Here is a 57671-nt window from a genome sequence, read left to right as displayed (position 1 = left end):
GCAGAAATAAGGGGCCGCAAGACATACTGCCCGGTTGCGGCATTACAACCGGTTCCGGCAACAAGCCGGGCATTGCGGATTTCTTCCCGATAGAACTCGGTCAGACCGTACACAGCCTCTTCCTGTTGTTCGAGCGCCGTATGAGGATTGCCGTACCACTTCTCGTATTCCTCAGCATCCTGCAGCCTGAAATCGGCCGAAAGATCGATGATCTTCAGTGTCTTGGGCAAGTCACGGATGACCTCTTGGCTGGTTTTGTGCGGCAACGCGCAGAAACATAGGTCAATCTTGGAAAAGTCGATCTGAGAGATTTTGCACAGCACCGGCAAATCTAGATGCCGCAGATGGGGAAAGACCTGTGCCATAGATTGACCGGCTTTGCGCTCGGCCGCCAAAGCCACGATTTCCATGTTCGGGTGCTCGGCGATCAGCCGCACCAGTTCCGCACCGGTGTAACCGGACGCGCCAAGAATTGCGATTTTATGGGTCATGTCAGACCTCTTTGTATTTGAGTGTCATACGTATCGATCGCCGATGTGACGATCATCGAACTACAGAATCAATGCGGCTGTTTCCTTGACCTAAGTCAGGCCGCCTCAAATGTGATTTGTCGTCGGAGGAATTGTGTTGCGCGATCGCTGACAAAGTCCGGTTTACCGGTTGTCACGAAACCACCCTTGCCGGTTCCCAGCATATTTGGATGGCGCTGCAGATAGTCGGCAAGACTTTGAGCAACCAGATCACCCTGGCTGAAAACCTGTACGTCTGGCCCAAGCGCTTTCTGGAAGGTCTCGGCCATCAGCGGATAGTGGGTGCAGCCCAAAATAGCTGCTTGTGGTTCGGGCATCTTGCGTTTCAGCGCATCGACATGGGACCGGACCAATGCCTCGGCCAGGATCATGTCCCCGTCTTCGATCGCGTCAACGACGCCGCCGCAGGACTGGGCCTCAACATCTACGCCGATTGCACGGAATGCGAGCTCGCGCTGAAAGGCACGGCTCGATACGGTTGCGGGTGTCGCAAACAACGCCACGTGCTTGACCGCCACTTCGCGAGGTGGGCTGTTGTCGCCCCATTGCCGCTCGGTCAGGGCTTCGATCAGTGGTACGAACACGCCCAAAACGCGCTTGCCTTCTGGTACACCTTCTTCCTGCATCCGACGCAGCGCGGCGGCGCTCGCTGTGTTGCAGGCGAGAATCACCAGATCACACCCACGCGACCACAGATCGGACACTGCCTTGCGGGTGAGTTGATAGATATCTTCTGCATCACGCACGCCATAAGGCGCATGTGCGCTGTCCGCAAAATACAGAAAATCAACGTCCGACAGACGTTTCTGAGCTGCGTCCAGGACGGTCAGACCGCCCAACCCGGAATCAAAGATACCTACTGCCATTTGCCCCTTCAGGCGCGATGCCGTTCCTCAAATTCATAACCGTAGTCATACGACTTCAACGGCTTTGGAGACAGCTCATACGTGGCTTTGCGCAGGAAATCCATCATCTTGCGCGTATCCTTGGCCAGCGGGTCCAATACGTCGCGGCCAATGGGCTCTCCGATCACGACTTTTACAGGTGTATCGACACGCTTTTTGAACTCTTTGATCAGCAAACCCATGCGAAGGGTGTAATGAAGATGGCTTGCGATCTGGAACAGGCGTGACGTGTGACCATCGAAGAAAACCGGCACAACAGTAGCATTGGATTTTGCCACCATACGTGCGGTGAAACCACGCCAACCCGGATCCATTGGGTGTGAGAATGGCTTCGCTGCCGTGCTGACTGTCCCGCCAGGAAATATTCCGATGGCCCCACCCTCGCCCAGATAATTCAGCGCGTTTTTGCGGGTTTCCAGGTTCAGCTTCATGGCCTCCTTCGTTTCGTCAAACGAGATCGGCAAGATAATTCGGTTCAGATCTTCGGCCTTGCGAAACACGTGGTTCGCCAGAATGCGAAAATCGCCACGAGCCTGAGACAGAATGTGCCCCATCATCAGCCCATCAAGAATCCCGTAGGGATGGTTCGCGATCAGGATCAGTGGCCTGTCCTTTGGTATGTTCGTCAGCGATCCCCCGACCACATCCAGCGACAGTCCATAACGTTCGACCATAACGGACCAGAAGTCGCGACCGTTGGCCACCTCTTGCTCATATCCGTCCGCACGCTTGATCAGGCGCAGACGGCCCGTTGTGTTTTCCATAAGCTTGATGACCATTCTGCCGCCTTTGGTTTCGGCAGAATAGGCATAAGAAATGTCACGAGCGACGTGGCGGCGCGAGGGCATAAAGGTCTCCGGTTTGCTGCCTGCTACATAGGTTGTCGCAACAGTTTTGCCTAGCTTGCATGACAGTCCTGTGACGATCTACTCGGCCGCCTCCTTGAGCTTTTCGCCACCTTGCCGAATTGCCGCAAGCAATTCCTCGCGCCGTTTGGCAGCCTTGGTCTCATTGGCAATCAAAACCGGGCCAAACCCACGAATATCCAAGGGAAGCCGACCAAGAGCTGCAATAGCGTCTTTTGTCTCGGGCGAAAGCTTCGGCAATACCTCTTTCATGTCCTTTTCGTACTGCCGGATCAGCGCGCGTTCCATGCGCCGTTCAGCACTGTATCCAAAGATATCGAGCGGCGTCCCACGCAAACCCTTCATTTTGGCCATCAGCTTAAGCGGCCCTGACAGCCATTCACCAAAGGCGCGTTTACGAGGGCGACCATCAGACCCCTTACCACCCAGAATAGGCGGCGCGAGATGGAAGGTCATCTTGAAGTCACCATCAAATTCAGCCGCAGCCTTTTCTCGGCTGCTCAGCAACAAACGCGCGACTTCGTATTCATCCTTGTAGGACAACAGCTTGTGATATCCTTTGACGACCGCTTCTTTGACCTCACGGTCTTCAATGGCGTCAACAAGCTTGCGATAGCGCTTGGCAAGTCGGTTCCCTTGATAAGCCGTCAAATGCTCCACACGCAGATCAATCTTCTGATCCAGTGTTTTCGGCAGTTCGGTCACGCCAGGTTTCAGGATTTTGGCTACTTCATCTGGGTGCAAAACGGCCCAGCGACCAACCTCGAAGGCACGTTTGTTCCGTTCGACTGCGGCACCGTTCAGTTCTATAGCCTGCAAAATGGCCTCATGGCTGACCGGAAGCAGTCCACGTTGCCAGGCTGCACCAAAGACCATCATGTTGGAATAGATCGAGTCACCCATCACCGCACGTGCCAGATCGGTGGCATCGAACAGATCCAGGCCATCTTTCAGGCGGGCCTCGAGGGCCAGTTCCAAGCGGTCGCTTGGAATATTGAATTCGGTATCCCGTGTAAAATCGCCGGTGATGATTTCGTGGTTATTGACCACTGCGCCTGTCTGGCCGGTTTGCGTCAGACCTAACGTCTTGGCCCCGGCCGACACTACGAGATCACCACCGATTAACGCGTGCGCCTCTCCGGTTGCCACACGGATGGCGCTGATATCTTCGGGTTTGTTGGCTAGTCTGCAGTGGATATGAACCGCACCGCCCTTTTGGGCGAGGCCAGCCATCTCCATCATACCAGCGCCCTTACCGTCGATCTGGGCCGCCTGAGCCAAAACCGCGCCGATGGTAACAACACCGGTCCCGCCAACGCCCGTGATGACCACGTTATGCGTTCCCTTGATCACCGGCAGAGACGGATCTGGCAAGTCTGGCAGGTCCAGATCAGTTGTAGCCTCCTTGCGGATTTTTGCACCTTCGAGCGTCACGAACGATGGGCAGAACCCACTGAGACAAGAGAAGTCCTTGTTACAGCTTGACTGATCAATCGCACGCTTTCGGCCTAGTTCAGTCTCTTTTGGAACAATCGAAACACAGTTGGACTGAACGCCGCAATCACCGCAGCCTTCGCAGATATCGGTGTTGATGAATACCCGTTTGTCCGGATCAGGAAAGCTGCCCCGCTTGCGGCGGCGACGTTTTTCAGCGGCACATGTCTGAATATACACGAGGACAGACACGCCCTCTATCTCGCGGAATTTTTCCTGAACGCTCATCAGGTCAGCGCGTTCAAATGTTTCCACGTCTGACGGCAACGCCTTGAAGTTCACATCTTCCTTCTCGTCGTAGACCACCGCCACATGGCGCACGCCCATCGCTTTGACCTCACGAACGATCCGCTCGGCCGTCAGATCACCTTCGTTATCCTGCCCGCCGGTCATAGCAACGGCATCATTGAACAGGATTTTGAAGGTAATGTTGGTTCCTGCAGACAAAGCTGCGCGAATGGCCTGAACACCCGAGTGGTTGTAGGTACCGTCGCCAAGGTTCTGGAACACATGCTTTGTGGTCGAGAAAGGCTCCTCACCGATCCAGTTGGCACCCTCACCACCCATCTGGGTGAAGCCGGTCGTATTCCGGTCCATCCACTGCACCATGTAGTGGCACCCGATCCCAGCATAGGCACGGCTGCCATCTGGTACTTTGGTCGAACTGTTATGCGGGCAGCCCGAACAGAAATAGGGCAGACGGGTCGCAATCTCTTGCGCGTTGTCAGCCCGGCGCGCCTCGTTCAACTGGTCCAGACCGGCACGGACACCATCGGTATCACGCCCCTCCTCAATCAGGATTTCACCCAATTTTTCCGCAATCATGATCGGGTCGAGCGCGCCTCGGGTCGGGAACAGCTCCTCACGATGCAATGTGCCTGCTCCACCCTTGTACCAACCGTACACCCGACGCCCGCGACGGTCGTCGAAAATGGCTTCCTTAACTTGCACCTCAATCAGCTTGCGCTTTTCTTCGACGATAATGATCAGGTCCAGCCCTTCGGCCCAGTCGTGGAACCCCTTCATATCAAGCGGGAAAGTCTGCCCGATCTTGTAGGTGGTAATCCCAAGTCTTTCGGCCTCATTCTCGTCGATGTTCAGCAGTGACATGGCATGGACAAGATCCAGCCAGTTCTTACCTGCAGCGGCGATACCGATCTTGGCCCCGGATTTACCCCAGACCCGGCGATCCAGCCTATTGGCATGTGAAAAAGTCTCAGCCGCAAAGCGCTTGTAATCAATGACCCGCGTTTCCTGCAGATGTGGCGTATCACCCAATCTGATATTCAAACCACCCTCAGGCATGTCGAACTCGGGCGTGACAAGCCGCATACGATCCGGGCGACCATCGACAACCGAGGTTACTTCGATCGTATCCTTCATGGTCTTCAAACCAACCCAGACGCCTGCAAACCGGCTGAGCGCGAAACCATAGATGCCGTAATCAAGGATTTCCTGCACGCCCGCCGGGCTGACCACCGGCATGTACATGTCGACCAATGACCATTCGGATTGATGCAACACAGTCGAGCTTTCACCCGTATGGTCGTCGCCCATGGCCATCAGGACACCGCCATACTTGCCGGTTCCCGCCATGTTCGCGTGACGCATCACGTCGCCAGAACGGTCAACCCCTGGTCCTTTGCCGTACCAAAGACCAAAGACGCCGTCGAACTTGCCGTCTCCGCGCAACCCGGCTTGCTGGCTTCCCCACAAAGCGGTCGCCGCCAGATCCTCATTCAATCCAAACTGAAAAGTGACGTCATTCTCGGCAAGCTGCTTTTGCGCCCGCGACATTTGCAGGTCTACAGCGCCCAAAGGGGATCCCCGGTACCCAGTGACCAGACCGGCGGTATTCAACCCGGCATCACGGTCACGCGCCTTTTGCATCATCATGAGGCGAACAAGCGCTTGCGTCCCGTTCAGAAGAACAGGGCTTTTGGATAGATCGAAACGGTCGTTGAGCGATATTTTCGGCTGACTCATCTGACGTCTCCCCTCGTCGGATTAGTGTGCTGCATTTGTAAACATTTTAGGTCATAAAAGCTGACCCGTATAGTGATTTTCCCCTATTGCGTAACGATTTCGCCGTTTGAATGTGGAATTTGTTACCTCTTTCATATAGGGCTGCGTGAGGATAACGAAAGTTGCGGTTATGGATTGGGACAAGCTTAGAATATTTCACGCAGTAGCTGACGCGGGCAGTCTGACTCATGCGGGAGACAAGCTTAATCTGTCCCAATCTGCAGTCAGTCGGCAAATTCGCGCACTGGAAGAATCACTGGATGCCACCCTTTTTCACCGTCATGCACGCGGCCTGATTCTGACCGAACAGGGTGAGCTTCTGTTCGACGCCACTTCTGCCATGTCCAAACGATTGGATGCAGCTGCTGCGCGCATCCGGGACAGCGAAGATGAAGTGTTCGGCGTTCTTCGCGTAACGACCACCTTCGGGTTTGGAACCCTTTGGCTGGCCCCGCGCCTTCCGAAGCTTTATGAGCAATACCCTGATCTCAACATCGACCTGATGCTGGAAGAACGTGTTTTGGACCTTCCGATGCGCGAGGCCGACGTTGCGATCCGCATGAAAGAACCCAGCCAGGCAGATCTGGTGCGCAAACGGCTGATGACGGTTCAAATGCTGCTTTATGCGACCCGCGATTATCTGGACACCCATGGTGGCGCGCCTCAGACACTCGAAGATATCGCCAAGCATCGTTTGATCTGCCAGACCCCGTCAGCACCTCAGGTTGGCGCTGGCGCTTCGATGGTGCGGCATCTCATGACCTGTAACCCAAGTTCGTTGCTGACCGTGAACAACTATTTTGGTGTATTGCAGGGAGTACTGCACAATCTGGGTATTGGTGTGCTGCCTGACTATGTGACCGAAGATTTTCCTGATCTGGTCCCGATACTATCAGACATTGAAAGCGCCGATGTACCTGTCTATCTCGCCTATCCCGAAGAATTAAGACATTCTAAACGTGTCGCCGCCTTCCGGGATTTCGTTCAGGATGAGATCATCGCGCACCGCAAACATCTGAGGCAATTGGGAAAACTCTAGCTATGCGCCTATGACATAGCGGACATGTACCAATGTTTGTGAAAAAATCTTGAACGTACATACAGTGATAACTAAATGAGCACTCGAAGGCGGTGATGCTGAAACGCTCATCATCTTCATACCTCCCTGTTGGACTACGGCCGAGCTTAGTGCTCGGCCTTTTTTTTCGTACTTTGTAGTTTCGAAGGTCGCACCATCCCAATTTCACTGGGAATTTCCCCCCGATATGGCTATGATGCGGGAAAATAAACAAATTTTCTGCCTTCGAGGGAAAGCAAATGTTCCACCCACTACGCCTTGTGCTGGCGTTGCTTGCCGCGATTTGTTTCGCGGTACCAGCGTTCGCACAGGTGCCATCAACCAGCACCTCCTCTTCTGCACCCGCTCCGGTCACCATTCCAGATGATCTGACGCCCGATCAGGTGGACGATCTCGTCGCCCGTATGTCTGACGATCAGGTCCGCTCGATACTGCTTGAACGGCTTGATGCTGTTGCGGCCAAACAGGCTCAGGCACCTGCAAAGAAGGGTCTGGTAACGCGCGTCACCGAAACAGCCACAGCAATGGCTGCATCCTGGGTGGATGTAATCAGAAAGTTGCCGTCCCTTGTAACTTTGCAGATCGAAGCAATTACCAATTTTGGCAAGGCTTTTGGCTCAAGCGGCTTAATGACCTTGTTCGGCTTTACCTTCCTGGCGCTGGCCATAGGTTTTGCCGCTGAAAAGATCGTTGGTATTTGGACACGTCGTTGGATCAAAGCCGTTCCGGGAGATGCCGAACACGATTTGCGCGGAGCAGTCATGTTCCTGATCAAACGTTTTTGCCGGGAACTGCTGGGCCTAGTGGTCTTTTACTACACGCTCGTCTTTGTTGGTCGTCAACTGCTGAACCCCGAGCAAATCGCACAGGTTGCTCCATTCGTATTTTTCCTGATCTGGTTCCCAAGGCTTGGCGCTGCAATTTCCCGTTTCGTGCTCGCCCCCGAAAGGTCCGAACTTCGACTGGTTAACATCGACGATCATTGGGCCAAATACCTGCATCGCAACCTGATCGGTCTGTTCCTGCTGATCGGGTTCACCATGTTCATCATCCGCTTCAACACCCTCAACGGTGTCGAAATGGGCGAGACCCGACTGGGTTTCTGGCTGAACACATCGATCCATATCTATATCGGCCTGATTGCCTGGACCGCTCGCAAAGGTCTGAGCGACATGATGCGCGGCACCGATCCCGACCGGACCGAGTTTGATGAATGGGTAGCCGAATTCTATCCCTATTTCGCAATCGGCGTGTCCTTCGTCATGTGGTTCGTGGTTGAATATCTTGCAGCCACCAAAGACCCGCAGCTGGTCGCGATGGCCGCCGAAGGTGCACACTTTGCGACAATGTTCTGGTTGCTGATCTTGCCAGCGCTCGACACGCTGATCAGAGGATTGGTTCGACACCTGCAACCGCCCATCATGGGACATGGTGCAATCGCTGAACGTGCCTACAAATCCACGAAACGCAGCTACATTCGTATCGGTCGTGTTCTGGCCGGTATCTTCATCGTTCTGATGATCGCAAATGCCTGGGATCTGGACCTGCAGGAAATCGCGGGCGCCGGAACCGATGCTGGCGGACGTGTGATCCAATTCTTCATCCTCGTTGCCTTCGGCTACATCCTGAATGAGGTCGTCTCGCTCTGGATCAACCGCCGACTGGCGAAAGAAGAGACCGAAGGTCAAAGCCCCGATGAGGAAGCGGGCGAAGGCGGCGGTACAGGCGGTTCACGTCTGGCAACCGTCCTGCCACTGCTGCGCGTTACGGCACAGGTCGCAATTGCGGTTATCTTCGGCCTGCTCGCGCTGGGCGCTCTGGGAATGGATATTACGCCACTGCTGGCCGGTGCTGGTATCCTTGGTCTGGCCATTGGTTTTGGTGCACAGAAACTGGTTTCGGACATCGTAGGCGGTATTTTCTTCCTGATCGACGATGCCTTCCGTGTTGGCGAATACGTTGATGTCGGCGGAACCACGGGTACGGTCGAGAAAATCTCGATCCGCTCGATGCAATTGCGTCACCACCGCGGTCCGGTTCACACCATTCCTTATGGTGAGATTCAGAAGCTGACTAACTACAGCCGTGACTGGGTCATCATGAAACTGAAATTCACTGTTCCTTTCGACACGGATCCGAACAAAGTGAAGAAGATCTTCAAAAAGATCGGTGCCGAGATGATGGAGGACGAAACCCACAAGGATGGCTTCCTCCAGCCGTTCAAGTCACAGGGCGTGTTCGACTTTGACGATGTCGGCATGATCATCCGCGGTAAGTTCATGGCCAAACCCGGTAAGCAGTTCACGCTGCGCAAGGAAATCTTCAACCGAGTCAAAGCGGCCTTCAAGGAAAACGGAATCGACTTTGCCCGTCGCGAAGTGCGCGTCGCGATACCGGGACTCGAAGAAGCGGAAAACCTGTCCGACCAGCAAAAGGCCGCAATTGGCGCGGCCGCAAGTGATGCGGTCAACAAGGAACAGGGACCAGCCTGACCTAACCAACATGCAGGGGCAGCGGAGATATCTTCGCTGCCCCTTTTTCATTTCGAATAAGGTAAAGTGCATGCGACCTCATGCCATTACTCTATCTCTGCCAATTCTTGCCTGCAGCGCGTCTGTCACCATCGCCGGTTCGATCACGCTTGAGCCCAATGTCGATACTTTCGATGACGCACAGGAAGAAGAAACCGTAGGGTTTGGGAATGGCTCGGTCATTGTGGTACCCATTCCATTTTCAGATCCGACGATTGGTTCCGGGCTTACCCTTGCAGCAGGATATCTGTTCACAATTGATGAAGGTTCAAAACCTTCGCTGATTGGCCTAGCAGCTCTGAGGTCCAGCAATGGCAGCGAAGCTTATGGTGGCGCTGCAAATTTCGCCTTCGACAACAATCGCTGGCTGATCAAATCGCTCTATGCAAAGGCCAATATCAACTACGATCTCTTCACCCCCATCGGGCGTCTGCCGATCACCCAGGAAGGTGACCTTGGTCGGCTCGAACTGTCATACGGTTTCACACCGGATATTTCAGCAGGGATTGCGGTTCGTTATCTGAACACATCGATCAGCCCCGATGGTCTAGGCTTGCCACCTATACCGCCGCCATTCGATCGGTTTCTCAACATGGAAATTGTCACCCCCGCCTTGGTGGCCAACTGGGATACCCGCGACGACACCATCTATCCGACAAAAGGGTTCAATCTCAACTTTGAGGCGTCACATAGTTACACGCTCGAAGGTATCACTGGTGATTACTCCAAGTCGTTCGTGAACTTTACCAAGTACTTCAACCCTACTCCCAATGGCGTTATCGCAGCTCGAGTATCAACGTGCGCGGCATCGCAAGAGACTCCGTTCTTTGATCAATGTTCGTTAGGTGGGACAGACGCCTTTCGCGGGTTCCCGGTGACCCAGTTCCTCGACTTTCGCTCAGCCTCGCTGCAGGTAGAGTATCGCCATCAATTCACCAAACGTATCGGCGCTGTTGCGTTTGGTGGTGTCGGTCAAACCGGCGACAGCTTTTCCGATCTCTCAGGTGGTGGAACGCATTCCGCCTTTGGTTTAGGTGCGCGTTATCGCGTGTCCAAGAAGTTCCCGGTTGATTTTACGGTGGACTGGGCACGTAACAATCTGGATAAAGATCAGCTTTATATCTATGTCGGACAGCGCTTCTGAAGGGGCTGCGCGCTCTTGACCCTTCCCACCGGCGCGCCCTTGCCCTAAAAGGCGCCCAAACTCGGCCACCTTGAAAACAGGACAGACCATGCAAGAGCCCGCCATCACACCGGATCTGATTGCTGCACACGGGTTGAAACCCGAAGAATACGATATGATCCTTGAGATCATTGGGCGCGAGCCGAGCTTTACAGAACTGGGTATTTTCTCGGCGATGTGGAACGAACATTGTTCCTACAAATCCTCCAAGAAATGGCTTCGTACATTGCCAACTTCAGGCCCTCAGGTCATCTGCGGTCCCGGTGAGAATGCTGGTGTTGTCGATATCGGCGACGGTCAGGCCGTGGTCTTCAAGATGGAAAGCCACAACCACCCGTCTTACATCGAACCCTATCAGGGTGCGGCGACCGGCGTGGGTGGCATCCTGCGCGACGTTTTCACCATGGGTGCACGTCCGATTGCTTCGATGAACGCCCTGTCCTTTGGTGAGCCGGGTCATCACAAGACCCGCCAGTTGGTAAACGGCGTGGTTGAAGGCATTGGCGGTTATGGCAACTGCTTCGGCGTCCCTTGTGTCGGTGGCGAAGTTCGCTTCCACCCTGCATACAATGGCAACTGCCTCGTAAACGCATTTGCTGCGGGTCTGGCGGACAGCGACAAGATTTTCTACTCGGCAGCTTCGGGCGTTGGTATGCCCGTCGTCTACCTTGGCGCAAAGACAGGCCGTGACGGGGTTGGTGGTGCAACAATGGCCTCTGCCGAGTTCGACGACACGATCGAAGAAAAACGTCCCACCGTTCAGGTTGGCGACCCGTTCACAGAAAAACGCCTGATGGAAGCGACACTGGAGCTGATGCAGACCGGTGCTGTAATCTCGATTCAGGATATGGGTGCGGCGGGCCTGACCTGCTCGGCCGTTGAGATGGGCGACAAAGGCGGTCTGGGCGTACGCCTCGATCTGGAAACAGTACCGCAGCGCGAAGAGAACATGACAGCCTATGAAATGATGCTGTCCGAGTCTCAGGAACGCATGCTCATGGTTCTCAAGCCCGAGCTTGAGGCCGAGGCCCGCGCGGTATTCGTAAAGTGGGATCTGGACTTCGCCATCGTTGGCGAAACAATTGCCGAAGACCGTTTTCTGATCATGCACAACGGCGAAGTCAAAGCGGACCTGCCTTTGTCCAAACTCGCCTCGACCGCTCCGGAGTATGATCGCCCGTGGGTGGCGACACCCCAGGCTGAAGAACTGGCAGAAGTACCTCAGATCGATCCAATCGATGGTCTGCGCGCCCTGCTCTCTTCACCAAACTATGCCGGCAAACAATGGGTCTACGAACAGTATGACACTATGGTTATGGCCGACACAGCCCGCACGCCGGGTCTGGGCGCGGGCATGATCCGTGTACATGGAACCGACAAGGTACTGGCATTCACGTCGGACGTGACGCCGCGCTATGTCCGGGCCAACCCTGAAGAAGGTGGCAAACAGGCTGTAGCCGAAGCGTATCGCAACCTGACAGCAGTTGGCGCCAAGCCGCTGGCGACAACTGACAACCTGAACTTTGGCAACCCGGAAAAACCCGAGATCATGGGTCAGTTCGTTGGCGCGATACAGGGTATCGGCGCTGCGGTAGCTGCTCTGGACATGCCAATCGTGTCAGGCAATGTCTCGCTTTATAACGAGACAGATGGACAAGCGATCCTGCCTACTCCGACCATTGGTGCGGTTGGTCTGCTGTCTCACACCGATGAAATCATTGGCAATGAAGTGCGTGAAGGTCACGTTGCGATGGTGATTGGGGAAACCAATGGCCATCTGGGTCAGTCCGCTCTGCTGGCCGAAGTCTTCAATCGTGAAGACGGCGATGCGCCGCATGTTGACCTTGAGGCCGAGCAGCGCAACGGCGAATTTATCCGCGCGAACCGCGACATGATCAAAGCCTGCACCGATCTGGGTGACGGAGGCCTTGCTCTGGCAGCGTTTGAACTGGCCGAGGCCGCCAAAGTCGGCATTCACCTGGATGACGCATCAACCGAATTCCTGTTCGGTGAAGATCAGGCGCGTTATCTGGTTGCCTGCAATTTTGATCAGGCCGAAGCGCTGATGATCGCCGCAGGTCAGGCAGGTGTTCCATTGGTATCTGTGGGTCGCTTCACCGGTGACAGCGTCAAGATCGGCGCATCCGAGGCACCTTTGGAAGAGTTAACAGCAACCTTCCGGTCCAGCTTTGCCGAGGCCGTGGCCTGACCGCTGGCATCAGATAGCGAAAACTCAAAATCCTGCGCCTGATATACGGCGCAGGATTTGCTATTTCTGAGAGCGCTGCACACCCTTGCACGGGCTCCTGCATCGCTCTACATCTTGATAAAGACCTTCAGGAGAAACCTACATGCCGATGAGCGCCCACGAAATTGAACACCTGCTGCGAGAAGCCTTTCCCGATGCGGAAATTCAGGTCGGCGGGCATGATGGTGTTCATATGTCTGCAATGGTTGTGGACGAGAGCTTTCGCGGGAAAAACCGGGTTCAGCAGCAACGTGCGGTTTATGCAGCACTAAAGGGCAAGATGGACGGCCCCGATGGTGAGCTTCATGCGCTGGCATTGACAACGAAAGTGCCGGAGTGATGCAAACAGCGATGGTCATTGCTGGAATTCTAGCAGCTGTGATCCTCGTGGCCCTATTGGCACGCAGCAGAGCCAAATCAGATCCCAAACCGGAGCGTGGAATAGAACCCGGGCAAGGCGAGCAGCTTGTAAATGCGAGCTATGACTCCGGCGGAGGTGGTGGACACGGAATTGTGGTTCGTGTTCCCAAAGACCCTCAGGAGTATGCCAAAATCATGACTCCAAAGAAATGAGTAACTGGATCATCTGGATTGGAGGAGCAATCTTGGCGCTCGTGGTTGCCGCTGCCTTGATCGAGGCCTATCTGAAGCGCAACACCAAACGCCGGTTATCAGACATGCGTCCGGACCCCGAGGCTTTGAAACGCCGACCTTGGGAGCCTGACGGGGTGACGAAAGTTGCCGATATCGACAAGGTTCACGAAGCGAACCAGAAAATAGAAGAACGGAGTTCGCGGCAAAGCCGCCAATCCCTCTGACGAAATGACAGCCCGCGCATACGGGTAAGATTAAGGAAACGCGAAATGAGCGACGTTAAGACCCAAATCGACGAAACCGTCAAAGCCAACGATGTGGTGCTGTATATGAAAGGCACCAAGGAAATGCCGCAATGCGGGTTCTCTTCACGCGTGGCTGGTGTTCTGAACTATATGGGCGTGGACTACACTGACGTGAACGTTCTGGCCGATGAGGAAGTCCGCCAGGGCATCAAGGATTATTCCGACTGGCCAACCGTTCCGCAGCTTTACGTCAAAGGCGAGTTTGTCGGTGGCTGCGATATCATCACCGAGATGACGCTGTCTGGTGAGCTGGATACTCTGTTTGACGACAACGGTGTCGGCTACAACAAAGAAGCAGCCGACAAAATCCGTGAGGCTAACGCCTGATCAGGCATTACCGGCTGGTACATTCCTGATAAATCACCTGCTCATTGGCGGCAGATCCTGCCGCCTGATAGCTGATCGTAGCATTCCAGCCCTTGGAGCGAAGGATATAGGTTCCGTCGCTCCCTACCGACTCGTACCGAATGCCCGAGCCGCTAGGCACCTGACGCATTGCCACCAGGCTGTTATCCACAATCAAGGCTGCTGCACCGGACCCGTCTGAGGCGTTGAAATAGCTAACAGGCACCGGCACGTTGTTTTCACAGGTAAAGGTAACCGACAGGATATCAATCTCGGCCAGCGCTGCGGTGGCGGGCACCATCATCAGTGCTCCGCAGGCGATTGCGCGCAGTTTGTTCATTTTGCAGATTTCTCCTCGACAACCGATGCCAGCGCCTCTGCCCTTGCGGCCAATTCAGCCAGTGTATCGGTGACCGATGGCGGTACTACGGCAACTTCTACACGCTCGGGTTCGGGCGCAGGCGCGTTCTTCAGGTTTGTCAGTTCAGCTTCGACTTCGGCCAGTTTGGATTCGACGGATTTGATACGATCCTCGCTGGCTGCTGCTTTGTCAGCCAGCATCAGACCCGCCATCAGCAGCATCCGTGATTCCGGCATGCGCCCGATCTGGTCCGACAAGACCTGTGCTTCGTCGTCCAACATCTTGGCAGCAGATTGCAAGAACACCTCTTCGCCTTCCTGACAAGAGACTTCAAAGCCGCGTCCACCGATATGAATGGTTACTTCGGGCATTATTCCACCTCTCCTTCAGCCAGATTGGCATGGGTCAACAATGGCTCCAGCCGCGCCAGAACAGCGTGGGCTTCGGCTGCGTCCGTTGCTCGTGCAGCCCGGGTCGCCTCAAGCTCGGCAACGGTTGCGCGGTTCAGCAATTCAGCATCCGGCACACCATCTTCGGCTGCGGCACGCAGTTCCTCAACCGCTTCGCGCAACTGATCGTTTGCCTTGCGCAGTCGCTGAAGATCGTCATCAAGGCGAGACATCGCCGCGCCGTGGCTTGCGCGTTCGGCCCGCAGCATATCCAGCTCTGCGCTTAGTTCCGCGACCCTTTCGCTGTCGGCAAGCTCAGACCGAAGCTTTGCAATTTCGGTTTCCAGCTCCTGTGCCTTACCCGCAATTGGCTTGAGTTGTTCCAACTCTGCCCGTAGCGGTGCCGGATCTTCGACGTTTTCTTGTTCGGCGCGCAGCGATTCAATTTCGGCTTTGAGCGCCGTAACTTCATCACGATCTTCCAGAGCTGCTTTAGCTTCGGCCAGTTCGGCCCGTGCAGCCTCAACTGCGGCCAGCTTCTCGGCGGCTTCAGCAAGCTGTTGACGCAAGCCATCGGCCTCGGCGCTATCTACCGGTTGCGCCCGCAGCGTTTCGATGTCGGCGCGCATCGCGTCGATTTCCTGATCGTGTCTTTCTTTCAGGGATTTGAGGCGTTCTTCTAACTGAGCATTCGCGACCCGCTCTTCATCAAGTGCTGCGCGCAGTTCCTGATCCTGATTTCCGCCAGCGGGGGCCGCCTCACCCAATGCCTCGACGCCCGAACCGATCCGCTCCATGGCGGCTACTATACGGCGCTGTAGTTCCTCGATCTGACTCATGCCCCTGTCACCTCTTTACCAAGGTTCATTCTGTTGCTCGGTTGGCCGAATCGAATCCAGCCCCGCTCGTCCCTAGTCTAACGGAATGTTCCGGAAAATACCCACTCTTTGCTTTCAAGTACTTGAGCACCACTGTTGAACCAAGGACGGCGTGTCACGCCCGGTTCTGCTTGCACTTTGAGGGTTGGATGGTATTGAGCGCGCAATCTGCCTGTAATCCAAAGGAACAACACCCGTGGACCTGACTGCGCTGCGTACTGCCAACCCCGAACACTGGGACAAGGCTGCGGCTATCCGCACCCTGACCCTTGATGCTGTTGCCGCTGCCAATTCCGGCCATTCCGGCATGCCGATGGGCATGGCCGATGTTGCGACCGTGCTATTCGAAAAGCACCTGAAGTTTGACGCATCGGCCCCGAACTGGCCTGACCGGGACCGCTTTATCCTGTCGGCTGGCCATGGTTCGATGCTGGTCTATTCACTGTTGTATCTCACGGGCCACGGCGATGTTACGCTGGAAGAAATCAAAAACTTCCGTCAGTTGGGCGCCAAAACTGCAGGCCACCCCGAGAACTTCCTGGTGGATGGCATCGAAACCACGACTGGCCCACTGGGTCAGGGCATTTCCAACGCCGTTGGCTTTGCCATGGCCGAGGAAATTCAGCGCGCGCATTACGGCAAGAAGGTCGTTGACCACTATACTTACGTGATTGCAGGCGACGGCTGCCTGATGGAAGGCGTCAGCCAAGAGGCAATCACCCTCGCCGGTCGCCACGAGCTGAGCAAACTGATCGTCTTCTGGGACAACAACAACATCACCATCGATGGAACAGTTGATATCGCCGATCGTACGGACCAGGTTCGTCGATTTGCAGCATCAGGCTGGCATGTCATCGAAATTGATGGTCACGACCCCAAGGCGATTGATGCGGCGATCATCCAGGCTAAGAAATCCAACAAACCGACAATGATCGCATGCGAGAGCCACATTGCTCTTGGTCATGCTGCGCAGGATACGTCGAAAGGCCACGGTGCGCTGACTGATCAGGACCAGTTGAAAGCTGCCAAAGACGGTTATGGCTGGCCGCATGACGCGTTTGAAGTTCCAGCCAACGTGAAATCCGCATGGGAAGCTATCGGAGCCCGTGGTGCGTCTGAACGCGCTGCCTGGGAAGAGCGTTTCGCGCAGCTATCCGAGCGCAAGCAGGCCGAGTTCAACCGCGCTTATGCGTTTGAAGCTCCCAAGAAACTGGCAGGTGTCATCCGCTCGTTCAAAAAGCAGATGTCGGAAGATCAACCGAAACTGGCCACCCGCGCATCGTCTGAGAAGGTTCTGAACGTCGTGAACCCGATCATGACGGAAACCGTAGGCGGTTCGGCTGACCTGACCGGTTCGAACAACACCAAATCTTCGGATATGAGCGTGTTCCTGCCCGAAAACCGCAAGGGTCGCTATATCCACTACGGTATCCGCGAACATGGCATGGCAGCCGCGATGAACGGCATGGCGCTGCATGGCGGCATCCGCCCCTATGGCGGTACGTTCATGGCCTTCACCGACTATGCGCGCCCGTCTATGCGTCTGGCAGCACTGATGAAGGTACCGTCTGTCTTCGTCATGACCCATGACTCGATTGGTCTGGGTGAAGACGGCCCAACCCACCAGCCAGTCGAGCATCTGGCGATCTCGCGCGCAACGCCGAACACCTATGTGTTCCGCCCAGCAGACACCGTTGAGACCGCCGAAGCATGGGAACTGGCGTTGACCTTCAAGGACAGCCCTTCCGTCCTGTCACTGACCCGTCAGGGTGTGCCGACCGTACGCACCCAACACAAAGCCAAGAACCTGACCGCACAGGGTGCCTATGTTCTGGCAGAGGCCGAAGGTAAGCGTCAGGCAATCCTTATTGCCACCGGTTCCGAGGTGTCCTTGGCGATGGAAGCCAAGGCTAAGCTCGAAGCTGAAGGCATCGGAACCCGCGTTGTTTCCTTGCCCTGCATGGAATTGTTCGCACAGCAGGACGAAAGCTATCGCAAGCGCGTTTTGCCCGGTGGTCCGGTCCGCGTCGGCATCGAGGCCGCCGTCCGCGCCGGAGGCTGGGATCGCTGGCTTCTGGGTGAACGCGGCCGCGAAACCAAGGCTGGTTTCATTGGCATGTCGAGCTTTGGTGCATCCGCCCCCGCTGGCGAGTTGTACAAGCACTTTGGCATCACAGCCGAGGCGACTGTTGCCAAGGTTAAGGAACTGCTAGGCTAAACCCGCGTTTCGCAGGCAAACTAGGCTATAGAAAGCCCCGGTCACGACCGGGGCTTTTTTAATGGATGCATTACTTGTCAGACAAAGATGATGACGGATTGCATCCCGTCTACCACAAGCTCTCCATCCGTATTCCACATCCGCATCACTTGCGAGCTATAGCCATCTCGACCAGCAGTCAGTTGGTTTTCCATCAGCCACCAGCCGTCGTCGGTTTGAACCGTCTCGGACAACAGGTTCACCATCCAGTTCATCGACGAATTCGCGCCCGGCTTTGTCAACAGCGAGAAAATACTCGGCGGCAGCACATCGGCCAGCGCTATCAACCCTTCGATTCGATCCCGCATTCGTTCATCCCTGTGACGAGCCCAGACCCGTACATACCCGCTGTCTGAACCGGTGAACGGTAGCGCCCCCTCGATAAGCCGAACATCAAAGTTGTTAAAAAACGGGATGGGTCCTTTGGTGACGCCGGGCGGCAGATAACCGGGGGTATCCTCTGGTGCCGGGCTGGGTATGGGCGGACACGCAACCGAGACCAGGCTTTGTTGTGCCGCACCGAACGAGAAGGTTCCCATCGCCGCAGTCGTTCCGCCGATGTTGGCCCGAGCGCTCAGCGTGGTGACATTGCGACCTTGTCTCAACATCTCGGTTTCGATGGACGGCCCTTCGCCAATAGGAGCCGTAAAATTGATCAGGGCCGAGCGAAGCGGTGGCAGATCGTGATGCTGTGTACGTGCAGCGTTGAGCAACATAGCGGCCGTAAATCCGCCAAAACTCGTACGTCCCTGCATCCAGTTCGGCGGCAAGGGACATTGGACGCGCCCCTCGCTGCATTCTACAGCATCAAGGGCGTCCGAAAGTGTGCATTCGGTCATGGGACTCTCAATTCTTCAGGTCACGCCGAACATAAGAACACGGCATGACCTGGACATCTGTGACCTTGCGTCAGTGCTTTTGAGAGTCGCCCGATTTGCTGCTCAGGAGCGGTGCGATGAGCTTTGTGGCCACTGGAATCAGAACCATCCCCCAAGCCAGACCAAAAATGCCGTCCATCGTGGCTTTGGACACCCATTCCACAACTGCAGTCCACTGATCCGACACGGAATGCCCGATGGCATAGGCCCAGTCGTGTATGTGGTGGCCCAACCAGCCAAAACCCAGCACTTCCATTCCGTGAATGATGATCGATCCACCAACCCATAGCATCGCAGCGGTGCCGACGATCGAAAGCACTTTCATTACGGCTGGCATCGCCTTGACCAACCCGCGCCCCAAACCGCGTCCTATTGGCGTAGGCGCGTTGTTCGCCAGATACAGCCCGACGTCATCCATTTTTACGATCAACGCAACAGAACCGTACACCGCCAGCGTGACCCCGATTCCGACCACTGCAAGTGTTGCCGCTTGCATCCACAGATTCGGAGCCTCAATGGCCGCCAGCGCAATTGTCATAATTTCCGCTGACAGGATAAAGTCGGTCTTGATGGCCCCCCTGACCTTTTGCTCTTCCAGATGGCCGGGATCGCGCACATTCATGTCGTCTTCGATCACGTGATTGCCATGCGGAAACAGTACGTGAAAGATTTTTTCGGCCCCTTCGAAACATAAGTAGGACCCGCCGATCATAAGCAGAGGCGTTATCAGCCAGGGGGCCAGGTTCGCCAATAGCAAGGCGACCGGAAGCAACAGAATAATCTTGTTGAACAGAGATCCGCGGGCAATGCGCCAGATGATCGGCAGCTCGCGCGCTGGCGCAAATCCCTGAACGTATTTTGGAGTGACGGCTGCGTCGTCAATGATCACACCGGCTGTTTTCGCCCCGGCCTTACCTGCAGCCGCGACCACATCGTCAACGGACGCCGCCGCAACCTTGGCTATCCCTGCTACATCGTCCAACAGGGCCAACAAACCGCTCATGGTGCTTCCTTTCCTTTCACCTGCCGCATTCGGAACCTACCTGATCCAACGCTTAGCGCAAGCGTTAGCGCAACCGGCGCAGGTTTGCGCTAACACCTTAAAAATATGCCACTTTTGCCCTTTTGAGATTGTCAAATCGCGGCTATATGGCCTGCAAAGCAAGCGCATTTGGAGACGTCTGATGACCATCAAGGTCGGTATCAATGGTTTTGGCCGCATCGGCCGCTGTACCCTGTCGCACATCGCGGCATCGGCTCGCAACGACATCGAAGTGATCAAGGTCAATGCAACCGGGCCCTTGGAAACCTCGGCTCATCTGCTGAAATATGACAGCATACATGGTCGTTTCCCGCGTGACGTATCCATCAATGGGAACACCATGGATCTGGGCCGCGGCCCGATGGAGATGTTCTCGACCTACGACATGAACGAGCTGGATTGGGATGGCTGCGACGTCGTTCTGGAATGCACCGGCAAATTCAATGATGGTCAAAAAGCCAAAACTCACCTAGACCGCGGTGCCCAGAAGGTTCTGCTTTCGGCCCCTGGCAAGAATGTAGACAAGACAATCGTCTTTGGTGTGAACCACAATGACCTGACAACCGAAGACAAAATGGTGTCCAACGGTTCGTGCACCACTAACTGCCTTGCCCCGCTTGCCAAGGTATTGGACGAAGGCATCGGTATCGAGCATGGCATTATGACCACGATCCACGCTTACACCGGCGATCAGCCGACCCTGGACCGCCGCCACAGCGATCTGTACCGCGCCCGTGCTGCTGCTATGTCGATGATTCCAACCAGCACCGGCGCTGCCAAGGCACTGGGTGAAGTACTGCCGAACCTGAAAGGCCGCCTCGACGGATCGGCCATCCGGGTCCCTACCCCGAATGTGTCAGCTGTTGACCTGACCTTCCGCGCGTCGCGTGACGTCACCGCAGAAGAGGTGAACGCAATCGTTCAGGATGCAGCACAAGGTCCGATGCAGCGCGTTCTGGGATACGAACCCGCACCACTGGTTTCGACCGATTTCAATCATACCGAAGAAAGCTCGATCTTCGCACCGGATCAGACCCGCGTTGTTGACAATCGCATGGTTCGGGTTCTGGCCTGGTATGACAACGAATGGGGCTTTTCGGTTCGTATGGCCGATGTAGCCGTCGCAATGGGCCGTCTTAACTGACACCTGCTTGATTGCTTGAACAGCATTACCCGCTCAGGTTATCTGGGCGGGCTTTCTTGTTCGGGGCCGTAATGACCAACCAACTCGCCATCTGGCTCGGAATTCTAATTCTTGGCGGGTTCATGCTCGACTACACACTCTATGGGACCGAGCATTTATTGTTCCTTGGAAAGAAGTTGTACGACTTTCTTGACTGGCTGGCTTTCTGGCGCTGACAGAGGTTTTGCTTGACTTTTTCTCTCACCTGATTTTGTTAGCGCTAACTGATTTTGAAACCGAAGCCGGACGGCTATTCAGACGGAGCGCAAAATGACACTGAAACTGGCAATCAATGGCTTTGGACGTATTGGACGAGGCGTACTGCGGGCCGTAATGGAATCCGGGCGTCAAGACGTAGAGATCGTTGCGATCAACGATTTGGCCAAACCTGAAATGAACGCCCACCTCTTTGAATTCGATAGTGTTCATGGACGCTATAAAGATACGGTCACTCTGAGTGACGCTGGGTTGGATGTCGGTCGCGGCCCGATCCGCTTAACCAGCGAACGCAATCCAGAAGACCTGCCTTGGTCAGACGTTGATGTGGTTCTGGAATGCACTGGTGTATTCCGCACGCGTGAGGCAGCGTCGCGTCATTTTCAAAACGGATCAAAAAAGGTGCTGATCTCAGCTCCCGCTCGCGGCGATGGCGCTGTCAAAACTGTAGTGTTCGGTGTGAATGAGCATGAGCTAACTGCCGAGGACTTGGTGGTTTCAAACGCGTCATGCACGACGAATTGCTTGTCACCGGTGGCAGCGGCACTTGATGCAGGATTGGGCATTCGGCACGGAAACATGACAACCGTACACGCCTATACGGCCAGCCAACCCGTTCATGACACGGCTGGAAAAGACCCCTACCTGTCGCGTGCTGCAGCGTTGTCGATGATCCCGACAACGACGGGTGCGGCCTCTGCCGTTGGTCTGGTTCTGCCACAACTTCAGGGCAAACTGACGGGTCAGGCCATCCGCGTACCCACGCCTAACGTTTCCGTGGTCGATTTGGTTGTCGAAGTCTCCCGTCCGACAACTGAAGAAGAAGTGAACGCGTTGTTGATCGAGGCCGCAGAAAAAATCCCCGGCGTATTGGCCGCAGAAAATCGTCCTCTGGTCTCTGTAGATTTCAACCATGACGCCCATAGTTCGACCGTCTCTCTGTCGGAGACCAAAGTCACCGACGAAACACTGGTTCGTGTTCTCGCCTGGTATGACAATGAATGGGGTTTTTCGAACCGGATGCTGGATACTGCAGCAGCGATGGGCGCTTTAGCCTAACCTCTCACGCAATGCAGTGTTGATACGGGGCGTGACAAATTTTGACACGTCCCCACCCAACCTGGCGATCTCTTTTACCAGTTTGGATGCGATTGCCTGATGTCTTGCCTCAGCCATCAGGAATACGGTTTCGATTGAATCATCCAGGGCTCGGTTCATTCCGACCATCTGAAATTCATACTCGAAATCAGCAACAGCACGCAGGCCGCGCACGATGATCTGGGCACCGACATCTCTGGCACAATCGATCAGCAGGTTTTCAAAGGGATGCGCGACAATTTCAGTGCCGGTCTGTTCGGTCAGATAAGCGCATTCCGCCTCTATCATGGCCACACGTTCTTCAAGCGAGAACAAAGGTCCCTTGTCCCGGTTGATCGCAACTCCGATGACCAACTTGTCGACCAGCGCTGCGGCGCGGCGAATAATATCGATATGACCCAGAGTAATCGGGTCAAAGGTGCCGGGATATAATCCAACGCGCATCACTGTCTCCTGCGCAACTTTATTTCTGCGCAAGCAAACACAACTTTGCCGCGGGTGCAAGAGGCGGCATCAGGCTGAAACCCGATCAGTGCCCCATGATCATGCCTTGCAATGCGTCTTTTTCCATGGCCAGTTCGGTCAATTGAGCCTTGACCACATCGCCCAAAGTCACAATTCCAACAAGCTGCCCGTCTTCCAGAACCGGCATATGTCGAAACCGGCCTTCTGTCATTCTGGACATGATATCCTGTACAGTGTCCTGGCGGCTGGCTGTCACCAAATCTCGGGTCATATAGGCGCTGACGGGTTCCGAGAGACACCCGCTGCCACTTGCCGCCAGTTCTCTTACGATGTCACGCTCTGACAGAATACCGGATGCTGTCTGACCACCATCTTCTGATATGACCACCGTACCAATACGTTTTTCAGCCAGAATTTTTGCAGCTTCCGAGACTGTTGCTGACGGTTCGACGGTCACAACCCCGCCCGCCGCTTTGGATTTCAGAATGGCCTGAACAAGCATAAGCGAAAAAACCTCCGGAATAACGTACTGTTTTTTAAAGCGTTGCCGGAATGAAAGACCCTGTCAAGGTTGGGCTTCGGCTTCAAGCCGCGCAACCTCGTCGCGGATACCTTTGGTCAGGGCATCTGCAAAGCGGTTCAACCGCTCGTTGCGGTGATCCCCCTGATGTCGAACGAGGTAGAAACTACGGGTCAAACTGACTTGATCCGTCAGTATTTTACGAAGATGAGGATGGAATGGCAGCGTAAAATCATGAGCGACGCAGACACCACTTCCCAACGAAACCTGCCGAAGTTGCACAGAGACCGAATTTGATGCAAGCGCAACACGGTCAACGCCGATATCGTTGAGATAATCCAACTCACGGTCAAAAATCATATCGGGGATATACCCAATCAGACGATGCCCCCCAAGATCGGCGACAGATTGAATTGGGGCATGACGATCCAGGTATTCCCGGGTCGCGACCAGATGCAATTTGTAATCGCTGACCTTTTGCACCAGCAGCTTCCCTGCCGTAGGCGCACTGACTGTAACCGCCATATCAGCTTCGCGGCGGGACAGGTTAATAATGCGAGGCAGCGCGAGAATCTGAATGTCCAGATCAGGGTTCGCATCACTGATTTTGGCGCAAACCTGCGGCAACAAGTAGTTTGCGCTGCCATCCGGCGCTCCGATCCTTATCTGACCGCTTAGAGATTTTGTTGACCCGGCTACTGCGCCTGCTGCCGCACGCATTGCCTCTTCGGCGTGCAGGCTGTGATCCATTAAGCGCTCACCTGCTGGTGTGAGCAGATAACCCTGCTGAGATTTCGTAAAAAGCGAAGCGTTCAGGGCGGTTTCCAGCCGGGCAATTCGCCGCCCGACAGTTGCCGGATCAATCTTCAGTAATCGGCCTGCGGACGAAAGGCTTTCCTCGCGTGCGACGGCCAGAAAGACCCGCATATCATCCCAATTTGGGTTCATCTCTTTCCTTTTGCATTTTTGCAAAGCTCTTTTGAGACATTGCCTCTGTTCGCGGGATTTCTGCAAGCCTATTCTGCGCGCAAATTTACCGGAGGAGTTTGCAATGCAAGATCTGACCCATTTCATCAACGGCGAGAACGTGGCGGGTACATCCGGCCGTTTCGACGACGTTTTCAACCCTGCAACCGGCGAAGTTCAGTACAAATGCCCGATGGCAAGTGTAGCTGAAACCACAGCGGCGATCGAAGACGCAGCCGCTGCACAGATCGCCTGGGGTGCAACCAACCCGCAAAAGCGCGCCCGTGTCATGATGGCCATGGTCGGCCTGATGAACCGTGATATGGACAAGTTGGCCGAAGCACTGAGCCGCGAGCACGGCAAAACCATCCCCGACGCAAAGGGCGACCTGCAACGTGGTCTCGAAGTGATCGAGTACTGCATTGGCGCACCGCAGATGCTGAAAGGTGAGTTCACCGACAGCGCGGGCCCGGGCATCGATATGTATTCCATGCGTCAGCCACTGGGTGTGGTTGCCGCGATCATGCCCTTCAACTTCCCCGCCATGATGCCTTTGTGGCACGTCGGCCCGGCTCTGGCATGTGGTAACGCCGTTGTCCTGAAACCTTCCGAGCGTGACCCCTCTGTTCCGCTGATGTTGGCAGAACTGTTTGTCGAAGCCGGCCTGCCCAAAGGCGTGTTCCAGGTCGTTAACGGCGACAAAGAGGCGGTAGACACCTTGCTGGACAGCGAGATCATTCAGGGCGTCTCGTTTGTTGGATCAACCCCGATCGCACAGTACATCTATTCGCGTGCAACTGCCAACGGTAAGCGCGCGCAGTGTTTTGGCGGTGCGAAGAACCACATGATCGTCATGCCCGACGCTGACATGGACCAGGCAGCGGATGCGCTGGTCGGTGCAGGTTTCGGTGCGGCTGGCGAACGCTGCATGGCCATTTCAGTCGCTGTTCCTGTTGGTGAGGAAACTGCCGATGCGCTGATCGAAAAGCTGGTCCCGCGTATCGAAAAGCTGAAGGTCGGCCCTTACACCGCAGGCGATGATGTCGACATGGGTCCGGTGGTAACCGGCGCAGCAAAAGAACGCATTCTTGGCCTGATCAATTCAGGCGTGGAACAAGGCGCTAAGCTGGTTGTCGACAACCGCGACTTTAGCCTGCAGGGCTATGAAGACGGCTTCTTTGTCGGACCGCACCTGTTTGACCACGTGACTCCCGAAATGGACATCTACAAGCAGGAGATCTTTGGTCCGGTTCTGTCGACCGTCCGCGCAGGCTCCTATGAAGAAGCGCTGAAGCTGGCGATGGATCATGAATACGGCAACGGTACCGCGATCTTCACCCGCGACGGTGATACGGCGCGTGACTTTGCCAGCCGTGTGAACATCGGCATGGTCGGCATCAACGTTCCGATCCCGGTTCCGCTGGCCTATCACACCTTCGGTGGCTGGAAGAAATCCATGTTCGGCGACCTGAACCAGCACGGCCCGGACAGCTTCAAGTTCTACACCCGCACCAAAACGGTGACCTCGCGCTGGCCGTCGGGCATCAAGGAAGGTGGAGAGTTCAACTTCAAAGCGATGGACTAAAATCCACCCCTTCGAAATACCAAAGGCCGCCCAATCGGGCGGCCTTTTTCAGTTCCTCAGCGAGGTATCAGTTCTGGAGGAACTCGCGCAGCGTAATCTGCCCGTCAAAATCAGCATCAAATTCAGCCATCATCATCCGCAGATCATGTTCGGGGACACAGGCTTTGGCGATGCCTTTGATCTTCCCGTTTTCCACCATTGTCAGGCACTCGGCCGGCAAAGGCTCATCCATTTCGGGATCGGGGAACTCGATGATGTCCTGCACATCAACTGCGACGAGTTCATCTGGTGAAACAACGCCATTTTCATCAGCGTCGTATTCCAAAAACTCTATCGCACGCTCCGCCAGAAACACGGTTTCAAACTCGGAATACTCAACATGGCCATCCGCATTTGCGTCAGCACGGCTGATTTCGTCAGCTGCTATGGCCTCTGGCGTACAGGGTTCAGTGTTGGCGTCACAATCATCGGGCAGAAACAGCACGTCTTCCTGTGTCAGGAATTGCTGGAACTCAGGTTTTGTGATCACTCCGTCCCCATTTCGATCAAGCTCGGTGAAAAACATACGGGCCATGGGGGTAGCCTGCGCAGGTGTCTGGGCCGAACCCCAATACACCCCTGCCAGCAACAAGACAGGTAGCACGTAGAGGGTTTTGGGGGCGAAATTGCTCAATGAGCGAACGGGCATGTCATGTTCTCCAATATTATCAGATGACGGCCCTGCCAGCTCCCGATCGATCACACCGCGTACGAGTTCGCTCATTGACGATCCGCGTTGTTCGCTGAGATCAGCCAGCTTGCTTTTCAACTCATAAGATACGCGAATTTCCAAGGTTTCTGATTTCTTGGTCATATCGTGTGGTCTCCGGAATACTGTGGGCCTGTCTCTTGCAGTTGGAGCAGACATGGTCCGAAAAATAGCCCAACCCGTGTCCGGCAAACAGGCAAATCGTGTCCGGACAGTGGTCACTCTGCTGTCCGGACAGGCGAAAGTTCGCAAGTAAATCTGATATCTCACAGAAAATTTAGGTGACACATCTGGCTCTGGAGTGAACGAATAACTAAATTGCCGAAAAATCTGAGCAGTCTTTCAGGAGGCTTAAGTGTCCAGTTCCCGTATTAATCGTCGCGCTGCCCTGTTGGGCGTAGCATCCGCTATTGCCGCACCAACCCTATTGCGCGCCCAAAGCACCGATGCATTCCCAGAGACTGAAGATGCAATCAGCACCCAATTACCTGTGCGTCGCAATGTTTCTTCGTTCTCACAGCAGAACTGGCAGGACCATTTTGATGAGCTGGGTGTCGGCTGTCTTCTGGCGGATATCACCAGCCGAGCAGTGCACTATTGGGGGGCTGATGGCACCTACAAGCTGTACCCAAGCTCGGTTCCAATGAGCGAAGAGCTGACTAAACGCGGATACACCGAAGTTGTCAGAAAGCGTGAAAACCCAAGCTGGACACCAACCGCATCTATGCGCGAGCGTGATCCATCCTTGCCGATCCGTATGGAGGGTGGCGATCCGGGTAACCCGTTGGGAACCCGCGCGATGTATCTGAGTTGGCCCGCCTATCTGGTGCACGGCACCCATGACACCCGAAAAATCGGTCGTCAGAGCTCATCCGGCTGCATCGGCCTTTACAACCAGCATGTCGAAGAACTCTACCCGCTGGTTAAAGTCGGAACCAAAGTCCGGCTCCTCTGAAACACGAAGCCCCGGCCACAAGGACCGGGGCTTTTTCATTGTGGTGAAGCGGTAACTTACTCCGGCAAAAGAACTGCGTCGATCACATGGATGACGCCGTTGCTGGCTTCGATGTCGGCCTGAACGACTTCGGCTTTATTCACCTTCACGCCATTTTTTGCATTCACGCTCAGACGGTCGCCCTGAACGGTCAGAACCTTGGCGCGCTTGCCTGCAATGTCACCCGACATGACCTTGGCCGGAACAACATGATAGGTAAGGATGGCGACGAGTTGATCCTTATTTTCAGGCAACAGCAACGTTTCAACTGTACCTTCGGGCAAAGCTGCGAATGCCTCATCAGTTGGTGCGAAAACCGTGTAAGGCCCCTTACCTTTCAGCGTGTCGACCAGGTCTGCAGCCTGAACGGCGGCGACCAGTGTATTGAACGAACCTGCCGATACAGCAGTGTCAACGATATCAGCAGCATGCGCCTTAAGCGGCAGGGTCAGTGCGATTGCGGCGGCGGCGCCCATGAAAGTGCGGCGGAACATAACTGTCTTCTCCTCTCCAGCTAGTTATGGAAAGGGGTACGGGCCTTTAGTAAAACCGGATCACTTTATGATCACGCGGGGTTGTACTGAACCCAGATGCTTTGAGCGCGACCATCCTTGAGAAACGGTAGAGCTTCTACCGCATCCGGGCGATCCTGCTGCAGGTAGTATCCCGGCCAAAGCATTGAATATGAAGCAGATTGCAGCAATGCGTGCAGCATGTACTGTTCTCCCCAACCGGGACAGTCATAGAAAAAACGCTTGGGGTATTCATAAGGCAGAAATACATCGTGGACATGGATCACTACGCCCGGCTTAAGGGCTGGTATGATCCGACAGAACAAATGCGCCACATCATTGCTCATCCGCACAACATGACTGGAATCGATGAACAGAACATCCCCGGCCTCGAGCTGTGCAAACAGCTCTGGATCGACTTCTTCAAGCCGTTTCTGTTCGAACTGATCGACTACGTGAGCAATGTCCGCACGGGGATACGGATCGATGGCTGTGATTTTCGTATCCAGCCCGCCATCAATGATCGCCTGCCGGGTCACTCGGGTCGAGTTGCCACAGCCCACCTCGATCACGCGCTTTGGCTGAAAACGGCGGATCATCAGATACAGCGCCTCAGCATCCGGGCTGTCATAGTAACCGTTACCAATGCGATATCCGGTCTTGTTGCGTGAGGGATCTTTCAAGGCTGCCAAGGCATCGGCGTGTTGATGAAACTCATTGGTCAGCTGGGAAATGTCAAAATCGTCCATTCCCGGTGACAGGGCATACGCCGGACGTGCCAATCCCCCTGCCCTTTCAAACGCCTCAAGCCGTGCGCGTTCGTCCCGCTCAGTCACCTTGTCGATCAGTTTGACACCGATCCGATCCAGGACGGCATTGATCCGGGGGAATTTTCTGGGTTTCACGCGGAAGGCTCCGATTTGGCATTGGGCTTTGGACGCTGCATAGCGTTGCATGCATGACCTCTGCAAGAACCACAATCCCAAACCCTTGGCAAAAAGGCCAATTCCGTATTCACTGGTCTGACAAATAGACGAGAGGTCCGCGTATGCAGCAGGAATTCACGCTTGGCATAGAAGAAGAGTATCTGCTGGTCGATCGCGACAGCCTGCATCTTGCCGAAGCGCCTGCTGAACTCATGGAAGCCTGTCAATCTGATTTCGAAGGTCAGGTCAGCCCTGAATTCCTGCAATGTCAGATTGAAGTTGGCACTCGCCCCCACAACACAATCGCTTCAGCACGGGAAGATTTGAAACGACTGCGTTCCTGTGTGTCCAAACGCGCTGCGGAATACAATCTGGCTCCGATAGCGGTTTCGTGCCATCCCTTTGCGGATTGGAAAAACCAAAGTCACACCCGCAAGGAACGATACGACGCATTGCAACATGCTCTTGGTGGTGTGGCACGCAGGATGCTGATCTGTGGCATGCATGTCCACGTAGGAGTTGAAGACCCTGCATTGCGCGCTGATCTGATGCCTCAGCTCTGTTACTTCCTACCGCATCTGCTTGCGCTTTCAACCTCCTCCCCCTTTTGGAATGGCGAGGATACAGGGCTTTCATCATACCGCCTTACTGTCTTTGACAATCTGCCGAGAACAGGCTTGCCTCCGGTCTTTGGCAGTTGGTCCGAATATGAACGGACCACGGGTGTGCTGGTCGAACTGGGCGTGATTGAGGACACCTCGAAAATCTGGTGGGACCTGCGTCCTTCGCATCGGTTCCCCACACTTGAAACCCGCATCATGGATGTCCAACCGAGACTTGAGCATACACTATCGCTTGCCGCGCTGAATCAAGCACTGACGCGGATGCTCTGTCGTCTCAAAGACCGCAACCTGCGTTGGCGTCAATACGACCGCTTTCTGATCGGAGAAAATCGATGGCGGGCGCAACGATATGGCGTTGGTGAGGGTCTGATCGACTTTGGTGACCGGTCAATCAAACCAATGGCTGAACTAATGGGTGAGCTTATGGGTATGCTTGCCGAAGATGCAGAGGCTTTGGGCACCATGAGCGAGCTTGCGCGTTTGCTACAGATCGCAGAAAGCGGCACATCAGCCACTCGTCAGCGGCTTGTTCATGCTGAGGCTGCGGCACAAGGTGAAGATCCAGGCAGAGCTGTCGTTAAACATCTGATCGAAGAATTCCACTCCGATCTTTGATCCGCCAAATCCGATCGTTTCGCGGATTTCTGACTCAAGGTTCGTCACAGCGATTTCAAAGCAGGTACCTGCAAGAATTAGTGCATATTTTGTAGGTAGTCCTACGATTGCTGGCCGTGAAAAATTTCTGTAAGGATTGGGAAATAAACACTCGTTCAATTCACCAATCTGCAGGGGAGGCAGGCCATGGATTTCGCGCTGACCGAGGAACAAACAGCCATCTTCGACATGGCCTGCGCGTTCGGACAGGAGAATATTGCCCCGCACGCACGGCAATGGGAATCGGACGGTACGATCCCAAAGGAGCTTTGGCCGCAAATCGGTGAACTGGGTTTTGGTGGGCTCTACGTTTCCGAAGACAGTGGAGGATCGGGGCTGACACGGTTGGACGCTACGCTTGTGTTTGAAGCGCTCTCAATGGCTTGCCCCTCGGTCGCGGCATTTCTTTCGATCCACAATATGTGCGCCAAGATGCTCGACAGCTTTGGCAGCGATGAACTGAAATCTCGCATCATGCCAGAGGTTCTGAGCCTGAATACCGTACTGAGTTACTGCCTCACCGAACCAGGCTCAGGTTCGGATGCCGCAGCGCTAAAAACTCGGGCTGAACGCACCAATGAGGGTTACACTCTGAATGGCACCAAAGCCTTCATTTCAGGTGGCGGGTACTCCGATGCTTATGTCTGCATGGTCCGCACCGGCGAAGACGGACCGAAAGGCATTTCGACGGTCTATGTCGAGGACGGAACAGCGGGCCTCAGCTTTGGGGCCCTCGAGCAAAAGATGGGATGGAAAAGCCAACCAACGGCACAGGTTCAGTTTGACGATTGCAAGATTCCATCGGGCAATCTTGTGGGAACCGAGGGTGATGGTTTCAAATACGCGATGATGGGACTGGATGGCGGCCGTCTTAACATCGCCTCCTGTTCGTTGGGTGCAGCCCAAGCCGGTTTGGACATGACCTTACAATACATGTCCGAACGCAAGGCGTTTGGGAAATCCATTGATCAGTTCCAGGCGCTTCAATTCCGCCTGGCTGATATGGAAATCGAACTGCAGGCTGCCAGAACCTTCCTGCGTCAGGCAGCATGGAAGCTTGATCAGGGTGCGCCGGATGCCACCAAGTTCTGCGCCATGGCCAAGAAATTCGTAACTGAAACGGGATCGAAAGTGGTCGATCAATGCCTGCAACTGCATGGTGGTTACGGATATCTTGCAGACTATGGCATTGAGAAGCTTGTGCGCGACCTTCGGGTGCATCAGATATTGGAAGGCACCAACGAGATCATGCGTGTGATCGTCGCCCGCCAAATGCTAGCCAATCGCTGAGGAATTCATGTCCGACATCGACATTCGTATATCTGGCCGTGCAGGACGGATTACCCTGACACGGCCACAGGCCCTGAACGCGCTTAGCTATGATATGTGCATGGCAATTGACGTTGCGCTGCGCAACTGGCGCGAAGATGACGCTGTTGATCTGGTCATTCTTGATGCTGAGGGTGAAAAGGCCTTCTGCGCCGGGGGGGACATCGCAGAACTCTATGAGACGGGTACAAAAGGCGATTTTGCCTACGGTCAGACTTTCTGGAAAGATGAGTACCGCCTGAATGCGATGATCTTTGAATACCCTAAACCGGTCGTCAGCTTCCTGCAGGGCTTCACAATGGGTGGTGGTGTTGGCATCGGTTGCCACGGCAGCCACCGAGTTGTCGGAGAATCCTCGAAAATCGCCATGCCGGAATGCTCGATCGGCCTGGTTCCGGATGTCGGTGGCTCACTCATGCTGGCATTGGCGCCAGGGCGTTTGGGAGAGTATCTGGGTACAACCGGTGCACGCATGGGGCCAGCCGATGCGATCTACGCCGGGTTTGCTGATCTCTACATTCCGCAATCACAATGGTCTGACTTGATCGAGATGCTCGAGGCGTCGGGAAATGCCGAACTCTTGTCTGATCACGCCGAGTTTCCGACCAACAGCGAGTTAGAACAGGCACAGAAGGAAATTGATCAGTTTTTCGACGGTGAAACACTGGGCGACATTCTGACAAACCTGCGCAACGGAAAGACAGAGTTTGCAGAAAAAACACTAAAGACGCTGTCACGGACTTCGCCGATTTCGATGGCATGTGCGATCGAGATGCTGCACAGACTGCGGGGCCCTGCCCTGACTATGCGAAAGGCGTTGGAGTTAGAGTATCGTTTTACCCATCGCGCGATGGAACACGGTGATTTTCTGGAAGGCATTCGCGCCCAGATCATCGACAAGGATCGCAATCCGAAATGGCAGTTCCCTGACATGAATGTGCCTGCCGTTTCCGTCTCAAAGATGTTGCAACCATTGGGTGCAGATACACTGAGTTTCGAGGAGGAATAAGAGATGAAGATCGGTTTCATTGGACTGGGCAACATGGGTGCACCCATGGCCACGAACCTGGCCAAAGCAGGCCATCAGGTTCATGGCTTTGACACCGCAGGCGTTTCTGTTGAGGGCGTCAAGCAGGTCGAAACAGCGGCCGCGGCTGCCGAAGCTGCAGATGCTGTGATTACAATGCTGCCAAATGGCACGATTCTTCGTGCAGTCGCCGATCAGATCACTCCTCAGATGCAGCCGGGCGCTGTGCTGATTGATTGTTCAACTGTTGACGTCGACAGTGCCCGCGCCGTTGCTGAACAGGCCCAGGAGGCTGGTTTGTTGTCGGTGGATGCGCCGGTATCAGGCGGTATCGGCGGCGCAGCAGCCGGCACCCTGACATTCATGGCAGGTGGTTCTGACGAAGCCTTTGCTAAAGCCGACCCATTGTTCGATATCATGGGGCAAAAGGCGGTGCATTGTGGTGAAGCTGGTGCAGGTCAGGCAGCGAAAATCTGCAACAACATGATCCTGGGAGTCACCATGATCGCCACCTGCGAGGCCTTTGCATTGGCCGACAAGCTGGGACTGGACCGGCAAAAGATGTTCGATGTTGTCAGCACTTCCTCGGGCTACAGCTGGACCATGAACGCTTACTGCCCTGCACCCGGTGTTGGTCCCCAAAGCCCTGCGGACAACGAATACCAGCCCGGATTCGCTGCCGAGCTGATGCTGAAAGATCTACGTCTTAGCCAGCAGGCCGCAGACAGTGCCGATGCAGATACGCCGATGGGACAGGTTGCCACCGCTCTATATGAACAATTTGTCGAGAACGAAGACGGACTTGGCCGCGACTTCAGCGCAATGTTATCACGATTTGAAAAACGTGGCCGCAGCTGATTAGTCACCGGCAGCAAATCGCGCAGTCATCGTTGACGTGACTGCGCGCACTTATTTTTCCAGTTATGCTCTGACAGACGCCACTGTTGATGGTCATTGGAGTGCTTCGATGAACAAATTTCCCTGTCTTGCCATAGTCGCTGCCATTGCCCTCTCTCCCGCCGTCGTGATCGCCGGAAACGGTAATGGTAAGGGCAAGAATTCTATTCAAGTTCAAAGGGTTTCGCCACAGCAAGGAATTGTCGTTCAGGGAAATGCAGGTCACTGCCCTCCAGGACTAGCAAAAAAAGCCGTCCCCTGCGTACCTCCTGGTCAGGTTAAGAATCGTTACCAGATCGGTGACAGGATCGATCGCGACTACATCTGGATTAATGATCCATACCGCTATGGGCTTAAGAAAAACGGTTACTACGTCCGCGCCGGTGATTATGTCTACGGCATCGACCCCGATACGCATAAGGTTCTAAACCTGATCGGGGCCGTCGCAGACATCCTGAATTAGCGCGTTACTCGGCTGCCACGCGCTCAGGGTTCAGCATAGGAAGCAGATACCGTCCAGTGTGGCTGCGTTCATTTCCGGCTACATCTTCAGGTGTTCCAGCTGCAACGATCTCGCCACCTCCATCGCCCCCTTCCGGACCGATATCGATAATCCAGTCAGCGGTTTTGACCACGTCCAGATTGTGCTCGATCACGACTACCGTGTTGCCCTGATCGACCAGTTCATGCAGCACTTCCAACAACTTGCGAACATCCTCAAAATGAAGACCAGTTGTTGGCTCATCAAGGATATAGAGCGTGCGACCGGTCGATCGTTTGCTCAGTTCCTTTGACAGTTTAACCCGCTGCGCCTCGCCCCCTGACAACGTGGTGGCCTGCTGACCCACCTTGATATAGCCGAGGCCTACACGCGCCAAAGCATCCATCTTGTCGCGGATCGAAGGCACCGCTTTGAAGAATTCCTGCGCATCCTCGACTGTCATATCAAGGACGTCAGCGATGGACTTACCCTTGAACTTGATTTCGAGAGTCTCGCGGTTATAGCGCGCGCCCTTACAGGTCTCGCAGGTCACGTAGACATCGGGGAGGAAGTGCATCTCGATTTTGATGACCCCATCGCCCTGACAGGCCTCACAGCGTCCACCTTTGACGTTAAAGCTGAACCGTCCTGGTTTATAACCACGCGCTTTCGCCTCGGGCAAGCCAGCGAACCAGTCGCGAATCGGGGTAAAGGCACCAGTGTAAGTCGCTGGATTTGAACGCGGAGTCCGCCCGATGGGCCGCTGATCAATATCGATGACCTTATCCAGGTGCTCCAGCCCTTTTATGGTTTCACAGGGCGCAGGCGTCTGCCGCGCGCCGTTCAGCCGCATCGAGGCAGTCTTGAACAGCGTTTCAATGGTCAGCGTCGATTTACCCCCACCGGACACGCCGGTGACACAGACAAACTTACCGAGCGGAAATTCTGCGGTCACATTCTTCAGATTGTTACCCGTTGCTTTGACAACGGTAACTTTCTTCTTGTTGCCTTTGCGTCTTTCGGACGGGACAGCAATCTCGCGAACACCAGAGAGGTACTGGCCCGTGATCGAAGCCGCATCACCAGCAATTTGATCCGGCGCACCATGACTGACGACCTGACCGCCGTGAACACCCGCACCGGGTCCAATATCAAACACGTAATCAGCTTCGCGGATCGCCTCTTCGTCATGCTCGACGACGATGACAGTGTTTCCCTGATCGCGCAGGTTCTTGAGTGTGCCAAGGAGACGATCATTGTCCCGCTGGTGCAAACCAATCGAAGGTTCGTCCAAAACATACAGGACACCGGTCAGGCCCGAACCGATCTGGCTTGCCAAACGAATCCTCTGGCTCTCTCCACCAGACAAGGTTCCACTTGAACGTGAGAGCGTAAGGTACTCCAAACCAACGTTATTCAAGAACCCGAGACGCTCACGGATTTCCTTCAGAATAGCCCGCGCAATTTCATTCTTTTGCGCGCTCAGATGGTTTGGGGCATCCTCAATCCACGCGAGCGCCTCACGGATCGACATTTCAACGACCTGACCCACGTGCTGCCCTGCAATCTTGACCGCAAGCGCTTCGGGACGCAGGCGATAACCTTCACACGTCCCACAGGGCCGGTTGTTCTGGTACCGTTCGAATTCTTCTCGAATCCATGCGCTGTCTGTTTCGCGATAGCGGCGCTCCATATTGGGAATCACACCCTCAAAGCTGCGCGTGACCTGATAAACGCGTCCCCCTTCGTCATACCGGAACTGAATTTCCTCATCCCCGGAGCCGCGAAGAAACACCTGCTGAACCTTAGAAGGCAGATCCTTCCAGGGTGTGTTCTTGTCAAAGTCGTAGTGGCGGGCAATCGCCTCGATTGTCTGCAAGAAGTACGGAGATTTGCCCTTACGCCAGGGCGCGAGTGCCCCGTCATACAGTTTGAGCGTTTGGTCGGGCACTACAAGGCGTTCGTCAAAGAACAACTCGACACCCAGCCCATCGCAATCCGGACACGCCCCGAAAGGTGCGTTAAACGAAAACAACCGCGGTTCGATTTCCGGAATGGTGAAGCCACTGACCGGGCAGGCAAAATTCTCGCTGAACGTGATACGCTCGGGATCACCTTCACGCGGAGCAGTCTCGAGAATCGCGATCCCATCTGCCAGATCCAGCGCTGTTCTCAGGCTGTCGGCCAGGCGGGTCTCCATGCCTTCACGGACAACAAGGCGGTCGACGACAACATCGATGTCGTGCCGAAACTTCTTGTCCAGCACAGGTGGCTCATCCAGTTCATAGAAATCGCCATCCACTTTGACCCGCTGAAACCCCTGCTTCCGAAGCTCGAGGAACTCTTTTTTGTATTCGCCTTTCCGATCCCGCACAATCGGAGCCAGAAGATAGCCACGTGTCCCCTCCTCCATCGTCATGATGCGATCGACCATGTCCTGCACCTGCTGCGCCTCAATGGGCAGACCGGTGGCGGGGCTATAGGGCGTTCCGGCGCGCGCAAACAGCAGCCGCATATAGTCGTATATCTCGGTGACAGTACCGACCGTAGAACGAGGGTTCTTGGATGTTGTTTTCTGCTCGATCGAAATCGCCGGGGAAAGACCACTAATGTGGTCCACGTCCGGCTTCTCCATCATGTCAAGGAACTGACGGGCGTAGGCTGACAGGCTCTCAACATAGCGGCGCTGGCCTTCGGCATAGATAGTGTCAAACGCCAGCGATGACTTACCAGAGCCCGACAAACCGGTAATCACAACCAGCTGGTCGCGCGGAATGTCGACATCGATTCCCTTGAGGTTATGCTCGCGCGCACCGCGCACCTCGATATTTTTCAGCTCAGCCATTAAGGCCCCCAACAAACAAGTGTCCTAGAAATAGGCGAGCAGCGCCGAGTCTCCAACAAAAAAGTTAGAACAAAGTGTGAACCAACGATTTATTGCCGACATCTCCTGACACTAAAACCACAATCCAATCCGTGCCCCCGGTAGGGGTTTATTTATCATCGGCATTGAAAGGAAAATGGCGCGGTTGACGGGGCTCGAACCCGCGACCCCCGGCGTGACAGGCCGGTACTCTAACCAACTGAGCTACAACCGCGCATTTAGGGTCTATGTCTGATCCATTAACCCGGATCAAAGGCTGGCAGCGATGGCGCGGTTGACGGGGCTCGAACCCGCGACCCCCGGCGTGACAGGCCGGTACTCTAACCAACTGAGCTACAACCGCCCGCTGCCCGTTCGTTGCTGAACGTTGGGGTGTATTATGGCTACACCCCGACATCGTCAAGCGGCGTTTTCAAGTTTTTTCAATTAACCTGAAAATTTGTTTGTGAGTTCGGAGATATAGATGCGCCCCTTCCTGAGATCCGGGTGTGCAGGGGTCACCTCGGCGGAAATCATCTGGTTCTCTGATTGTAATCTTGGGCCTAAGCCCGTGATCAAAAGCATCAATAATTCAAAGGTGGAAGATGCCACACCAGGCGCTCAGACGACGTTTGATCTGGCCGAAAAAACGCAGGGTCTGACTATTGTCAGACCCAATTGCGCTTTCAACTTTTTTGAAAGAAGTGGTCGGGGCGGCAGGATTCGAACCTACGACCCCCTGTACCCAAAACAGGTGCGCTACCAGACTGCGCCACGCCCCGGACCGTGCGCCTTCCTAACGATGCCGATCTGATTTGAAAACCCCTAACAAGGCCATTTTGCGGGTCCTTGTGAAAAAATTTCATGCCGCATGACAGTTCCGGGTTTGATTGAATAGCGCGAGGCCAAGCCTGCATTGATTTCCAGCACCGCAAACACGGAATCACCGCCTTCAACAGGTGTCAGATTTCCGGGAATCGCACCTTCGTGAACACGAGTCACCGTCCCGGTTTTGTCGAGAAAAATCATATCCAATGGAATCAGAGTGTTCTTCATCCAGAACGCCACACGCTGAGGAGGATCAAAGACGAACAGCATACCCGAGCGGCGCGGAAGCGATTCCCGAAACATCAAGCCGCGCGACCTCTCTTGAGGCGTCACGGCTAATTCCACATCGAATCGAATCTGGGCCTGATCGTTTTTGAGGTCGACACTATCGGCGCGGCAGGCAGCAAGTGCATTCCCGGACCAGAGCATTGTTACAACTGCAAGTACCGGAAACAACTTCATTGGCTGCCTCAGTCGTCCAACGCTGCTTCCCAGGCCAGTACCTGAGCTGCCATCCGGCCTCGTTTGCCGTTTATGACGCGCATGGCCAATGCCTCACCCGGTTGCAGATCGGCCAGACCCGAGCGGCGTAGAACTTCAATATGCAGAAACACGTCTTCGCTACGACCAAAGACGTTCGCGAAACCAAAGCCTTTGCCTTTGTCGAACCATTTTACCCGAGCAGCCTCCAACGGCGCGTCGGATATCTCTGCCGGGTCCAACTCGGCAAAATCAGCCAACAGCATCGAGTCGGTGCGTTCCGGCGGATCAATACTGACAACCTCGACCGCCTGCACGCCGCGATCGGTGCGGTGTGTCATGATTTCGATACCCGCACCGTCAGCGACGGAACTCTGACCGAAATTGCGCAAGACATTCACGTGCAACAGAATATCCGGCCCACCTTCGTCGGACACAACAAATCCGTATCCCTTTGCGGGATCGAACCATTTAACGTGTCCACGGACGCGGTACATGCTATTCAGATCTTCTGGCACGGTTTTCCCATCACGAAAAAGCTCAAGTCGTTAAGGGTCGGATGTGTATGATATTGAGCCGCAAATTCAAGCTGAAAAAGCCCTGAAATTTCCGGGTGTTGCATTTCACGATACGTGAGTGTCATGGATTCAGCCTCTGCACACGCCATTCGTGACCGGGCATTTCACGATACCAACGGAACCGGTCATGCAACCGGAATGCACCATCAGCCCAGAACTCTATTTCCACGGGGGTCAAACGGTATCCGCCCCAGAACGGTGGACGCGGAGGATTCGATCCCAGCTTTGCCGTGACCTTAGCAACCTCAGCCATCAAAGCGGCCCTGCTCGACAATGGCTGCGACTGCTGCGACGCCCATGCACCCAGACGGCTTTTCAGCGATCGGGACGCATAATATTCATCGGCTTGCGGCCCTTCTTCTTTAGTAATGATACCACGAACACGGATTTGTCGCCGTAACGATTTCCAGTGCATGACAAACGCGGCCTTTCCTGCGCTGTCCAGTTCTCGGGCCTTTGCACTTTCGTAATTCGTATAGAATACGAATGCGTCCTTTTCGATCTCTTTCAAAAGGACCATCCGGGCATTCGGCAAGCCATCAGAATCAACGGTTGCAAGCGCAATCGCATTCGGATCGTTCGGTTCTGTCTCTTCGGCCTCGGCTAACCACCGCCCCGCTATTTCAAACGGATCGGCGCCAGCGAAAATGCCAGTGCGCTCACTCATTTCCATCCCCTGGAACGAATTGTTAACGACCCTACGGCGAGAACCCGCTCCGGCGCAAGAGTGCACGGCCTTGAAGCAGCGCAATCAATGGCATAAACCAACTCAACATATCGCGAAGACAGGCGGAGAACCGAACATGTCAAATCAGTTGATGGCCGGCAAACGCGGCCTCATCATGGGACTGGCCAATGACAAATCAATCGCATGGGGAATCGCCCGCGCCTTGTCCGATGCCGGGGCCGAGTTGGCCTTCTCTTACCAAGGGGATGCTCTGAAGAAGCGTGTTGACCCTCTGGCGGCGCAATTGGGCAGCGAAATCGTACTCCCTTGCGACGTAAGCGACGAAGCGTCGATCGATGGTCTGTTTACATCCCTGTCGGAAAAGTGGGGCAAGCTAGACTTCATCGTGCATGCCATCGGATTTTCCGACAAAAATGAGCTTCGTGGCCGTTACGTGGACACGTCGCGCGCGAACTTCAACCTGACGATGGATGTGTCGGTTTATTCTTTCACAGCTGTCATGCAGCGCGCCGAGAAGTTGATGACCGAAGGTGGCAGCGCGATCACCCTCACCTACTACGGTGCCGAGCAGGTCATGCCGCACTACAACGTTATGGGTGTTGCCAAGGCCGCACTTGAGGCATCGGTAAAGTATCTGGCCGAAGACCTCGGCAAAGATGGCATCCGCGTCAACGCTATCTCGGCTGGCCCGATTAAAACACTGGCTGCCAGCGGCATCGGTGATTTCCGCTACATCATGAAGTGGAACGAATACAACTCGCCGCTGCGCCGCAATGTAACCATCGATGATGTCGGTAATTCAGCACTCTACCTGTTGTCTGACCTGAGCAGCGGCGTGACCGGTGAAAACCTGCACGTGGATTCGGGTTACCATATCGTCGGTATGAAGGCCGTCGATGCGCCGGACGTGGAAAAAGGATAACAGATCATGAGCGCCAAGGACCGCCTGCCCCACGAAAAAGGCTTTCACATCAGCTGGGATCAGATACATCGTGATTCCCGCGCTTTGGCCTGGCGTCTGGATGGACAGGGTCCGGATGACGGCGCATGGCGAGCCGTCGTGGCGATCACGCGTGGCGGGATGGCTCCCGCCATGATCGTAAGCCGAGAACTGGACATCCGAACCGTCGATACCATCAGCGTTCGCTCTTATCATCATCAGGAACAGGGCGAGGCCGAAGTTCTCAAAGCCCCCGATGCTGATCTGATGGGCGATGGCACAGGCGTTCTGATCATCGATGATCTGGTCGACAGCGGGAAAACCCTGGAACTGGTGCGGGATATGTATCCCAACGCTCATTTCGCTACGGTCTATGCGAAGCCCAAAGGGCGCCCGATGGTGGATACCTTCATTACCGAAGTGAGTCAGGACACCTGGATTTTCTTCCCGTGGGATATGGCGCTGCAATATGTCGAGCCCTATCGCGGTACAGACTAACTGGTGAACAAACACCATCCTTTGCCTCAATCAGACCGCGGGGAGTTCCTCGCAATCAGAATCGGATAGCCGATGACACTGACACGTACCGCCTCCACTTTCGCTCCTCCGGTGATGGAGGCGCGCCGGTGGCTGGAAGGGGTTGAGTTCACTGCCGATCGGCCATTGATCAACGTCAGCCAGGCAGCACCCGTGGACCCGCCACCATTGGCATTGCGTCAGGCCATGGCAGAGTTCGCAATTAACGAAGACAGCGCCCACCTGTATGGGCCTGTTCTTGGCAACGATGACCTTCGCTCAGAATTGGCACGTGAAATTAGTGAGCATTATGCTGCTGCAATCACAGCTGATCAGGTTGCGATCACTTCTGGCTGTAATCAGGCCTTCTCGGCCGTAATCTCGGCGATAACGGATCAGGAAGATGAGGTTATCCTGCCAACCCCATGGTATTTTAACCATAAAATGTGGCTGGATATGGCGGGTGTGCGTGCCATTGATCTTCCAACGGGTGACGATCTGTTACCAGCCCCCGACAAAGCCCGTTCGCTGATAACAGATAAAACGCGCGCCATCGCGCTTGTTACTCCAAACAATCCCGGTGGCGTCGAGTATCCTGCTGAACTTGTGTTGGCTTTCTATGACCTGGCGCGCGAGGCAGGCATTCGTTTACTGGTCGATGAGACATATCGCGACTTTGACAGTCGCAATGGTCCTCCGCACGCACTGTTCCAACAGCCCGGTTGGGAAGACACTCTGGTTCATCTGTATTCTTTCTCCAAAGCCTATCGCCTGACAGGCCACCGCGTTGGCGCTGTGTCCAGCAGCGTTTCATTGTTGGCAGAAATGGAGAAGTTTCTGGATACCGTCGCAATTTGCCCCGGGCAAATCGGACAGTTTGCAGCACGCTGGGGGATGCAAAACCTGACCCAATGGCTGGCAGGCGAACGGGCAGAGATCCTTGATCGTCGCGCAGCAATTTCTGAGGGCATGCCGCGTCTCGAATCCAAGGGGTGGCGCTTATTGGGATTGGGCGCATACTTTGCCTATCTAGACCACCCGTTTGACATGCCGTCAGATGAAGTCGCTCGTCGTTTGGTGTCAGAGGCAGGCATTTTGCTCCTTCCCGGAACGATGTTCATGCCGGACCATGATCCTGCCGGAAAGCGACAGGTTCGCATCGCGTTTGCCAATCTCGATCGTCGAGGCATCGAACAATTGTTCGACCGCTTGCAGGCATTGACCTTCTGAGCTTGCCCCTCGCGCACGCGCATCGTATTCAGGGCCGCAACCGACAGGGCAGATACCTGCCGCAAGAAGCAAGAGGGCACCATGGCCGCAGGCATGAAAAACCTATCCAAAACCTTTGTCTGGATTCTCATGGGTCTTTTGATGGTGGGACTCGCCGGATTTGGTGCCGTCAATCTCAGCGGAACCGCACGTTCGGTTGCGCAGGTAGGCAACGAAGACGTTTCTGTTCAGGAATATGTACTTGAGTTGCAGCGTGAGATCCGCGCTGTCGAGGCCCAGACCGGCCAACCGCTGCAGATGTCTCAAGCGCAGCAATTGGGGCTTGATCAGAGGGCTCTGTCACGCCTGATTGCGCTGGCCGCACTGGACAATGAAACCCAAGAGCTCGGCATCTCAATCGGTGATGAAAATCTTCAAAATGAAATCGTACAGATTCCTGCATTCCAGGGCGTGAACGGTACATTTGATCGCGAAGCATATCGTTTCCAGCTGGAACAGGCCGGGATCACAGATTCCCAGTTCGAGGCGGATCTGCGTAAGGAATCTGCGCGCACCATCGTGCAGGGCGCGGTAATGAGCGGCGTCGAAATGCCCGCAACACTGACCGAAACTCTGGCGAACTATGTTCTGGCCCGCCGCAGCTTCACGGTTGCCACGCTCGCAAGTGATGCGCTTGAAACACCTGTCGCAGCGCCGACTGACGAGCAGATCCAAACTTACTACGACGAAAACACCGATTTCTTCACCCTACCCCGCACCAAGCGCCTGACTTATGCGATCCTGTCGCCGGAAATGCTGTTGGACACGGTTGAGATCGATGAAGACTCGCTGCGTCGTCTGTACGACCAACGCGCCGAGCAATATCAACAACCAGAACGCCGCTTGGTAGAACAACTTGTGTTTCCCAGCGAAGAAGCGGCGACCGAAGCCCTGGCGCAATTGGAAGTTGGTGGCAGCAGCTTCGAACAACTGGTTCGTACGCGCGAGCTTGAGCTGAGCGATGTGGATCTTGGCGATGTAACACGCGAAGATCTTGGCGAAGCAGCAGATGCCGTATTTGCGGCTGAACTCGACGATGTTGTTGGTCCGTTGCCATCACAGTTTGGTCCGGCCCTGTTCCGTATCAATGGCTCGCTGGCAGAAAACAATGTACCGTTCGAGGAGGCTGCACCTGAGCTGCGCGAAGAGCTTGCTGCAGATCGCGCGCGACGTCTGATTGAAGCACAGGCCGAAGACATCAATGACATGTTGGCCGGCGGCGCGACGCTCGAAGAGCTGGTGAGCGAAACCGAGATGGAACTGGGTGAAATCGACTGGACAGCCCAGAGCGAAGACGGCGTTGCAGCCTATGAAGGCTTCCGTAGTGTTGCTCAGGCCGTGCAGGAAGGCGATTTTCCAGAGGTTGCGTTCCTTGACGATGGTTCAATCTTTGCCTTGCGCCTGAATGAGGTTTTGCCACCGCGCCCGGAGCCGTTGGACAGTGCGCGTGATCAAGTGATTGCAGCCTGGGTACAGGAAGAGACCGCTAAAGCCCTGCAAGAACAGGCGAACACTGTATTGACCCAACTGGCGACCGATGGTGATTTTACCACGACTGGTCTGCCATTCCGCGTCGAAAACGCTCTTACCCGCACCGCCTTCCTTGAAGATGTGCCTGCGGATTTCATGACAGAGGTTTTCGAGATGGAACTGGGAGAGCTGCGTGTTATTCCGGGCATCGGTTCAGCTCTGATCGTTCGTCTTGATGAAGAGTTGCCCCCTGCGGAAACGGATGAACAACGTCAGATGCAGCAAGCGCTTGCTGCGCAGCTGAACCAAGCCTTGGCCCAGAACATCTTTGACATCTATGTGCGCGACGCTCAGACCCGCGCACGTCCTGTCGTGGATCAGCCTGCCCTGAATGCCGTTCAGGCCAACTTCTAAGAGAGAGCGGAATGGCCCTGACCCCTGAGTTCGACACTTTCGCACGCGCCTATGAAGCGGGCGAAAATCAGGTTGTTTACACCCGGCTGGCGGCGGACCTCGATACACCGGTCTCATTGATGCTCAAGCTGACGGGCGCGCAGAAAGACGCGTTCATGCTGGAATCGGTGACTGGAGGAGAAGTGCGCGGCCGGTACTCGATCATCGGGATGAAACCGGACCTGATCTGGCGGTGCGACGGGGAATCGTCTTCGCTGAACCGGTCTGCCCGATTTGACGGCGAAGCATTCGAGCCGCAAGACGGCAACCCGATGGACAACCTGCGCGCCCTGTTAGCCGAAAGCCGGATCGCCCTGCCCGACGATCTGCCGCAAGCGGCGGCGGGTTTGTTTGGCTATTTGGGTTACGACATGGTTCGGCTGGTTGAGTATCTGCCTGATGTGAACCCGGATCCCATGGGCCTGCCCGACGCAATCATGTTGCGCCCTTCGGTCATCGCAGTCCTGGATGGCGTTAAGGGCGAAGTCACTGTTGTATCCCCAGCATGGGTCAGTGACGGGCAGACTGCCAAGGCGGCTTATGCACAGGCCGCAGAACGCGTGATGGACGCCGTGCGGGATCTTGAGCGCGCCATGCCAGCCGAGACCCGTGATCTGGGTGAAGCGCATGAAGTTGCACCGCCGGTGTCGAACTTCACCAAATCCGGATACATGGAAGCTGTCGAAAAGGCCAAGGAGTACATCCGGGCTGGCGATATCTTTCAGGTCGTCCCGGCGCAGCGTTGGACGCAGGAGTTTCCCCTGCCCCCCTTCACGCTCTATCGCTCGCTTCGACGTACGAACCCGTCGCCGTTCATGTTCTATTTCAACTTCGGCGGATTTCAGGTCGTAGGCGCAAGCCCAGAGATTCTGGTGCGCGTCTTTGGCAGCGAGGTCACAATCCGACCCATCGCGGGCACCCGGCCACGCGGTGCGACCCCGGAAGAAGACAAGGCAAATGAAGTCGATCTTCTGGCCGACAAGAAAGAACTCGCCGAGCATCTGATGCTACTTGATCTTGGCCGCAACGATACCGGGCGGGTCTCCAAAATCGGCACCGTGCGCCCGACCGAAGAGTTCATCATCGAGCGCTACAGCCACGTGATGCATATCGTTTCGAACGTCGTCGGTGAACTTGCCGAAGACAAAGACGCGCTGGATGCGTTCTTTGCTGGTATGCCTGCCGGTACGGTCTCAGGCGCGCCCAAGGTCCGTGCGATGGAGATCATCGACGAACTGGAACCTGAAAAGCGCGGCGTCTATGGCGGAGGTGTCGGGTACTTTAGCGCGGGTGGCGACATGGATATGTGTATCGCGCTACGCACTGCCATCGTGAAAGATCGTAAGCTTTTCATTCAAGCGGGCGGTGGTGTTGTCTACGACAGCGACCCGGAGGCCGAGTATATGGAGACTGTCCATAAATCGAATGCCATCCGACGCGCAGCTGCGGATGCGGCAAGGTTTACCGGCTCAGGAAACTCCTAAGAAATAGGGCGGCAAGTCGAAAGACCGCCGCCCTTTGTTCGATGGGTTTGCTTAAACCCTATTGAACTTCATACTTCATAACAGCAGAAATCGGGGCCATCGCGACGCGGTTGCCCCGATCCTCGAGGCCCCATAGCAGAAGGGCCGAAATCGTTTCAGGCCGCAGCCGACCCAGCATCACAACCGCACCGTCCTGACCCGCACGGAAAGCCGCCTGATCCAGGAAACGCCGCATCACTTTCGGATCTTGGCGCGCACCGTCAAAGTCACGGAAAACAACACTCGACGGAACACCATTCCGAGCTGCCAGCTTCTGCACGGTATTCAATCCATTATCCTGAGTGATGATCCCACGCCCGGTTCCCCCGGCGATCTCGGCGACCTGGTCGGCCAATTTTCGGTTGCCCTGAATACCTGATTCAACGCCTTCCAAAATTCCAACGGTCTCTGGAAGCGTTTCCAGCCATACTGACAACGAGACCTCAGCATCCTGAGCACTGGCCGCCTCTGGCAAATCCGCCAGCGCAAGCACTTCGAAACCCGCTTCGCGGTGGCGTGCCATCTTGCCAGCGGCATCAGGGTCAGACGGGCTTACGGCGAAGCTAAGCGGATATGGGAAATCCTTAAGGGCTTCAGCCCCGAACGCGCCTTCGTCATCGATCAGAATAATCGACATCAACGGCTTGGATTCAGGGTTTTCGAAATCTGCGGCGTAGTCCTCGATCGGCTTTCCGGTCATCGCTGCAGGGTCATCAGAATTTTCGTCCGTCTCTGTCGGCTCAGCATCCCGCTCTGTCAACGGTAGGACCCGCTTGCCCACCAATGTCGCTGCAGTTGCGGGTTCTTCACCGCCGATCTGTGGCAACGATGCAATCCGCGCACGCTTACGCGGCAGAGTGTCTTCGTCACCTTCTACCGCAATTGGATTGTCCTCGAGCGAAATTTCCTCATCAGTACCCTCTTCGGACGGCAGCGAAGTGGTTTCGGGTTCAGGTTCGACCTCTTCCCTAGGCAACTCGGTTTGCTCGGGTGTTTCTTGCTCAGGCGCTTCGCTGTCCTCGGGTACCAGCAAAGCGATTTCTTCTTCTTTCGGCTGCGAAGGCTGAGGCGGCGTTGCATCCACAACGACAGGCTCCACATCTTCCTGAGGCGAAGCAGGAACTGGTGCTGGCGCTGGGGGCGCGGTTGGCGCTTCCGTGCTCACGGTCACCTCAGTCGCCTCGTTGGTGCCAGGATTTTCCAATCCCTGCGTGGCACCGCCTATTTCAGGCCGGGAATCAGCTTCGGGTTCTATACCGTCCAGATCAACCAAATCATCAGACGGGGTATCTATCGCCGCGAGCGCACTGGGTGCGACTTCAACAAGATCAGAATCAGGACCTGAACCATCAACCTCGGCTTCGACCTCAGGGGCATCGATCGCATCGACCGACGGGGCCGAGGTCACCAAAACAGGCTTGCTTGTCAGCGGTGTATTCAACGAAAGCACCGCACCCAAGATCAAAACAACGACCGCCCCGGCGATCATTCCACCGATAAATCCGCCCATCTTATTTCGCCTCTCGCCTTTCTGCCTGCCTCGACAGCCTGTGCACCGTCTGATGCGGTGCTCACCCACACGATAGATCAAGATAGGGATGTACCCTTGACGCTGCCGCGCAAGCCTGAGCATGTATGTCCCGACATTATACCGTGGCCGAGGGCTGTATCGCCAGCCCGAAATGCCAAAGCTGAGATAAGTGCCCAAATGCTGCTGCTGATCGACAACTACGACTCGTTTACCTACAATCTGGTTCACTATCTGGGCGAGTTGGGCGCTGAAATGGTCGTGCGCCGCAACGATGCGCTGGATGTTCAGGAAGCCATGGCAATGAACCCGGCAGGGATACTGCTGAGCCCCGGCCCTTGTGACCCGGATCAGGCTGGCATCTGTCTGGCCCTGACCGAAGCGGCAGCAGAGACCAAAACACCGCTATTGGGTGTATGCCTAGGGCATCAGACCATCGGTCAAAGCTTTGGTGGCAATGTCGTTCGTTGCCATGAGATCGTGCATGGCAAAATGGGTATGATGCATCACACTGGCAAAGGTGTGTTTGCTGGCCTGCCCTCGCCTTTCGAAGCGACCCGCTATCATTCTTTGGTGGTTGAACGTGAAACGCTGCCAGATTGCCTTGAGATCACAGCTGAGCTCGAAGACGGCACCATCATGGGCCTTCAACACAAAGAACTGCCGATCCATGGCGTCCAGTTCCACCCGGAATCCATCGCATCCGAGCATGGCCACGCCCTGCTCAAGAACTTCCTAAACGAAATGAAAGTCCCCGCATGAGCGACGCGCTGAAACCGCTGATCGGAGCAGCTGCCGATCGGCCCCTGACCCGTGCCGAGGCAGAACAGGCCTTTTCGATCCTCTTCGAAGGTGAGGCAACCCCCAGTCAGATTGGCGGCCTGCTGATGGCAATGCGGACGCGCGGCGAGACGGTCGAAGAATACGCGGCCGCCGCAGCAGTTATGCGCGACAAATGCAATAAAGTTGAAGCACCTGCCGGAGCGATCGATATCGTCGGAACCGGTGGCGACGGCAAAGGGACATTGAATATCTCGACCGCGACGGCGTTTGTCGTAGCCGGTGCCGGAGTGACAGTCGCCAAACATGGCAACCGCAATCTCAGTTCGAAGTCAGGCGCTGCGGACGCACTTGGCCAACTGGGCATTAACGTGATGGTTGGCCCGGAAATCGTTGAAACTGCACTCAGACAGGCTGGCATCGGTTTCATGATGGCCCCTATGCATCATCCCGCCATTGCCCACGTCATGCCAACCCGGCAAGAGTTGGGAACACGCACGATTTTCAACATTCTCGGGCCGCTGACCAACCCGGCAGGTGTCAGACGCCAGTTGACCGGAGCATTCAGCAGGGATCTGATCAGGCCGATGGCCGAAACACTCGGCTTATTGGGAGCTGAGCACGCATGGCTGGTGCATGGTTCGGACGGAACCGATGAACTGACAATTACCGGCGTTAGCTGGGTTGCCGCACTGGAAGATGGTGGTGTGAGAGAGGTCGAATTGCATCCGGAAGATGCAGGCCTGCCCGTACATCCCTTTGAAGACATCGTTGGTGGAACTCCCGAAGAGAACGCAATGGCATTCCGGGCATTGCTCGACGGCGCACCATCGGCCTACCGGGACGCGGTATTGCTGAATTCGGCCGCTGCTCTGGTGGTTGCTGATGCTGCACAAGACCTTCGTGAAGGTGTTGAAAAAGCTGCTGAAAGTATCGACAGCGGCAAAGCTAAAGATAAGATCGCTGCACTTGCCCGCATTACACAGGAAGCCGCATGACCGAGACTGTTCTGGATAAAATCAAGGCCTACAAACTCGAGGAAGTCGCGGCAGACAAAGCCCGTAAGCCCTTGGAAGAAATGGAAGCCGCCGCACGCGAAGCATCCGAGGTTCGCGGGTTTGCAAAGGCCCTTCAAGGTGCGACGCGTCAAGGCTATGGCCTGATTGCCGAAGTAAAAAAGGCCAGCCCTTCCAAGGGTCTGATCCGCGCGGATTTTGATCCGCCAGCCCTGGCAAAAGCCTATGAGGACGGCGGCGCTACTTGTTTGTCTGTCCTGACGGATACGCCCAGCTTTCAGGGGGCAAAGGAGTATCTGACTGCCGCTCGCGATGCCTGCTCTCTGCCGGCGCTGCGAAAAGACTTCATGTATGATCCTTATCAGGTGGTCGAGGCACGTGCCCTGGGCGCTGACTGTATCCTCATCATCATGGCGTCGGTTGAAGATAATCTGGCTGCAGAACTGGAGCAAACGGCGTTTGATTGGGGCATGGATGTTCTGATCGAAGTCCATGATGAGGACGAACTTGCGCGTGCCGCTGAGCTCAAAAGCCCTTTGATTGGCATAAACAACCGTAACCTCAAGACGTTCGAGACAACTCTTGATACGACGCGCCGACTGTCCAAACTGGTTCCGGGCGATCGTACAATCGTGTGTGAGAGTGGTCTCAGCACTCCTGCTGATCTGGCCGATATTGCCCGCTATGGCGCCCGGTGCTTTCTGATTGGTGAAAGCCTCATGCGTCAGGATGATGTTGCTGCCGCCACCCATGAACTGCTCGCGAACCCGCTGATCCCCGGAGTAATGTGATGCCGCTGACGCATTTCGATGCCAAAGGTCAGGCCCACATGGTCGATGTCTCTGACAAAGAGGTAACGGACCGTGTCGCAGTGGCTGCCGGTCACATTAAAATGGCACGAGAAACCTTTGATATCATTTCAGAAGGCCGTGCTAAAAAGGGCGATGTTCTTGGAATTGCACGTCTCGCAGGGATTATGGGTGCGAAGAAAACGCCCGACCTGATTCCTTTGTGTCATCCGCTGCCTGTAACCAAGGTTGCCGTCGAGTTGACTTTGGATCCCGACCTTCCCGGCGTTCTTATCGAAGCGACGGTAAAAACTTCGGGACAAACCGGTGTTGAAATGGAAGCTTTGACCGCCGTATCGACCGCAGCGCTCACCGTTTACGACATGACCAAGGCCGTCGACAAAGCGATGGAAATCGGCGCCATCCGAGTGATCTTGAAAGATGGCGGAAAGTCAGGACGTTACGAAGCGGAATGATTACAGTAGAAGAAGCGCGCACCCTTCTTTTTGAACTTGTTTCTGCACTACCGGCCGAAACGATTCCGCTTGCCGAAGCTTCTGGTCGCATTTTGGCGCAGGATGTTGTGGCAACGCGAGACCAGCCTCCATTCGCTGCGTCTTCGATGGATGGATATGCTGTGAAAGCAGCCGAAGTTGAACTACATGCCATGTTCAAAGTCGTCGGCGAGGCAGTTGCAGGAAAACGGTTTGATAAACCTGTTGGTCCCGGCCAGGCTGTTCGCATCTTTACTGGTGCACCGGTTCCGGAAGGCGCGGATTTTATTGTAATTCAGGAAGATGTCGATCGTCGCGGTGATTTGATCACTATAACCGATGATCCAGGTGCAAAAACCAACATTCGCCCTGCGGGTGTGGATTTTACCAAAGGCACGATCATCACTGCCCCACGCCGACTGCGGCCAGAGGATCTTGCGCTGCTGGCGGCTATGAACATCGCGACAGTTCCCGTTGCGCAGAAACCGCAGATTGCCTTGATCTCGACGGGTGATGAACTGGTAATGCCCGGCGAGACACCGGGTCTCGATCAGATCATCGCCTCGAACACATTCGGTCTCAAAGCCTTATTGGAAGAAGCAGGTGCACATGTTCGCATTCTGCCCATCGCAAAAGACACAACATCGTCGCTTGAAACCGCGTTCGGAATGGCTGCTGGCGCCGATCTTGTTGTAACGATTGGTGGTGCGTCGGTCGGGGATTACGACCTTGTGTCTGATGTATCACAGGCGTTGGGGATGGAGCGCTCTTTCTACAAAATCAGGATGCGCCCGGGAAAACCCTTGATGGCGGGACGTTTCGGGGATGCAGCCATGGTCGGCCTGCCCGGAAATCCGGTCAGCGCAATGGTTTGCGGATATTTATTTCTGGTGCCGTTAGTCAGACGGATGTTGGGTTTGGAACATGGTCTCCCAGCATTTCGTCGGGCCAAACTCGGCGAGCCTATCGGTAAAAACGGCCCACGCGAGCACTATATGCGGGCAATCGTTGATGAAAACGGTATCCGAGCTTGCCCCGATCAGGACAGTTCTCTGCTCAGCGTTCTAGCGCAAGCAAACGCTTTGTTGGTAAGAGAACCAAACGACCCCGAACGAGACGCGGGTGAAGAGGTTTTGTACCTTCCAATTTGATCCAAACGGCAAATCCGTTGACACAAAACGTGAACATGCGTAGAACAAAAGAAAACGCATGAGCGACGAGGTGTGAGCAATGCTAACCAAGAAACAGTTGGATTTGCTGGAATTCATCCACAAACGCGTTCAGGCGGACGGTGTTCCGCCCAGCTTTGATGAAATGAAGATCGCGTTGGACCTGAGATCAAAATCCGGGATTCACCGTTTGATTACTGCGCTTGAAGAACGCGGCTTTATCCGACGTCTCGCCCACCGCGCCAGGGCGATTGAAATCGTCAAGCTTCCCGAAAGTCTGGGTGGCGAACCAACAGCCGGCTTCAAACCTCGCGTCATCGAAGGTGATCGACCTACTGGGCCGCGCCCTGCCAATTTTGAACCGGTGACTGTCGATGCGATGGAACTGCCTGTAATGGGTCGGATCGCAGCCGGTGTCCCCATCGAAGCCATCAGCCACGTATCGCATCGCGTAGCGGTTCCGGGGTCGATGGTGTCCGGTCAGGGCGATCACTATGCGCTCGAAGTTCGCGGAGATTCGATGATCGACGCCGGTATTAACGATGGCGATGTCGTTGTGATCCGGGAAACAACCGTTGCTGACAATGGCGACATCGTTGTGGCCTTGGTCGAGGATCAGGAGGCCACGCTGAAAAGGTTCTTCCGGCGTGGACACGCCATCGCGCTGGAAGCAGCAAATCCCGCGTATGAAACCCGTGTCCTTCCCGAAGACAAGGTAAAGGTTCAGGGCCGTTTGGTTGGACTGATCCGAACCTATTGAATTTGGTGCCCGTCCCTTGGGACGGGCGACCACAACCGATGCCCGGTTACCTGAGCGCTTGTGCGTATTTCCCCCTGTGACAATGCAAGGCTTCCGGTTCTCAAAAGCGATTCCGGGTCGAAGATTTTGCAATCTCCGTTCAGTGACACGGGTACTGCCGAAACAACGATCTGATCACTGCTGCACTCGCTAAACTCTTGTGCTGCGCGTTTACCTGTAAGGTGAACCAACTCCTTGTCGTTCAGCAAATATCTCTGAACCTTGTCGATGCCGGATGGCCAACGACTGGCAGCCTTTGACTGATCCGCTCCGTCACCATCATTTTCCAACCAGACCGTCGCAACAAACCCACTCCCTCGTTGCTTGCTCAATGCACGTCCTGTTTCTGTCATTACTCCCACCAGCCCACCGGACTCGGCGATCAAAACTTCAGGCCGGTTTCCCTGCCCCCACAGCAGCAAAGCTCCGATGATGGGCACAGTGCCTACCCATCGAGCGCTTCCGCGCCACAAAATCAGCCATAGCGCCCCCAGTGCCATCACCGGCAGGACGTAGTCTGGCGGGCTGACCACAAATCCCTGGGCACCACTCAGACCTGATATCCAGTCCGCAACTACAATAATCCATCTGAGGCCCAACCCCATCACCCACAGAGCCACCACTTCGAGCCCAAATGGAGCCAGAAGCGCTGCGACCACGGCCGCAGGAACAACGATCGTGCCCATGACCGGTACCGCGAGCATGTTAGCCAGCAATCCATAGTGAGCCATTGTATTGAAATGTGCTGCCCCCACCGGAGCGGTAGCGAGTCCGGCTATGGCAGAAGATAGCAGCACGCCCCCCACTGGTCGGAGCCATTTCGGCCCGGGGATTCGACCAAAATCGCGAAGCCCTCCGAATATCGCAACCAGGGCTGTAGTGGCTGCAAATGACATTTGAAAACCGGGGCTTAGCAATGATTCTGGACGCAGAAAAAGGACGATGATCGCGGCCACCGCTACGGCTCTCAAAGAAATCGCCCTGCGATCAATCAACACTGCGCCAAACATGACAGAGACCATGACATAAGCGCGTTCTGTTGCGACGTTACCACCAGATAGAACCAAGTAGATTGTTGCGGCAATTAACGCACAAACTGCTGCGAGTTTTCGAACCGGCAGCCGTAACGCCAAGACCGGAACTGCAGAAAACCCAATTCGACACGCGACAAACACAAACCCGGTCAACAGCCCCATATGTAGGCCAGAGATTGCGAGCAGGTGCGCAAGATTCGACATTCTAAGAGCGCCCAGAGTGTTCTGCCCCATGCCGCTTCGATCCCCGGTCGTAACCGCAGCCGCGAAACCACCCACCTCGTCAGGTAATATGGATCGAACACGCTGAGAAATTGCCATGCGCCATGCGGTAATCTGAACGCCGCGCTGACCCATGGATGCAGGTGCGACGGTCAGCACCGGAACACGCGTATAGCCAACAGCACCCAGTTTCTGAAACCATGCATGCCGACGGAAATCAAAGCCACCGGGTTCCACCGGCCCTTGTGGTGGCGACAGGTAGGCCGTCGTCATAATTCTCTGCCCCGGCTCCAGCGATGTGGAACCACCATGCAGGGACAACCGGATGCGCTGCGGACGACGGTCTTTGGGTACATCCCCGATCCGCACACTGTCCAGTGTAACCCGCAGCGCATCCGATGCAGAGCGGTCCAGCGCAACGACCCTCCCCTCAACAGGACCGTAGTAGCGCCATTGCAAGACCGGCTCTGCGACCATATGGGCGCGTGTACCGGCCAGTAAGAAACCAGCAGCGACAAGCGCCCCCCCAATTGCCAGCGGAGCCCAGGCAACAGGCAAACGTCGGCAAGCGCAGATCGCGAACAAACCTGAGGCAACAACGCCGTAGTAGAACTGCTGGTCCGGCTCGAATGTAAGGCCGAAATACAGTCCTATGCCGATTGCCAGACAGACCGGAGACCAGGGAAACAGATGTCCGCGCTGGTTCAGCAACGCGACCTCAATCCGTGCCAGAACACGCATGGTTGCCCCCGTCCTTCGGGCTCGTTAGACAGGCGCCAACACTATGCCCGACACGGTTACCAAAAGGTTAATCAACACTATGTCCGATCAGGTCGTCACCCGTTTTGCCCCTTCACCCACTGGCTTTCTGCACATCGGTGGCGCACGTACCGCGCTGTTTAACTGGCTTTATGCACGTGGCCGCGGCGGTAAGTTCCTGTTGCGTATCGAAGACACGGATCGTGAACGTTCAACCCCAGAAGCCACAGCGGCGATCCTGCAGGGTATGGAATGGCTGGGTTTGGATCATGATGGCGAAGTGATCAGTCAGTTCGAAGGCGCTGACCGTCATGCGGAAGTTGCCCATCAACTGCTGGCTGAAGGCAAAGCCTACAAGTGCTTCTCCACTCAGGACGAGATTTCTGCGTTTCGGGAGCAGGCTCGGGAAGAAGGTAAGTCGACCTTGTTCCAAAGCCCATGGCGTGATGCGGACCCCGCCAGCCACCCCGACCTGCCATTTGTCGTTCGGATAAAGGCGCCAAAAGAAGGCTCGACCGTAATTCGTGATCAGGTCCAAGGCGACGTTACGATCCGAAACGATCAGCTAGATGATATGGTTCTGCTACGTTCGGACGGCACGCCCGTCTACATGCTGGCCGTAGTGGTGGACGATCACGATATGGGTGTTACTCACGTCATTCGTGGCGATGATCATCTAAACAACGCTGCGCGTCAGATGACGATCTACGAGGCGATGGGTTGGGATGTCCCAGTCTGGGCCCACATTCCGCTGATTCATGGGTCTGATGGCAAAAAACTGAGCAAGCGCCACGGTGCTTTGGGTGCGCAGGAATATCAGGCTATGGGGTATCCGGCCGCTGGCATGCGCAATTATCTGGCGCGTTTGGGCTGGAGCCACGGAGACGACGAGTTCTTCACGGATGAGCAGGCCAGAGAGTGGTTTGATCTAGATGGAATAGGCAAGAGCCCTGCCCGTTTCGATTTGAAAAAGCTGGAAAACCTGTGTGGACAACACATTGCCATCTCAAACGATGCTGCATTGCAGAAAGAAATTGCTGACTATCTGGCGGCAGCAGATCTTCCTACTTTGACTGAAACACAATCTGGTGATCTGGTGCGTGCGATGTATTGCCTCAAGGATCGCGCCCGAACTTTTCCCGAACTGCTTGAAAAAGCGCATTTTGTGCTAACATCTCGGCCAATTGATCCGGATGAAAAAGCTAAAAAGGCGCTCGACTCTGTATCCGATGGTATACTGAAGGAATTGACGCCGCAGCTGCAAAATGTTAGCTGGACGCGAAGCGAACTGGAGGAAGCCCTGAATTCGTTTGCAGAAGCGAAAGGGCTAAAGTTCGGCAAGTTAGCAGGCCCCCTTCGGGCGGCATTGGCAGGCCGGGCAGTAACACCTTCGGTATTTGACATGATGCTCGTGCTGGGACGTGAAGAAAGCCTGGCGCGACTTTCTGATGCAGCGACATAAACCTGGTCTTCACATTCGGGTAACGCTGCTCCGCTAACACCCGGACTGCGCGCCCGCGCGCAGCCGTTGCCCGCTATGTCGGTCAGCGAACCGACATGCGTAAGATTGAGGAAGGGACAACCATGACCGAGAGCCAACAAAAAGCGACCCTGACTGTCCATGGCAAAACCTACGAATTGCCGGTTCACTCACCAACAGCCGGGCCAGATGTCATCGACATCCGGAAGCTTTATGGTCAGGCTGACGTATTCACCTATGACCCCGGTTTCACATCGACCGCGAGCTGCGACAGCACGATCACTTACATCGACGGCGAAAAAGGTGAGCTTCTGCACCGCGGATATCCGATCGATCAGCTGGCTGAGAAATCGCACTTCCTCGAAGTATGCTATCTGCTGCTGTACGGAGAGCTGCCCGTAGCGAAAGACCTCGAGGAATTCGAAACCACTATCACGCGCCACACCATGCTGCATGAGCAAATGCAGTACTTCTACCGTGGTTTCCGTCGTGACGCGCATCCCATGGCGATCATGGTAGGTGTGGTTGGCGCAATGTCGGCCTTCTATCACGACTCAACCGACGTTTCAGATCCGCATCAGCGTGAAGTTGCGTCGCATCGCCTGATCGCGAAGATGCCGACCATCGCGGCATGGGCTTACAAGTATCACATCGGTCAGCCCTTTGTTTATCCGCGCAATGACCTGGATTATGCCTCGAACTTCCTGCGCATGTGTTTTGCCGTTCCTGCCGAGGATTATGAGGTAAACCCGATTCTGAGCCGCGCAATGGACCGCATCTTTACCCTGCATGCAGACCACGAGCAGAACGCTTCGACCTCGACCGTTCGCCTGGCTTCGTCTTCGGGTGCAAACCCGTTTGCGTGTATCGCTGCAGGTATCGCTTGCCTCTGGGGTCCTGCCCATGGTGGCGCCAACCAGGCATGTCTGGAAATGCTCGAGCAGATCGGAAGTGTCGACAACATCCCTGAATACATCGAGCGCGCCAAAGACAAGAACGACCCGTTCCGTCTGATGGGCTTTGGTCACCGCGTCTATAAGAACTTTGACCCGCGCGCGAAGGTGATGAAGCAATCCGCCGACGAGGTTCTGGATCTGCTCGGTATCGAAAACAATCCCAAACTACAGGTTGCGAAAGCGCTCGAGAAACAGGCGCTGGAAGATCCGTATTTCGTTGAGAAAAAACTGTTCCCGAACGTAGACTTCTATTCGGGCATCATTCTCGAGGCGATGGGCTTCCCAACATCGATGTTCACGCCGATCTTCGCGCTGTCGCGCACCGTTGGCTGGGTCAGCCAGTGGAAAGAAATGATCGCCGATCCACAAAACAAAATCGGTCGTCCGCGCCAGCTGTATCTGGGCGAAACCACACGCGATTACGTCGATATCGAAAATCGCTGATCGGTTACAAACCTGAACAAAAGCCCCGGAAATCTCCGGGGCTTTTTTGTTTAGAAAAGATCGAGTTGATCACCAACCTGCGGTGGTTTCGCAAACAGATCGCATCTCAGTGCCGGTGTCTTGGTTGCCAGCCCCAAACGCTCGACAGTTGTCTTGAAACGTTTGGCTATCATTTCGGCATAAACGCCCTCACCCCGCATCCTGTGACCCCAGCGTGGGTCATAGTCCTTGCCACCATGCATCTCGCGAAGGCGCGCCATGACCTTGGCTGCACGGTTGGGTTCGTGCACTTCAAGCCACTCCTGCCAAAGCTGAGAAACCTCTCGCGGCAACCGCAACATGATCCAACTGGCCGAGTCAGCACCGGCGTCACAACCGGCCTCCAATAGATTCTCCAGTTCGTGATCCGTAAGACCCGGAACAACAGGAGATGTCATGACCCGCACCGGTACCCCAGCCTC

General features: G+C 55.3%; 54 protein-coding genes and 3 tRNA genes (2 of these 57 cut by a window edge). 32 read left to right on the top strand and 25 right to left on the bottom strand.

What is annotated here, in order from left to right; genetic code table 11:
• The 4 genes from argC to ACR0IO_RS07905 all read right to left on the bottom strand — a co-directional run.
• Positions 1-491, bottom strand: the 5' end (the start) of a protein-coding gene (gene argC / locus ACR0IO_RS07920; RefSeq protein ID WP_480740613.1) for an N-acetyl-gamma-glutamyl-phosphate reductase. Its footprint begins 538 nt before the window's first position; the window shows 491 of its 1029 coding nt (coding positions 1-491); its start codon is at positions 489-491; the stop codon falls past the left edge of the window.
• A gap of 95 nt (positions 492-586) precedes the next feature.
• A complete protein-coding gene (locus tag ACR0IO_RS07915; RefSeq protein ID WP_480740611.1) occupies positions 587-1396 on the bottom strand; it encodes a glutamate racemase in 810 nt (269 codons plus the stop codon).
• 8 nt (positions 1397-1404) lie between these two features.
• A complete protein-coding gene (locus ACR0IO_RS07910) occupies positions 1405-2283 on the bottom strand; it encodes a lysophospholipid acyltransferase family protein (protein ID WP_480740609.1) in 879 nt (292 codons plus the stop codon).
• 78 nt (positions 2284-2361) lie between these two features.
• The gene (locus ACR0IO_RS07905) at positions 2362-5781 is read right to left on the bottom strand and encodes an indolepyruvate ferredoxin oxidoreductase family protein (protein WP_480740606.1); all 3420 of its coding nucleotides are present in this window, start codon (positions 5779-5781) and stop codon (positions 2362-2364) included.
• Between the two features lie 169 nt (positions 5782-5950).
• Here ACR0IO_RS07905 and ACR0IO_RS07900 point away from each other — a divergent pair, with 169 nt between their 5' ends.
• The 8 genes from ACR0IO_RS07900 (at position 5951) to grxD (ending at position 14086) form a co-directional block, all read left to right on the top strand.
• Positions 5951-6859, top strand: a complete 909-nt coding sequence (locus ACR0IO_RS07900) for a LysR family transcriptional regulator (protein ID WP_155147021.1) — start codon at positions 5951-5953, stop codon at positions 6857-6859.
• Positions 6860-7137: 278 nt separating this feature from the next.
• A complete protein-coding gene (locus tag ACR0IO_RS07895) occupies positions 7138-9390 on the top strand; it encodes a mechanosensitive ion channel family protein (RefSeq protein WP_155147023.1) in 2253 nt (750 codons plus the stop codon).
• 70 nt (positions 9391-9460) lie between these two features.
• The gene (locus ACR0IO_RS07890) at positions 9461-10573 is read left to right on the top strand and encodes a BamA/TamA family outer membrane protein (RefSeq protein ID WP_480740603.1); all 1113 of its coding nucleotides are present in this window, start codon (positions 9461-9463) and stop codon (positions 10571-10573) included.
• Between the two features lie 88 nt (positions 10574-10661).
• Complete coding sequence (purL, locus tag ACR0IO_RS07885) at positions 10662-12821, top strand: phosphoribosylformylglycinamidine synthase subunit PurL (RefSeq protein WP_480740602.1); 2160 nt, start codon at positions 10662-10664, stop codon at positions 12819-12821.
• Positions 12822-12963: 142 nt separating this feature from the next.
• Positions 12964-13200, top strand: a complete 237-nt coding sequence (locus ACR0IO_RS07880; RefSeq protein ID WP_155147029.1) for a BolA/IbaG family iron-sulfur metabolism protein — start codon at positions 12964-12966, stop codon at positions 13198-13200.
• On the top strand, positions 13200-13433 hold the full coding sequence (locus ACR0IO_RS07875; RefSeq protein WP_480740600.1) for a hypothetical protein: 234 nt from the start codon (positions 13200-13202) through the stop codon (positions 13431-13433). The genes ACR0IO_RS07880 and ACR0IO_RS07875 overlap by 1 nt, the downstream gene beginning before the upstream one ends.
• Positions 13430-13678 carry a hypothetical protein gene (locus tag ACR0IO_RS07870; RefSeq protein WP_480740599.1) on the top strand — a complete coding sequence of 83 codons (249 nt, stop codon included), beginning with the start codon at positions 13430-13432 and terminating at the stop codon, positions 13676-13678. The genes ACR0IO_RS07875 and ACR0IO_RS07870 overlap by 4 nt, the downstream gene beginning before the upstream one ends.
• A 45-nt stretch (positions 13679-13723) precedes the next feature.
• Positions 13724-14086: a Grx4 family monothiol glutaredoxin gene (grxD, locus tag ACR0IO_RS07865; RefSeq protein ID WP_155147033.1), complete on the top strand. Its 363-nt coding sequence runs from the start codon at positions 13724-13726 to the stop codon at positions 14084-14086.
• Between the two features lie 7 nt (positions 14087-14093).
• Here grxD and ACR0IO_RS07860 read toward each other — a convergent pair whose 3' ends face one another.
• Genes ACR0IO_RS07860 through ACR0IO_RS07850 form a run of 3 tightly spaced genes read right to left on the bottom strand, consistent with a single transcriptional unit; the run spans position 14094 to position 15693 of the window.
• Positions 14094-14444, bottom strand: a complete 351-nt coding sequence (locus tag ACR0IO_RS07860; protein ID WP_480740597.1) for an MliC family protein — start codon at positions 14442-14444, stop codon at positions 14094-14096.
• Positions 14441-14836, bottom strand: a complete 396-nt coding sequence (locus ACR0IO_RS07855) for a cell division protein ZapA (protein ID WP_155147037.1) — start codon at positions 14834-14836, stop codon at positions 14441-14443. The genes ACR0IO_RS07860 and ACR0IO_RS07855 overlap by 4 nt, the downstream gene beginning before the upstream one ends.
• Complete coding sequence (locus tag ACR0IO_RS07850) at positions 14836-15693, bottom strand: hypothetical protein (RefSeq protein WP_480740595.1); 858 nt, start codon at positions 15691-15693, stop codon at positions 14836-14838. The genes ACR0IO_RS07855 and ACR0IO_RS07850 overlap by 1 nt, the downstream gene beginning before the upstream one ends.
• Before the next feature lie 235 nt (positions 15694-15928).
• On the opposite strand from ACR0IO_RS07850, the gene tkt reads away from it, so the two are divergent.
• Complete coding sequence (gene tkt, locus ACR0IO_RS07845) at positions 15929-17950, top strand: transketolase (RefSeq protein WP_480740593.1); 2022 nt, start codon at positions 15929-15931, stop codon at positions 17948-17950.
• Between the two features lie 77 nt (positions 17951-18027).
• On the opposite strand, the gene ACR0IO_RS07840 is transcribed toward tkt, so the two are convergent.
• Both ACR0IO_RS07840 and ACR0IO_RS07835 read right to left on the bottom strand, forming a co-directional pair.
• Positions 18028-18828, bottom strand: coding sequence for a thioesterase family protein (locus tag ACR0IO_RS07840; RefSeq protein ID WP_480740592.1), 801 nt, complete (start codon positions 18826-18828; stop codon positions 18028-18030).
• 70 nt (positions 18829-18898) lie between these two features.
• A complete protein-coding gene (locus ACR0IO_RS07835) occupies positions 18899-19870 on the bottom strand; it encodes a DUF808 domain-containing protein (RefSeq protein ID WP_480740590.1) in 972 nt (323 codons plus the stop codon).
• Between the two features lie 181 nt (positions 19871-20051).
• Here ACR0IO_RS07835 and gap (ACR0IO_RS07830) point away from each other — a divergent pair, with 181 nt between their 5' ends.
• The 3 genes from gap (ACR0IO_RS07830) to gap (ACR0IO_RS07820) all read left to right on the top strand — a co-directional run bounded on the left by gap (ACR0IO_RS07830) (position 20052) and on the right by gap (ACR0IO_RS07820) (position 22367).
• Complete coding sequence (gene gap / locus ACR0IO_RS07830) at positions 20052-21053, top strand: type I glyceraldehyde-3-phosphate dehydrogenase (protein WP_480740589.1); 1002 nt, start codon at positions 20052-20054, stop codon at positions 21051-21053.
• 71 nt (positions 21054-21124) lie between these two features.
• Positions 21125-21268, top strand: coding sequence for a hypothetical protein (locus tag ACR0IO_RS07825; RefSeq protein ID WP_170330556.1), 144 nt, complete (start codon positions 21125-21127; stop codon positions 21266-21268).
• A 94-nt stretch (positions 21269-21362) separates the two neighbouring features.
• On the top strand, positions 21363-22367 hold the full coding sequence (gene gap, locus ACR0IO_RS07820; RefSeq protein WP_480740587.1) for a type I glyceraldehyde-3-phosphate dehydrogenase: 1005 nt from the start codon (positions 21363-21365) through the stop codon (positions 22365-22367).
• On the opposite strand, the gene coaD is transcribed toward gap (ACR0IO_RS07820), so the two are convergent.
• The 3 genes from coaD to ACR0IO_RS07805 form a co-directional block, all read right to left on the bottom strand.
• Positions 22359-22850, bottom strand: a complete 492-nt coding sequence (gene coaD / locus ACR0IO_RS07815; RefSeq protein WP_480740586.1) for a pantetheine-phosphate adenylyltransferase — start codon at positions 22848-22850, stop codon at positions 22359-22361. The two genes, gap (ACR0IO_RS07820) and coaD, sit on opposite strands and share 9 nt — an antisense overlap.
• A gap of 85 nt (positions 22851-22935) precedes the next feature.
• Positions 22936-23373, bottom strand: coding sequence for a CBS domain-containing protein (locus tag ACR0IO_RS07810; RefSeq protein WP_155147049.1), 438 nt, complete (start codon positions 23371-23373; stop codon positions 22936-22938).
• A 63-nt stretch (positions 23374-23436) separates the two neighbouring features.
• A complete protein-coding gene (locus tag ACR0IO_RS07805; RefSeq protein WP_170330559.1) occupies positions 23437-24339 on the bottom strand; it encodes a LysR family transcriptional regulator in 903 nt (300 codons plus the stop codon).
• A gap of 103 nt (positions 24340-24442) precedes the next feature.
• Between ACR0IO_RS07805 and ACR0IO_RS07800 the strand changes: the two genes are divergently transcribed.
• Positions 24443-25942, top strand: coding sequence for a CoA-acylating methylmalonate-semialdehyde dehydrogenase (locus tag ACR0IO_RS07800; RefSeq protein ID WP_155147052.1), 1500 nt, complete (start codon positions 24443-24445; stop codon positions 25940-25942).
• A 67-nt stretch (positions 25943-26009) separates the two neighbouring features.
• Here the strand turns inward: ACR0IO_RS07800 and ACR0IO_RS07795 are convergent, their stop codons facing one another.
• A complete protein-coding gene (locus ACR0IO_RS07795) occupies positions 26010-26795 on the bottom strand; it encodes an EF-hand domain-containing protein (RefSeq protein ID WP_480740585.1) in 786 nt (261 codons plus the stop codon).
• A 250-nt stretch (positions 26796-27045) separates the two neighbouring features.
• On the opposite strand from ACR0IO_RS07795, the gene ACR0IO_RS07790 reads away from it, so the two are divergent.
• Positions 27046-27645, top strand: coding sequence for a L,D-transpeptidase (locus ACR0IO_RS07790; RefSeq protein WP_480740583.1), 600 nt, complete (start codon positions 27046-27048; stop codon positions 27643-27645).
• Between the two features lie 56 nt (positions 27646-27701).
• Here ACR0IO_RS07790 and ACR0IO_RS07785 read toward each other — a convergent pair whose 3' ends face one another.
• Positions 27702-28178, bottom strand: a complete 477-nt coding sequence (locus tag ACR0IO_RS07785) for a fasciclin domain-containing protein (protein WP_480740581.1) — start codon at positions 28176-28178, stop codon at positions 27702-27704.
• Positions 28179-28249: 71 nt separating this feature from the next.
• Positions 28250-29152, bottom strand: a complete 903-nt coding sequence (locus tag ACR0IO_RS07780) for a class I SAM-dependent methyltransferase (protein WP_480740579.1) — start codon at positions 29150-29152, stop codon at positions 28250-28252.
• A 92-nt stretch (positions 29153-29244) separates the two neighbouring features.
• Between ACR0IO_RS07780 and ACR0IO_RS07775 the strand changes: the two genes are divergently transcribed.
• The 5 genes from ACR0IO_RS07775 (at position 29245) to ACR0IO_RS07755 (ending at position 34115) form a co-directional block, all read left to right on the top strand.
• Positions 29245-30360, top strand: a complete 1116-nt coding sequence (locus ACR0IO_RS07775) for a carboxylate-amine ligase (RefSeq protein ID WP_480740575.1) — start codon at positions 29245-29247, stop codon at positions 30358-30360.
• Between the two features lie 186 nt (positions 30361-30546).
• The gene (locus tag ACR0IO_RS07770; RefSeq protein WP_480740571.1) at positions 30547-31689 is read left to right on the top strand and encodes an acyl-CoA dehydrogenase family protein; all 1143 of its coding nucleotides are present in this window, start codon (positions 30547-30549) and stop codon (positions 31687-31689) included.
• 7 nt (positions 31690-31696) lie between these two features.
• Complete coding sequence (locus ACR0IO_RS07765) at positions 31697-32737, top strand: enoyl-CoA hydratase/isomerase family protein (protein WP_480740568.1); 1041 nt, start codon at positions 31697-31699, stop codon at positions 32735-32737.
• A 3-nt stretch (positions 32738-32740) separates the two neighbouring features.
• A complete protein-coding gene (mmsB, locus tag ACR0IO_RS07760; protein ID WP_480740566.1) occupies positions 32741-33613 on the top strand; it encodes a 3-hydroxyisobutyrate dehydrogenase in 873 nt (290 codons plus the stop codon).
• A 109-nt stretch (positions 33614-33722) separates the two neighbouring features.
• Positions 33723-34115 carry a hypothetical protein gene (locus ACR0IO_RS07755; protein ID WP_480740564.1) on the top strand — a complete coding sequence of 131 codons (393 nt, stop codon included), beginning with the start codon at positions 33723-33725 and terminating at the stop codon, positions 34113-34115.
• Positions 34116-34119: 4 nt separating this feature from the next.
• On the opposite strand, the gene uvrA is transcribed toward ACR0IO_RS07755, so the two are convergent.
• From uvrA to pdxH, 7 genes are all read right to left on the bottom strand, one after another.
• A complete protein-coding gene (gene uvrA, locus ACR0IO_RS07750) occupies positions 34120-36978 on the bottom strand; it encodes an excinuclease ABC subunit UvrA (protein WP_480740562.1) in 2859 nt (952 codons plus the stop codon).
• 176 nt (positions 36979-37154) lie between these two features.
• Positions 37155-37231, bottom strand: a tRNA-Asp gene (locus ACR0IO_RS07745).
• A gap of 52 nt (positions 37232-37283) precedes the next feature.
• Positions 37284-37360 (bottom strand) — tRNA-Asp (locus tag ACR0IO_RS07740).
• 341 nt (positions 37361-37701) lie between these two features.
• Positions 37702-37778 (bottom strand) — tRNA-Pro (locus ACR0IO_RS07735).
• Positions 37779-37821: 43 nt separating this feature from the next.
• The gene (locus ACR0IO_RS07730) at positions 37822-38286 is read right to left on the bottom strand and encodes a DUF192 domain-containing protein (RefSeq protein WP_480740559.1); all 465 of its coding nucleotides are present in this window, start codon (positions 38284-38286) and stop codon (positions 37822-37824) included.
• An 8-nt stretch (positions 38287-38294) separates the two neighbouring features.
• Positions 38295-38822 (bottom strand): cold-shock protein, encoded by a 528-nt coding sequence (locus tag ACR0IO_RS07725; protein ID WP_170330578.1) that lies wholly within the window; start codon positions 38820-38822, stop codon positions 38295-38297.
• A 121-nt stretch (positions 38823-38943) separates the two neighbouring features.
• Positions 38944-39549: a pyridoxamine 5'-phosphate oxidase gene (pdxH, locus tag ACR0IO_RS07720; RefSeq protein ID WP_170330580.1), complete on the bottom strand. Its 606-nt coding sequence runs from the start codon at positions 39547-39549 to the stop codon at positions 38944-38946.
• A 136-nt stretch (positions 39550-39685) separates the two neighbouring features.
• On the opposite strand from pdxH, the gene fabI reads away from it, so the two are divergent.
• The 5 genes from fabI (at position 39686) to trpE (ending at position 45702) form a co-directional block, all read left to right on the top strand.
• Positions 39686-40492, top strand: coding sequence for an enoyl-ACP reductase FabI (fabI, locus tag ACR0IO_RS07715; protein WP_480740555.1), 807 nt, complete (start codon positions 39686-39688; stop codon positions 40490-40492).
• Between the two features lie 6 nt (positions 40493-40498).
• On the top strand, positions 40499-41008 hold the full coding sequence (gene gpt, locus ACR0IO_RS07710; RefSeq protein WP_155147071.1) for a xanthine phosphoribosyltransferase: 510 nt from the start codon (positions 40499-40501) through the stop codon (positions 41006-41008).
• A gap of 72 nt (positions 41009-41080) precedes the next feature.
• Entirely contained in the window at positions 41081-42256 is a 1176-nt protein-coding gene (locus ACR0IO_RS07705; protein WP_480740551.1) for an aminotransferase, read from the top strand.
• Between the two features lie 81 nt (positions 42257-42337).
• Positions 42338-44179: a peptidyl-prolyl cis-trans isomerase gene (locus ACR0IO_RS07700; RefSeq protein ID WP_480740548.1), complete on the top strand. Its 1842-nt coding sequence runs from the start codon at positions 42338-42340 to the stop codon at positions 44177-44179.
• 11 nt (positions 44180-44190) lie between these two features.
• A complete protein-coding gene (gene trpE / locus ACR0IO_RS07695; RefSeq protein WP_480740546.1) occupies positions 44191-45702 on the top strand; it encodes an anthranilate synthase component I in 1512 nt (503 codons plus the stop codon).
• A 58-nt stretch (positions 45703-45760) separates the two neighbouring features.
• Here the strand turns inward: trpE and ACR0IO_RS07690 are convergent, their stop codons facing one another.
• Complete coding sequence (locus ACR0IO_RS07690) at positions 45761-47251, bottom strand: divergent polysaccharide deacetylase family protein (protein WP_480740543.1); 1491 nt, start codon at positions 47249-47251, stop codon at positions 45761-45763.
• A gap of 198 nt (positions 47252-47449) precedes the next feature.
• Here ACR0IO_RS07690 and ACR0IO_RS07685 point away from each other — a divergent pair, with 198 nt between their 5' ends.
• From ACR0IO_RS07685 to lexA, 6 genes are all read left to right on the top strand, one after another.
• Positions 47450-48031, top strand: coding sequence for an anthranilate synthase component II (locus tag ACR0IO_RS07685; protein WP_155147081.1), 582 nt, complete (start codon positions 47450-47452; stop codon positions 48029-48031).
• Entirely contained in the window at positions 48028-49047 is a 1020-nt protein-coding gene (gene trpD / locus ACR0IO_RS07680) for an anthranilate phosphoribosyltransferase (protein ID WP_155147082.1), read from the top strand. Before ACR0IO_RS07685 ends, trpD begins: the two co-directional genes overlap by 4 nt.
• On the top strand, positions 49044-49856 hold the full coding sequence (gene trpC, locus ACR0IO_RS07675) for an indole-3-glycerol phosphate synthase TrpC (RefSeq protein WP_170330590.1): 813 nt from the start codon (positions 49044-49046) through the stop codon (positions 49854-49856). The genes trpD and trpC overlap by 4 nt, the downstream gene beginning before the upstream one ends.
• The gene (moaC, locus tag ACR0IO_RS07670) at positions 49856-50329 is read left to right on the top strand and encodes a cyclic pyranopterin monophosphate synthase MoaC (RefSeq protein ID WP_155147086.1); all 474 of its coding nucleotides are present in this window, start codon (positions 49856-49858) and stop codon (positions 50327-50329) included. Before trpC ends, moaC begins: the two co-directional genes overlap by 1 nt.
• A complete protein-coding gene (locus ACR0IO_RS07665; protein WP_480740534.1) occupies positions 50326-51498 on the top strand; it encodes a molybdopterin molybdotransferase MoeA in 1173 nt (390 codons plus the stop codon). Before moaC ends, ACR0IO_RS07665 begins: the two co-directional genes overlap by 4 nt.
• Positions 51499-51577: 79 nt before the next feature.
• Positions 51578-52276, top strand: a complete 699-nt coding sequence (gene lexA / locus ACR0IO_RS07660) for a transcriptional repressor LexA (protein WP_170330595.1) — start codon at positions 51578-51580, stop codon at positions 52274-52276.
• Here the strand turns inward: lexA and ACR0IO_RS07655 are convergent.
• Positions 52270-54312, bottom strand: coding sequence for a ComEC/Rec2 family competence protein (locus ACR0IO_RS07655; protein WP_480740533.1), 2043 nt, complete (start codon positions 54310-54312; stop codon positions 52270-52272). The two genes, lexA and ACR0IO_RS07655, sit on opposite strands and share 7 nt — an antisense overlap.
• 79 nt (positions 54313-54391) lie before the next feature.
• Here ACR0IO_RS07655 and gltX point away from each other — a divergent pair, with 79 nt between their 5' ends.
• Positions 54392-55792 carry a glutamate--tRNA ligase gene (gene gltX, locus ACR0IO_RS07650; RefSeq protein WP_480740861.1) on the top strand — a complete coding sequence of 467 codons (1401 nt, stop codon included), beginning with the start codon at positions 54392-54394 and terminating at the stop codon, positions 55790-55792.
• 122 nt (positions 55793-55914) lie between these two features.
• Positions 55915-57210 (top strand): citrate synthase, encoded by a 1296-nt coding sequence (gene gltA, locus ACR0IO_RS07645; protein ID WP_170331076.1) that lies wholly within the window; start codon positions 55915-55917, stop codon positions 57208-57210.
• Positions 57211-57260: 50 nt separating this feature from the next.
• On the opposite strand, the gene ACR0IO_RS07640 is transcribed toward gltA, so the two are convergent.
• Positions 57261-57671, bottom strand: partial view of a PA0069 family radical SAM protein gene (locus ACR0IO_RS07640; RefSeq protein WP_480740530.1) — the 3' end only. It continues 657 nt past the right edge of the window; only the last 411 of its 1068 coding nucleotides appear in the window; its start codon lies beyond the right edge, outside the window — the gene reads right to left on this strand; its stop codon occupies positions 57261-57263.

The organism is Ruegeria sp. CE12, from assembly GCF_056537525.1.
The sequence above is the reverse complement of the archived record's forward strand: the minus strand, read 5'-3'. Positions and strand labels throughout refer to the sequence as shown.

Coding starts and splice junctions, on each gene's coding strand:
- ACR0IO_RS07770 (WP_480740571.1), top strand. CDS start 30,547: ATGGATTTCGCGCTGACCGAGGAACAAACAGCCATCTTCGACATGGCC.
- gltX (WP_480740861.1), top strand. CDS start 54,392: ATGTCCGATCAGGTCGTCACCCGTTTTGCCCCTTCACCCACTGGCTTT.
- ACR0IO_RS07810 (WP_155147049.1), bottom strand. CDS start 23,373: ATGCTTGTTCAGGCCATTCTGAAATCCAAAGCGGCGGGCGGGGTTGTG.
- ACR0IO_RS07855 (WP_155147037.1), bottom strand. CDS start 14,836: ATGCCCGAAGTAACCATTCATATCGGTGGACGCGGCTTTGAAGTCTCT.
- ACR0IO_RS07835 (WP_480740590.1), bottom strand. CDS start 19,870: ATGAGCGGTTTGTTGGCCCTGTTGGACGATGTAGCAGGGATAGCCAAG.
- gap (WP_480740587.1), top strand. CDS start 21,363: ATGACACTGAAACTGGCAATCAATGGCTTTGGACGTATTGGACGAGGC.
- ACR0IO_RS07890 (WP_480740603.1), top strand. CDS start 9,461: ATGCGACCTCATGCCATTACTCTATCTCTGCCAATTCTTGCCTGCAGC.
- trpD (WP_155147082.1), top strand. CDS start 48,028: ATGAGCGACGCGCTGAAACCGCTGATCGGAGCAGCTGCCGATCGGCCC.
- ACR0IO_RS07910 (WP_480740609.1), bottom strand. CDS start 2,283: ATGCCCTCGCGCCGCCACGTCGCTCGTGACATTTCTTATGCCTATTCT.
- gltA (WP_170331076.1), top strand. CDS start 55,915: ATGACCGAGAGCCAACAAAAAGCGACCCTGACTGTCCATGGCAAAACC.
- ACR0IO_RS07860 (WP_480740597.1), bottom strand. CDS start 14,444: ATGAACAAACTGCGCGCAATCGCCTGCGGAGCACTGATGATGGTGCCC.
- ACR0IO_RS07875 (WP_480740600.1), top strand. CDS start 13,200: ATGCAAACAGCGATGGTCATTGCTGGAATTCTAGCAGCTGTGATCCTC.
- gpt (WP_155147071.1), top strand. CDS start 40,499: ATGAGCGCCAAGGACCGCCTGCCCCACGAAAAAGGCTTTCACATCAGC.
- ACR0IO_RS07805 (WP_170330559.1), bottom strand. CDS start 24,339: ATGAACCCAAATTGGGATGATATGCGGGTCTTTCTGGCCGTCGCACGC.
- coaD (WP_480740586.1), bottom strand. CDS start 22,850: ATGCGCGTTGGATTATATCCCGGCACCTTTGACCCGATTACTCTGGGT.
- ACR0IO_RS07655 (WP_480740533.1), bottom strand. CDS start 54,312: ATGCGTGTTCTGGCACGGATTGAGGTCGCGTTGCTGAACCAGCGCGGA.
- fabI (WP_480740555.1), top strand. CDS start 39,686: ATGTCAAATCAGTTGATGGCCGGCAAACGCGGCCTCATCATGGGACTG.
- ACR0IO_RS07880 (WP_155147029.1), top strand. CDS start 12,964: ATGCCGATGAGCGCCCACGAAATTGAACACCTGCTGCGAGAAGCCTTT.
- uvrA (WP_480740562.1), bottom strand. CDS start 36,978: ATGGCTGAGCTGAAAAATATCGAGGTGCGCGGTGCGCGCGAGCATAAC.
- ACR0IO_RS07780 (WP_480740579.1), bottom strand. CDS start 29,152: ATGCAACGCTATGCAGCGTCCAAAGCCCAATGCCAAATCGGAGCCTTC.
- ACR0IO_RS07705 (WP_480740551.1), top strand. CDS start 41,081: ATGACACTGACACGTACCGCCTCCACTTTCGCTCCTCCGGTGATGGAG.
- trpE (WP_480740546.1), top strand. CDS start 44,191: ATGGCCCTGACCCCTGAGTTCGACACTTTCGCACGCGCCTATGAAGCG.
- mmsB (WP_480740566.1), top strand. CDS start 32,741: ATGAAGATCGGTTTCATTGGACTGGGCAACATGGGTGCACCCATGGCC.
- ACR0IO_RS07870 (WP_480740599.1), top strand. CDS start 13,430: ATGAGTAACTGGATCATCTGGATTGGAGGAGCAATCTTGGCGCTCGTG.
- ACR0IO_RS07850 (WP_480740595.1), bottom strand. CDS start 15,693: ATGAGTCAGATCGAGGAACTACAGCGCCGTATAGTAGCCGCCATGGAG.
- ACR0IO_RS07905 (WP_480740606.1), bottom strand. CDS start 5,781: ATGAGTCAGCCGAAAATATCGCTCAACGACCGTTTCGATCTATCCAAA.
- gap (WP_480740589.1), top strand. CDS start 20,052: ATGACCATCAAGGTCGGTATCAATGGTTTTGGCCGCATCGGCCGCTGT.
- ACR0IO_RS07685 (WP_155147081.1), top strand. CDS start 47,450: ATGCTGCTGCTGATCGACAACTACGACTCGTTTACCTACAATCTGGTT.
- ACR0IO_RS07765 (WP_480740568.1), top strand. CDS start 31,697: ATGTCCGACATCGACATTCGTATATCTGGCCGTGCAGGACGGATTACC.
- moaC (WP_155147086.1), top strand. CDS start 49,856: ATGCCGCTGACGCATTTCGATGCCAAAGGTCAGGCCCACATGGTCGAT.
- ACR0IO_RS07730 (WP_480740559.1), bottom strand. CDS start 38,286: ATGAAGTTGTTTCCGGTACTTGCAGTTGTAACAATGCTCTGGTCCGGG.
- lexA (WP_170330595.1), top strand. CDS start 51,578: ATGCTAACCAAGAAACAGTTGGATTTGCTGGAATTCATCCACAAACGC.
- ACR0IO_RS07795 (WP_480740585.1), bottom strand. CDS start 26,795: ATGACCAAGAAATCAGAAACCTTGGAAATTCGCGTATCTTATGAGTTG.
- pdxH (WP_170330580.1), bottom strand. CDS start 39,549: ATGAGTGAGCGCACTGGCATTTTCGCTGGCGCCGATCCGTTTGAAATA.
- grxD (WP_155147033.1), top strand. CDS start 13,724: ATGAGCGACGTTAAGACCCAAATCGACGAAACCGTCAAAGCCAACGAT.
- ACR0IO_RS07755 (WP_480740564.1), top strand. CDS start 33,723: ATGAACAAATTTCCCTGTCTTGCCATAGTCGCTGCCATTGCCCTCTCT.
- ACR0IO_RS07915 (WP_480740611.1), bottom strand. CDS start 1,396: ATGGCAGTAGGTATCTTTGATTCCGGGTTGGGCGGTCTGACCGTCCTG.
- ACR0IO_RS07800 (WP_155147052.1), top strand. CDS start 24,443: ATGCAAGATCTGACCCATTTCATCAACGGCGAGAACGTGGCGGGTACA.
- ACR0IO_RS07785 (WP_480740581.1), bottom strand. CDS start 28,178: ATGTTCCGCCGCACTTTCATGGGCGCCGCCGCCGCAATCGCACTGACC.
- ACR0IO_RS07700 (WP_480740548.1), top strand. CDS start 42,338: ATGGCCGCAGGCATGAAAAACCTATCCAAAACCTTTGTCTGGATTCTC.
- ACR0IO_RS07775 (WP_480740575.1), top strand. CDS start 29,245: ATGCAGCAGGAATTCACGCTTGGCATAGAAGAAGAGTATCTGCTGGTC.
- ACR0IO_RS07690 (WP_480740543.1), bottom strand. CDS start 47,251: ATGGGCGGATTTATCGGTGGAATGATCGCCGGGGCGGTCGTTGTTTTG.
- trpC (WP_170330590.1), top strand. CDS start 49,044: ATGACCGAGACTGTTCTGGATAAAATCAAGGCCTACAAACTCGAGGAA.
- ACR0IO_RS07895 (WP_155147023.1), top strand. CDS start 7,138: ATGTTCCACCCACTACGCCTTGTGCTGGCGTTGCTTGCCGCGATTTGT.
- ACR0IO_RS07900 (WP_155147021.1), top strand. CDS start 5,951: ATGGATTGGGACAAGCTTAGAATATTTCACGCAGTAGCTGACGCGGGC.
- ACR0IO_RS07665 (WP_480740534.1), top strand. CDS start 50,326: ATGATTACAGTAGAAGAAGCGCGCACCCTTCTTTTTGAACTTGTTTCT.
- ACR0IO_RS07825 (WP_170330556.1), top strand. CDS start 21,125: ATGACCAACCAACTCGCCATCTGGCTCGGAATTCTAATTCTTGGCGGG.
- purL (WP_480740602.1), top strand. CDS start 10,662: ATGCAAGAGCCCGCCATCACACCGGATCTGATTGCTGCACACGGGTTG.
- ACR0IO_RS07840 (WP_480740592.1), bottom strand. CDS start 18,828: ATGACCGAATGCACACTTTCGGACGCCCTTGATGCTGTAGAATGCAGC.